This window comes from Acinetobacter sp. 1124_18A, from assembly GCF_052824995.1.
The window spans coordinates 286586-344256 of record NZ_VTDF01000003.1 but is presented as its reverse complement, the minus strand read 5'-3'; the positions used below and the strand labels follow the sequence as shown (position 1 = coordinate 344256).

The window sequence follows — 57671 nt, the reverse complement described above, 5'->3', positions numbered from 1 at the left end:
TGGATCCCTGTTTGCAGGGCTTTAAGCGAAAGCAGGGCATCATGTTTCTGGTTAAATCTTAATGATTCGCTTGTCAGCGTTAAATCTAAAAAAGGCGACAATAAGATCAGGCCACTCGGCATGAGCTCAGGTTGTTCTTTTAAGCGTAAACAAAGTGCTAATGCTAAATTGGCTCCGCACGAATCACCCGATAAAATAATATCTTTTGGCTGAACACCTTGTACGACTAAAGATTGATAGATGTCATATAGAGCTTCGGTTGCCTCAGGGTAGGGATGCTCTGGTGCAAGCGGATAATCCACATGAATAACTTGCATTTGGGTGCGAGCGGCCAAATCTGTCATAAAAGCATGGTGTGTTTTGACACTGCCAAGAAAAAAAGCACCGCCGTGAATGTGAAAAATCAGTTGAGTAGCATGATCTTGCGGTTTGATTTCTTCACCTTTAATGCCTGCCAGCCGAATTGGGCGAACAGAGACATTTTTTTGTCGTGGAAAAGCACGACACATTTGGTCTAAAACAGGACGTAAGGCAGTAGGCGGTAAATTTAGCTGACTTGGCTTGCGAATTGTTGTTTTAAGAAAAGTTTCTGTAAAGTAATATTTCCAAACATTTGATATATTCATAGAGCATCCATTTTTATGCTAGTTTCTTGTTTTCTTGTAAATTTTATTTTGCAAGATTACAAGGTTACACGAAACAGTCACATTCAAAAATTGCAATATCTTTGCGACTTCTGAATACTAAAATCTTGAAAGACCCAAGGATATTACAAAAATGAAAAAGATTGCTTTAGCTTTAGGACTCATTGGTATGGCTGCATTTGCCAATGCGGCTGATACACTCAATGGAACGGTATGGAAAACAATTGATGATCAGACCAATAAGCCAAAAGCCGTAGTTAAATTTACGGAACAGAAGGATGGAACCTTAACTGCAACCATTCAAAACATTTTGACACCGGGCGAAGAAAACGCTTGTACAAAATGTGAAGGTCCGTACAAAAACAAACCACTTAAAGGTGTCACCATTGTACATAATTTAAAAAATGTAGGTGGCAACAGTTATGAAAACGGTACGATTTTAGATCCTAAATCTGGCAAAACTTACAAATTGAAAGGTGAGTTAACAGATGGTGGTAAGAAGCTTAAATTGCGTGGCTATATCGGTGTTTCTGCACTTGGTCGTAACCAAACATGGATTCGCGCTAACTAAAAGTTTTAATAAAAAAACGAGCCAAATGGCTCGTTTTTTTATGCTTGGATATTTTGATAGGTTGCTTCATCAAAACCGACGATAAAACCTTGAGAGGTTTGTAGAACTGGTCTTTTAATTAAACTTGGTTGAGCAATAAGTGCTTCAATAAGATTGTCTTCGCTACTTAACGCATGCATTTGTTCTTCTTCTGATAGCTTACGCCAAGTGGTTCCTTTTTTGTTTAGAACCGTGTCTTGCCCAATTTCTTTTAACCAGATTTTTAGGGTATCTACATCAATCCCTTGTTTTTTATAATCATGAAAATCATAGTTAAGCGCTTTGGCTTGCAAAGCATCAAATGCTTTTTTCATTGAGTTACAGTTTTTGATTCCATAAATTTTTAACATTTTATCGGACCATGTCAAAAAGAGAGAGCACACAGCCTAACCCAAAAAGCATTTGAGCACTACTTTATACAGATACTTTTAAAACAAATGAAAAATTATGATTAATCGAAAGAGAAATGTCATGTTATTGTCATAAGACAAAGCGATAATGAGCTTAATAAGAAGAAGTTAAAACTAAAAGAACTTAGCGCAAAAAATAAGAGACTGAAAAAGAGAAAACCCGCATTTAATCATCCTGATCATGCGGGTCTCATTTCAACGTCCAATGTCACATCCTTGCAAATAAACTTATCATAAGTTTATTTTATCTTCCTACGGCGTCCTATCCTTTTGCGTCATCCTGACTGCTTCCCTGTGCCGTGCAGCTATAATGCCGTTAAAGTTGTGTAAGAAAAATACTCAAAAACGACATATGCTGTAAGCGAAAACGACAATGCAAGTGAACAAGTGTTCACTTACTCTTGAATTTTATAGTCGATGATAACGGGTGCATGGTCGCTAAACCATTGATCTTTAAAGACCCAGGCATTGGTTGTACGTGCTTTCCAGTCTGGTGAGCAGGCTTGATAGTCAATACGCCATCCTACATTTTTTGCACGAGCTTGACCGCGATTTGACCACCATGAATAAAGTTCTGCTTCTGTGCGAACTACTCGGAATGTATCAACATAGCCAAGTTCATCGTAAATATGGTCAAGCCATGCACGTTCGTGTGGTAAACAGCCAGATGATTTTTGATTACCCGACCAGTTTTTAATATCAATGCGTTTATGAACAATGTTGTAGTCACCACAAATGATCACTGACTTATTTTCATCACGCCATTGCTTCAAGATTTTTGCGTATTCACCTAAAAATAAATCTTTACGTGCTTGCGCTTCTTCACCACTTGAGCCTGAAGGTAAGTATAATGACGCAATATGTACCGGATGTGACAAACCTAAATCGAATTCAGCAGAAATAAAGCGACCTTGACTGTCAGCCAACTCAAACCCTAAACCATCTTTAACAGAGACAAAGGGTAGGCGGCTATATATGGCAGTTCCTGCGTAACCTGCACGCTCTGCTGGAAATAGATGGGTATGCCATCCTTCGGGTCTAAATTTTTCAGTCCATTGTTCATGGGTAATGCGGCTTTCCTGCATGCATACGACATCGGCATCTGATTGTTCTAACCATTCAAGTAAGCCTTTCGTCACCGAAGAACGCAAGCCATTTACGTTAATGGAAACGACTCGAAGAATTTTTACATCACTTGGATACTGATCCTTTGGTATCATGCGAAAATTTAACCTCAATTGTGAATTTGGAGCACCTCATGACAACGCCTGTGTCATTTAACCCGCAAGCATTTATCGAACTCGCATTATCACGCGGTGTGCTTAAATTTGGTGAGTTTACTTTAAAATCTGGACGTGTGAGTCCTTATTTTTTTAATGCAGGCCTACTTAATGATGGTGAAGCTTTATCTCTTTTAGCACAAGGCTATGCCGATAAATTAACACAATGCCAAAATGTTGATGTTATTTTTGGACCAGCTTACAAAGGCATTCCGTTTGTAGCTGCGACTGCTGTTGCTTTGTCCCAAGTACATAACAAAAGTGTGCCATGGGGCTTTAATCGTAAAGAAGCAAAAGATCATGGTGAAGGTGGTGTTTTAGTTGGTGCTGCGGTTGAAGGTAAAAAAGTCTGGATTATTGATGACGTAATTACCGCAGGTACAGCCATTCGTGAAGTCGTAACAATTTTGAAAAATGCGGGCGCGACCATTGCAGGTGTATTAGTTGCACTAGATCGTCAAGAACGTGGTCAAGGTGAGCTTTCTGCAATTCAAGAAGTTCAAAAAGAATTAGAAATTCCTGTACACGCACTCATTACCATGAAAGATTTAATGGATTATTTAGATGCGAAAGGCGAAAAAGAAGCACTAGCAAATATGCAAGCTTATCGCGAGAAATATGGTATTTAAGAGTTAAGCATGAAAAAGGAAGCTGTGGCTTCCTTTTTTATTGAGTATATCTAATTGATTAAAAATAAATTTGGAATGGGAAAAACTATTGGAAAATCTGTTCCAGTACGCTGAACTCTGGAGTAGATTTTTCTAAAATATTGATACAAATAGGAATATTTTTAAGTATTTAGCATAAGCCGTATTATGTTAATTTTATGGAAACTGTAAAATGTTTACAAAATCAGTTGTTATTTAGACCTACTGGCTATTAGAGCTCTTCTATAGAGTAAACTCTTTGATAACTTACCCCTAAATAATCAAAATCATCTTCAATTAGTTCAATAAGTGTATCTAAAAAAATACAACTCATATCATAGTCTCTTCGCTCAAAATCATTGAAATGCGGTAATGGAGCGATCTCAAAAAACTCTCGTCTAGGATTGATTCTATGACTATCTAATCTTAGATGTGCAACTTGTTCAGCATGTCTCATATCATCTACTTTCCACAGATGATATAAGGTCATAGGCAGTGGGGTTGAGGTATTATATAACTGCTGCCTTCTACGAATAGGATCTTTAGATAAACCAACCTTTATCACATTGTTGTTAAGATGATCTCGTAAAATATATACATAACCTTCAGACATATATTTACTCTACTAAAATTAAAATAGAATTTTTTGCTTTATGATCTAACTAATTGTTGGAAGTAGTAAGATAGCTTAATATTCAAGCATTGAAAATATACTTATTTTTTTATAGTTTAGCTTATATTTTATAGAAAATTCATGTTTTAGGGATACATCTTTGGGCATTACAGTCGATCAGAACAAAGTCGTTAGGTTTGATCCAACAAGCGAACAGTTAGTGAGCACATCCATACATGCAAATCCAATATCTAATAGGATGAATGATCTATTAATCTATGGTGTATTTAAACGACTGTATAATCGAGATGGTGATCGACGAGATAGTGATGGAAACCCTTTAATCTATGCACTTAAAAATAAAAATGGATTTTCAATCACAATGAAAGAATGTGCTAGATTTAACCCAAATCTATCAAAAATTCTCGATAAAATTTTATTAAAAAAATCTTATGACATAGTAATTTCAATGCCTTCATCTCAACCAGTATCTGAAAGATTTGCTATAAAAATTAGTAGAAAGATAGGGGGGAATTGCCCAATACTTACGAATGTATTCACTAAAAAAACTATAGAAGAAGTTTATAATGATCTTCTTTCTCTTCAAGTTGTAGCTAAAGATAGAAAAGATCTAATTGCTCTTCGTCGCGTTATTGAAAGCAGAGTAATAAAAGAACCAAAAACCATATTTTCCATGAAAGAAATAGCAAAAAAAGACCGTAAATTTATTAAACCATTGAAATATAATCCAGATTATCTAGCCGAAATTCGTGAATTAAAAGGAAAGTCTATAGTTATTGTTGATGACCTACTTGCTAGTGGCTCAACTCTAATATCAGCTTATGAACTATTACTTGAACGAGAAGTCACTAATAAAATTGAGGCAATTTGCTTACTAGGGAAGAAATGAAAAATTTATTTTTCTTAACAAATCATATTTGCAAATTTTGTAATATCGTTTACTATTGAGAATATAAATAGACCGTTCATGTGCTCAACGGTCTTTAAAGATAGGGTGTATGCCCAGAGCCCGAGCAGCACCGTAGAACGAGGTCATACTGTAAGAGTAAATATCGTTCAACTAGGCATCGGCTAGTAAAAATTTAGTAAAAAAGGAGTCTTTATAGGCTCCTTTTTTACATTAGAGGATTTTCCAGAAAATAATTTTTTTAATTAAATAGCTTCAATCTATTCTATAAAAATATTGTGAGTGTAGATAGGCGTTCCGCATCATCAAAAGTTTGGAAGAATTTTTTGTTTTTTAGCCAAATTTATTGGCTAAAAGTGACAAAATTGCTTAAAAAGCAGCCGATTTGTATCTAAGTCGGCTTTTTACTGTTTATCAGGGTAGCGTAAAATTTTTAAGTTGTTGATTTTATTTAATTTTATAAATATGAGTTCGGATAACGCCCATTATGTTAAATAGAGCTTGTTTCTAATTTATAGTGCTGAAATAGCTATCAACTAAAAAGCCACTTATTAAGTGGCTTTTGTTGTTTGATTTTAATAGTAGATTATTATTCTTTAATAGCTTTCTTTGCATCTCGAATTTTTTGAATACGGGAGAATTTTGAATCTCTTTCATGTCTTGCAATATACCATTCTTCAAACAAGATTTCTAAAAGCTCTATTAGAATTTTTGCCTCATCTGGCTCTACATCAACAATCACATTAATATCTTGCTCCATATGAGCACCAATATTGCCGATTTCCCTAACAGCATTTAACGAGTTCCATACTTGCTCGCTTACCTTATCTTCTAAAGCATTTATTTCTTTATACAATGTCTTATCAGTTATCTTCCAATAATCTCTGATCATACCTTGTAAGCATCGTCTAGCTAAAGTTGCTGATGCTTTAGGACTTAAATCACTAATGGCACAAGCTTCGTTATAATCATTTAAAATAGGTTGTGGGATATAGTTTGGAAATGGTCTTGCATGACTATGAGGTAAAAGTTTCCATGTATGAATAGGAACATTACCACTAGATGAGTGATAGCCGTATCCAGGAGGATTAGTACTCTTATAAAGTAACGATCGTATTGTTATTTCTTCACATTCAGGATTAGGACAAACAATAACTAAAGATTCCAACCCTAGCTTGTTTTTAAATTTATTTGATAAATCAAATACATGAGTTTGACTATCATAATTGCTATCCCCTATAGTACATTTGTGATTGCAGTAAGGGCATGTCCATCCAAAGCTCATAAAGTACCTAATAAATATTTCTAATAACTTATTTAATTATAAACAAAATTAGTGACTTATAAATTAGTTTAATACTATAATAAATCCTGAGGCTCCTTAGTTTTTATTTGTGAATTACAAATTTCGTAACCACAAAAGGAGCTAACCATGAAAGTAAAAACAGTTAATGTTCGAGCTTATCGTAGATATCGTTTAGGACAGTGGGAGGATGTGTGTAAGCACAAACGATCACTACCTACACGTTAATCGAAAAGGAGCCTCACCTAATCATTTAATATTTAAAATAAATTATTTAAAAAATTTCATTTTTACTAGCTACCAATTTTATTGACACTTTATTTTTATTCTAAAATTAACATAATACGCCTTATGCGAATCACTTCTTACGCTCCAAGATTATTCCAACTTATCTTATTGTCCTTGGTTAGTCATCACCAAAGGCGAAAAAGAAGCCCTAGCAAATATGCAAGCTTATCGCGAGAAATACGGTATCTAAAAAGAAAAAGGCATACACCTAAAATAGGGGTATGCTTTTTTAATATTTAATTAAAACTGATAATTCAAACGTAATAACACATTACGTGGTGTGCCTGGCATGCTGTCTGAACGCCAGTACTCTTTATTGGTTAGATTATTCACCGCAAGTGTGACATTCCACGGATCTGCACTATAGCCAATCGCCGCATCGACACGGTTAAAGCCTTCCATTTTTACTTGATTATTAATATTTGGATAATACGAACCTACATAGGTTACACCCACCTCGGTATACCACTGCTCGGTTGGTAAATAACGAACAAATAAATTACCTGTGTTTTTAGATGTGTTGGCTAGATAGTTGCCTTCTTGTTCAGGTTTTTGTTTATCTTCTTTTACTTTCGCATCTGTGTAGCCATAACCACCACGAACAAAGACATTATCAAGTACGCGACCAATAAAACTAAATTCGAGACCACGAGATTGATGCTGACCAGCAGTTGCCCACACCTCTGGTTCACTGTCAGGATTCGGTTTATAGCGAATATTATTTTTACGAATATCAAAAACAGAGAATTGGGTATTTAAACGATTATTTAACCATTCGCTTTTTACACCCACTTCATATTGCTCGTTATATTGAGGCTCTTTGTCCATTTTTGTGACATCGGTGCCGCCGGCAACTTGGTTAACACCCATTTGCCCACCGAATGGCGCAAAGCTCTTAGAGTAAGACGTGTAAAAGCTATGTTCAGGAAGCGGTTGCCATACCAAACCAACATTTGGGCTAACAGTACTGTCTTTTACATTACGATGTGCATTAGTGAGTTTGTTAGTGGTTGAAAAGTCAAAGTAATCATAACGTAAGCCTAACATGAGTTTAAGTTGGTCGTTTAGACCAATTAAATCTTGAATGAATACACCATAAGTTGTGCCTTCATTGTAGTTATGCTGACTAATTAAGAGTGGGCCATTGCCACGACTTGATTCTCGTTCACCTGTGAATGGATTGACGTAACCATAAATGGCTGAACCATTTTGAGTCTTATTGGCTAGACGCGGTTCTCGTTGTTCATAGGTCCAGTCAGTACCTAACATGATTTGATGTTCAAGTTGGCCTGTTTTGAACTTGCCCTTAATATCAAATGTATTGGTGGTGGTCTTATTGCTAGTTTGCTGCCAGTAGTAAATTTGGTTGATGTAGCCTTTTTTGGTCGTACATGCTTCACCTTTCAAATTTTTTCCATCTAGCCCACAATAAGTTCCAAAATAAAAGTGGTCAAAGTTCTGTTCTGCTTGTCGGTAACTCGCTGCCCAGTGAAAGTTCCAATCAGGCACATATTGGTAATTTACGTCGGTGCGGACCACTTGCAAAATATCATCAACATAATCTCCGTCTTGGGCAAATCCTGTTTTGATCGAAGTTCCCGCAGGTAAGTTATCTTGAGTTGGCCCGCGATCAGGTACACGACCTAATTTGTCATACGTATATTGTGTGGTCCAAGTAAGCGTTCCATCATCATTTTTATACGTAAAACTTGGTGAAAACATCTCAATTTTATTTTCAATACCAGAGCGGAAGCTACCTGACTCGCCATATTCTCCCGTAAGGCGTACTGCTAAATTGTCATTAATGACTTGGTTGATGTCAGCAGTGGTTCCGTAGTTATCGTATGAGCCTGCATAAGCGCCAACTGAACTTTTAGAGTCGAAATTGGCGAATTTACTCACCATATTCACAACCCCACCACCAGCACTACGGCCATATAAAACAGAGGCGGGGCCTTTTAAAATTTCAATACGCTCAATATTGGCAGTACTACGGCGTACTTGCCCACTTTCACGTATACCATCACGGTAAATATCGCCTGTATCAGCACCAAAACCACGAATGGTAATGCCATCACCACGCATATCGTAATTGGTAGATACCCCAGGTGTGCCTTGCAGCATAACGCTTAAATCATTTGATCCATAAATTTTATATTTCTGAACATCAATGGTATCAACGGTTTGAGGGATATCTTTTTTATCTAAGCCATTACGTGTGACATTGGCTTTGTCATAGTCGATATAGCTTTTAATTGGGTCTAACTCACTCATAGCCTCAATTTTTATGGTGGGCATGGTCGCTGCAACTTTCGAGGATGAGTTACTAGAGTCTTCAGCGTATACACCTTGAATATTCAAGATCATTAAACTGAGTAAGCTGAGCGGGAACAAACGCTTAATTGGGGGAGATGATGTAGAAATTCTTAACATAAAATAAAATCAATTAACAAAAATAAAAGTATTAATGATAACTATAATCATTTCTTTGTTTAGAATAAAAGAACTATTGTCTTTAAAATTTATGAGATTGCTTTTTTAAGTCTTTATTTTGAAAGGGTGTAGCGATTGCTCAAGCTAACAAGGGGGAGTATTGGTTAGCTTGAGTTATTAATTTGGATTAAGAAGATGTTTTTAGAGATGAAAGGAAATGTTTGAGTTAAGCATTATTTTTGAGAACATCTAAAATATCCATTTCTGGATCATAATTCTCGTCAATCGTTTTACAAATTGCTTGTCCAACAATCACATGTGTGCCATTAAAGGTCATGCTGGGTGCCTCATATAATTCCCAGCCGTGATTCAGTGCTTTAGTTACTCGTGCACAAAAAGCAGAGTCATCAGGGCCAGTTAAATAGCGATAAAGTTTCATCTTTAGCCTTTAAAAATAATATTTTATGGTCATAGTTTAACTGAATTTACTTGAGTTCTAGTTAAAGGAATAACAGATAACGATTTACTGAAATTAAGAAAAACGAGTGAAAAATCTCAGCTATACTCATGCTAATTTAAATTTTATGAAGAGCTTGAGCATGCGTGTACTTGTCGTCATGGATCCGATTGAAACCGTAAATCTTAAAAAGGATTCAACCATGGCAATGTTGTGGGCGGCGAGCCGTCGTGGACATGAATTGGGTTATGCATTACAACAAGATTTATATATCGATCAAGGTAAGGCTTACGGTCTAATCTCGCCATTAAAAGTATTTGAAGATTACAATCATTATTACGAATTGGGCGAAAAGAAAAAAGAATCTATCGCGGCTTATGATGTGGTGTTGATGCGTAAAGATCCACCGTTTGATATGAACTTTGTCTATACAACTTACGTGCTTGAACAAGCTGAACGCGAAGGTTCATGGATTATCAATAAGCCTCAGTCATTGCGTGATTGCAATGAAAAGCTATTTGCAACGCAGTTCCCAGAGCTGCAAGTACCTACACTTGTAACATCGCAACAAAGTTTAATTCGTGAATTTCTTAAAGAACATGGCGATGTCATTGTGAAACCACTTGATGGTATGGGCGGTACGGGAATTTTCCGCTTATATCAAGATGGTGTAAACATTGGTTCAACGTTGGAAATGCTTACAGAGTTAGGTACTCGTCCAATTATGGCTCAACGTTATATTCCTGAAATTGTAGAAGGGGATAAGCGTATTTTGATGGTAAATGGCGAGCCTATTCCTTACTGTCTAGCTCGTATTCCACAAAATGGTGAAGTGCGCGGTAACTTAGCGGCAGGTGGCTTAGGTCAAGCGCGTCCGCTCACTGAAAACGATAAGCTGATCGCAGCTAAAATTGGTCCTTTCTTGCGCGAAAAAGGTTTGATTTTTGTTGGTTTAGATGTGATTGGCAATTATGTCACTGAAATTAATGTCACCAGCCCAACATGTATTCGTGAAATTGATGCTCAATTTGGTACATCAATTGCCGATGATCTATTTGATGTATTAGAAGCTGGTCGTACGGCTTAATTATTTATTTCAGGTGATTTTCAGCGGTATTTATAGGAAATCACCTGAAAATATATGAATTAATAAAATCACAATATGAAATACGCTAGTGCTTTGTAGGCATATTTTCAAAAAAGCACATCTTTCTGTTATAAACGAGTGAAATTAGCTTTTCGTTAATGAAGCTTTAGGATTAAAATAAACGGCTACAAAAATAGATGACAATTTCCATTGTTTTTTGAGTTGAAGAATTAGACCGTGACCGATTCACAGCAAAGCAAACCCAAACATGTCATGATGATGGCTGCCGGTACAGGCGGACATGTTTTTCCAGCCCTCGCCGTAGCCAAACAACTTCAACAACAAGGTTGTCAGGTTTCGTGGTTAGCCACGCCAACAGGTATGGAAAATCGTTTATTAAAAGATCAAAATATTCCAATTTATCAAATTGATATTCAAGGTGTTCGTGGGAACGGTGTGATCCGTAAACTTGCTGCGCCTTTTAAAATTTTAAAAGCGACTTTAAGCGCAATGCGCTATATGAAACAGCTTAAAGTTGATGCTGTTGCTGGATTTGGCGGTTATGTTGCGGGGCCTGGTGGTTTAGCAGCACGATTGTTAGGTATTCCAGTACTTATTCACGAGCAAAATGCGGTTGCTGGTTTTACCAATGCACAGCTAGCGCGTGTTGCTAAAGTCGTGTGTGAAGCATTTCCAAATACTTTTCCTGTTAGCGAAAAAGTTGTTACAACCGGAAATCCGGTACGTCGTGAAATCACCGATATTTTAAGCTCTAAGTGGCGTTACGATGCACGTGAGCAAGCGGGACAACCTTTAAATATTTTAATTGTTGGAGGTTCTTTAGGTGCAAAAGCGCTTAATGAACATTTACCGCCAGCGCTAAAAAAAATACAAGTTCCACTCAATATTTTTCATCAAAGTGGTCAACAACAAGTTGAAGCAACTCAAGCACTTTATGCAGATGTGCCAGCCAACTTAAAGGTGCAGGTTTTGCCGTTTATTGAAGATATGGCAAAGGCTTATAGTGAAGCTGATTTAATTATTTGCCGAGCTGGAGCATTAACGGTGACGGAAGTTGCAACAGCAGGTGTTGCAGCAGTTTTTGTACCACTTCCGATAGCAGTTGATGACCATCAAACTGCGAATGCCAAATTTCTGGCTGATATCGGCGCTGCAAAAATTTGCCAGCAATCGACTATGACACCAGATGTTTTAAATGAATTGTTCACTTCGCTGATGAACCGCCAATTACTTACAGAAATGGCAGTGAAAGCGCGTCAACATGCCCAACCAAATGCGACTCAGCATGTGGTTGATCTTATCCAAAAAATGTAATCGGATTTACTATGTCTCCATCAACAGCTGCGAACCAAGCAAAAAAACTGATTAAAGTGCCTGAAATGCGCCGTATCAAACACATTCATTTTGTGGGGATCGGTGGTGCTGGGATGTGTGGCATTGCAGAGGTATTGGGTAACCAAGGTTATAAAATTTCTGGTTCAGACATTAAAGCATCTAAAACTACAGAACAATTAGAGCAAAATGGCATCAAGGTTTATATCGGCCATCAAGCGGAAAATATTAAAAATGCCAATGTGCTTGTAGTTTCTACAGCGATTGATCCAGAAAATCCGGAAATTAAAGCAGCGATTGAACAACGTACTCCAATCGTACGCCGCGCAGAGATGCTAGGTGAGCTTATGCGTTACCGTCATGGTATTGCTGTAGCTGGTACACATGGTAAAACTACAACGACTAGTCTTTTAACCACCATGTTGGCTGAAGAAAACCTTGATCCAACTTATGTTATTGGCGGTTTACTTAACAGTACAGGTGTAAATGCTGCACTGGGTGAAAGTCGTTTTATCGTGGCTGAAGCTGATGAGTCAGATGCGTCTTTCCTTTATTTGCAACCAATGGCGGCCATTGTAACGAACATTGATGCTGACCATATGGATACCTATGAAGGTAGCTTTGATAAATTAAAAGATACGTTCGTACAATTCCTTCATAACTTACCATTTTATGGTTTGGCTGTAGTTTGTGGTGATGACGCCAACATTCGTGAAATTATGCCACGTGTAGGCCGCCCAGTTATTACTTATGGTTTTAATGAAGATAACGACATTCGCGCAATTGATGTTGAACAAGATGGTATGCGTTCACACTTCACGGTGTTACGTAAAGGTCGTGAGCCGCTACGTTTAACCATCAACCAACCGGGTATGCATAACATCTTAAATGCTCTAGCTGCTATTGGTGTTGCGACTGACGAAGGTGTTTCTGATGATGCAATTAGTCGCGCTTTAGCAGGCTTTAGTGGTGTTGGTCGTCGCTTCCAAGTACAAGGTGAATTCGAACTTGCCGATGGTAACGTTAAGCTAGTTGATGACTATGGGCACCATCCGAAAGAAGTAGAAGCGACTATTAAAGCCGCTCGTCAGAGCCATCCGGATCGTCGTTTGGTGATGTTATTCCAGCCACACCGTTACTCTCGTACCCGCGATTGTTTTGATGACTTTATTGAAGTGCTTTCTCAAGTCGATCAATTATTATTACTGGAAGTTTATCCTGCCGGTGAGAAGCCTATTGTAGGTGCAGACAGCCGTACTTTGGCGCGTAGTATTCGTTTACGTGGACAGGTGGAGCCGATTTTGGTCGATCCGGTTGAAGGTAATTTGCAAAACATCATGCAAAATGTGTTACAACCAAATGACTTGTTATTAACGCAGGGTGCGGGTAACGTTGGAGCAATTTCAGTAGAACTTGCACAACACCATTTGTATGTGAAATAAACAAAAATATTGAATTATCGGGTTAAGGATTTAAACGTGTCAAATGCTACAAAATTCGGCAAAGTTGCCGTGCTATTTGGTGGGAAATCGGCTGAGCGTGCTGTGTCTTTAGATAGTGGTCAGGCAGTTCTGGATGCTTTATTGCGTTCAGGTGTTCAGGCTGAAGCATTTGATCCGCAAAACCGCAGTGTGACTGAACTTGTAAATTATGATCGTGCATTTATTGTATTGCATGGTCGTGGCGGTGAAGATGGCCAGATTCAAGGTGCACTTGAATGGTTAAATCTGCCTTATACGGGAACAGGTGTACAAGGTTCTGCGATTGGCATGGATAAAGTCAAAACCAAGCAAATCTGGCAAGGTAGCGATTTACCTACAGCGCCATATCGTATTATTACTAAAGAGACAGATTTAGATGCGGTTATTGCTGAGCTAGGCTTGCCTGTCATTATCAAACCTGTACATGAAGGCTCAAGCGTGGGCATGAGTAAGGTTGAGAAAGCAGAAGACTTTGCTGCTGCAATTGAAAAAGCGACTCAGCACGATGCTGTTGTGATGGCAGAAAAATGGATCACAGGTCGTGAATTCACAATCTCGTTCTTAAATGGACAGCCTTTGCCGGTTATTCGTTTACAACCACCAGCAGACGTTGCTTTTTATGACTATGAAGCAAAATATGAACGTAATGATGTTGAGTACGGTATTCCTTGTGGTCTAAGTGAGACAGAAGAGAAGAACCTGCAAGCATTGTGCTTACGTGCTTTTCAAGCAGTTGGTGCAGAAGGTTGGGGCCGTATTGATGCGATGCAGGATGAGCAGGGTAATTTCTGGCTTTTAGAAGTAAACACTGTGCCAGGTATGACCAGCCATTCTTTAGTTCCAAAAGCTGCTCAAGCTGTTGGATATGGTTTTGATGAATTGTGTGTTGCCATTCTTGAGCAAACATTGGAAGGTACGGCTTAAATATGGCACAACTTCCGGCTTCCATGCGCCGTAAACGTGCGGCCATCACCTCTATTCATGATAAACCGCCTACACGCAAGCAGAAGCTTGCGAATGCTGGTGGATGGGTGCTGTTGGTTATTGCTTTTGTAGTGCTGGCAGTCGGAATTTATGGGCTATATAAAGTTATTACAGATGCAAAAGTTGCAAAGCTAGAGGTTGTAGGGTCGACGTCTTCAGTTGAAACACAACAAGTGATGCAGCATGTTGCTCCAATTATAAAAGCGAATTATTTCACATCTGATTTAGAACAGATTCGTGATAAAACATTAGAAATTTCGTGGGTAGACCGAGTTGTTGTATCTCGTGCCTGGCCCAATGGTATTCGTGTTCGTGTCATGCCTCGCCATGCCATCGCCCGTTGGGGAACAGGTCGCTTGTTAAGCGATGGAGGCGATGTATTCAGTGAGGCAGAGCCGACAATTCATTCTGAGCTTCCGTTACTACATGGTCCGGTAAGCCAGTCGAAAATGATGATGCGACGCTATAATGAAATCAATCAATTATTCCACCCCGCCAATTTGCGCCTAAAAGAGTTATATCTGACGGAGCGAATGACTTGGTTTATGCAGTTTGACACAGGTTTACGAATTATCGTTGACCAAGATCAAACAATGAATAAGTTGCAACGTTTAAGTCATCTGGCACAATCTGACTTAAAACCGGTGTGGTCGAAAATCTCAGCCATTGATTTGCGATATCGTAATGGATTATCTATTCAATGGAAGAACGCAACACCACCTAAAATTGTGAATGGTCAGTTTGTTGTAACGATTGATGACACAAGCATTGCAGGTGGAACAAAAGCAAAGCCATAATACGTGGCTTTAAAATAGGCAATTTGCCTGGTATTAAACAACAAAGAAATGGTATGAGTGATGAATGAAGCTGTTCCCTCAGTTGTTGCGATTGACATTGGGACGCATAAAGTTTCAGTTTTGATTGGAAAAATTCATGCGCCGGATAACATTCAAGTTATCGGTATGGCAACTGCTCGCAATCGAGGCATGAATAAAGGAAAAATCGTAAGCCTAGATAAAGTCATCGCTGCGATTAAAAATGCTGTTGCTGAAGCGGAAAATATGGCCGAATGTCGCATTCATAGCGCATGGGTATCGATTCCGAGTACCGAGTTGCAAAGTTTTTATGCCTCTGGCCGCACACCAGTTGCTAATCCAGCACATGTTATTACAACAAATGAAGTCGTGCGCGCGTTAGAATTGGCAAAAGCAAGTCATGTGACTTCTGATTACTATTTAGCAAGTGCAGTGCCGTTAGGCTTTGAATTGGGTGATTCTGCTGAATGGGTGCAGAATCCAATTAACATGACTGCCCATAGTATGACAGGACATTATCAGTTAATGATGATGCCGATTGCGACTATGCAAAACCTTGATCGCGCTATGAAAGGTGCAAATATCGGGGTTGAAAAAATGGTGGTATCTTGCCTGGCAACCGCTGAGGCAAGCTTGCTTAAAGATGAAAAAGAATATGGTGTTTGTCTGGTCGATATTGGCGCAGGCATTACCAATCTTGCGGTTTATCTAGATGGACGTTTGGCTCTGGCACGTACATTACAACGCGGTGGTGAGCACGTTACGCGTGATATTGCTGCTGTATTGCAAACTACGACAGAAGAAGCTGAGCGTATTAAAATTCTATATGGTTGTGTCGATTTAAGTGCTGTTAAGCCAGATCACATGATTCAGGTAGAAGGAATTGATGGCCCTCAAACTATTAGTCGAATTGAGTTGTCAGAAATTATTATTGCTCGCTATGAAGAGATCTTTAGCCAGATTCGCGATGAACTCGAACATAGCGGTGCAATTCATGGTTTATACCATGGTGTAGTGTTGACGGGGGATGCTTGTCAAATTGAAGGTATGGTGAGTTTGGCTCGCCGTATGTTGGGGGTATCCGCACATTTGGGTAATCCGCCGTTACAGGTTTATGCTGATGATCAACATCAGGCAGCATTACGTCGTTCGATGTATGCAACAGCAGCTGGTTTGCTCATGTTTAGCCAAAGTGAGTTGCAAGAAGCTGTTGAAGAGCCTGAAGAGGCAAATGACCGTTCGGTATGGGAGCGAATGGTAAATGGCTGGAATGCATTTAATAGCAAGCTAAAAGCCATTTTTTAGGATGTATGGATTTATTGGTAGAATTGTTAGGAAGTTGTAAGAGAAAACCACTGTACTTGACAAGGTTTGTATTGCACAGCATTCTTAAAATTAGTTATTTTTGAAAATCAAGGCAGTATACGGGCTGAAGTGACTGCCATAATGTATTAGGAACCCTAAAGGTCATGGCCTCATTTGAATTTATAGAAGATGAACTAAACGATGGCAACGGTCAAGCCCGTTTCACTGTATTTGGTGTAGGTGGTGGTGGCGGTAATGCCGTTCAACATATGGTGCAGTCTGATATTCAAGGTGTTAAATTCGTTTGTGCCAATACAGACAAACAAGCACTAGACTGTATGAATGCACCTTTCAAAATTCAGTTAGGCGAGCAAAGTACACGTGGTTTAGGTGCTGGTGCTAACCCTGAAGTAGGGCAAGTTGCAGCAGAAGAAAGCCGTGAAATTATTCGTCACCACCTTGAAGGTACGGATATGGTATTCGTTACCGCTGGTATGGGTGGTGGTACGGGTACAGGCGCGGCACCGGTTGTGGCTGAAGTTGCCAAAGAAATGGGTATTTTGACCGTTGGTGTTGTAACAACCCCATTTAACTTTGAAGGCCGTCGCCGTTTAAAATCTGCTGAACGCGGTATTGAAGCGCTTGAAGCACATGTTGATTCATTGATTATTATCCCTAACCAACGCTTACTCAGCGTATATGGTGATATTTCAATGAAAGATGCTTATAAAAAAGCTGATGATGTATTGTTAAACGCTGTACGTAGTATCTTTGACCTTGTTGTAAACCGTGGTCACATTAACCTTGACTTCGCCGATTTGAAAACTGCAATGAGTACACGTGGTTACGCAATGATGGGTGCTGGTTTAGGTCGTGGTGAAGATCGTGCACGTCAAGCAGCTGAACAGGCTATTCGTAGTCCATTGCTTGATAACGTGAATATTATTAATGCTAAAGGTGTGTTGATTAACATTACTGGTGGTGATGATATTACTTTACGCGAAACTGAAATCATTACTGATGTCGTGAACCAGATTGTTGACCTTGATGAAGGTGAAATTTTCTACGGTACAGTATTTGATCCAGATGCGCGTGATGAATTACGTGTAACAGTGATTGCAACTGGTTTAACTCGTAATGCTGCAGACGCAGAACCGAGAAAACGTAATACAGTAAGTCATGCATCGACTCAATCAGCTCAATCTGTTGATGAAGATGACGTTCCTGCTATTAATAAGCGTCAAAATGCAGACAATGAAGTGAGTAGTAACGCAAGTTCTTCTCCACGTTCTTCTCCGATGAGCATTCAAGATTACTTGAAAAATCAGCAACGTAAGTAAAAAATTATTAAATTTAAAAAAAGGCAGTGTTTAAACACTGCCTTTTTTTGTTTTTGATCAATGACTAAATATGCTAACGTATAGCGGTTTTAAAAAAGAAGTTACAAAGCATGGTGAAACAACGTACTCTCAATCGTGTGGTAAAAGCGAGTGGAATAGGTCTTCATAGCGGTCAAAAAGTGATGATCAATTTCATTCCACATACCGTGGATGGAGGTATTGTATTTCGTCGTATCGATTTAGATCCACCTGTGGAAATCCATGCGAATGCTTTACTGATTCAAGAAGCTTTCATGTGCTCCAATTTAGTAATTGGAGATATAAAAGTTGGAACGATTGAGCATGTGATGAGCGCAATTGCAGGTTTGGGAATTGATAACCTTATTGTTGAGGTATCTGCGTCCGAAGTTCCGATTATGGATGGAAGTGCCGGCCCATTTATTTACCTGTTAATGCAAGGTGGATTGCGTGAGCTGGACGCACCGAAAAAATTTATAAGAATATTAAAACCAGTTGAAGCATTAATCGATGATAAAAAAGCAATTTTTAGCCCGCATAATGGTTTTCAGTTAAATTTTACGATTGATTTTGACCATCCAGCATTTGCTAAAGAATATCAATCTGCGACTATCGACTTTTCTACTGAAACTTTTGTATATGAAGTTAGTGAAGCTCGTACTTTTGGTTTTATGAAAGATCTGGATTATCTCAAAGCAAATAACTTAGCTTTAGGTGCAAGTTTAGATAATGCGATTGGTGTAGATGACACGGGCGTTGTTAACGAAGAAGGCTTACGTTTCGCCGATGAATTTGTGAGACATAAGATTTTAGATGCAGTAGGTGATTTGTATTTGCTTGGTCATCAAATTATTGCCAAGTTTGATGGCTATAAATCGGGACATGCTTTAAATAATCAGTTGTTACGCAATGTTCAAAGTGATCCGAGTAATTATGAAATTGTAACATTTGATGACGAGAATGAATGTCCAATTCCATATGTGAGTGTGACATAAGTCATTGTCTTTATTTGGTCATGTTATAATGTAACATTTTAAAGTGTGAATTTTGTCACACAAATATGGCTGAACTTTTCTTTAAATATATAGCTCGTCATTTTTTATTGCTTGCCAAACGTAGTAAAGCTTGGCTAAGCTTAGGGTCGCTCACAAAGTCGGCTGCACTACGTAACATTTCTTGTGTTTCCGGGGGAATGGGTTTAGATGGCTCAGATGAGGGTGGATTGGGAATGTTTTTATTTCTCAAGCGAACCTGAATTCTTTGTAGGTCTTTTAACCCTTCAAGTTGAGATAATTTAGATACATATTGGTTCTGTAAATAACTGAGTTGACTAATCATCGCCTGATTTTCACCAGTAATGATCAAAGAACCATTTTGATAACACACGACCTGCCATTGTTCCGGTTGGGGCAATAAGGGTTGGATAATTTTCGTAAGTCTTTGCCATTGCGCGACTTGCGTTGTTAGAAACGTAAGGTTTCCTGTTTTTATGTGTTTTCCGGATTGTTGAAAAACGTTATCGGGTTTAGACATGGGTCATTCTCGGATAGATTCTTGTCTTCATCTTAAGCGTTCATTTCAATCGATATCAAGGAAGAGATCATAAGGAACTTAAGTAAGAACAGTTTCAAGAGGTTTTTATGCACACGCGTCGTATTTTATTAGCGTTTTCACTTGCCGCTTCGGCAGCATCAGTTGCTTTTGCAGATTATCAAACAATTAACCAATCTACTGATTCAGATCGATTGGAACAACTATCAAAAACATTATCTCAAGGTTCATATACTCATCCTGATGATTTAGATCTTCCAGCGAGTGCGAAAGTTTCAGTGACCTTACGCCAAAAAACGGTTGAGCTCAACAATGAGTCACTCGCTAAAAAATATGGCAATACGACAGCTAAGAACTCTTTCAATACCTCTTCTTCAAATGCTTATTCGTGGTTAGTTTCTCATCCTCTTCCTGATACAGTACGTGTTTCTTCCAACTTTGGTGGTCGTACGATGAGCGGTCGCGCCGAACATCATGGTGGATTGGATATGGCTGCTCCAAGTGGTACACCAATTTATGCTACAGGCCCAGGTATTGTAACCAAATCTGGTTGGGGCACTGGCTATGGTCAATATGTTGAAATTAACCATGGTAATGGCTATTTAACACGCTATGCGCATGCTTCGCGTTTAATGGTACGTGTAGGTGAACAAGTTTCGGCAGGTGAACATATTGCCAATGTAGGTTGTACTGGTCGCTGTACTGGTCCACATTTGCACTATGAAGTAGTAAAAGATGGTCAACGTAAGAACCCAACAACTTACTTAGCGATGCTTCCTTAAAAGCTAAGTTAAAAAAGTTAAGGTTATTAAATTTATGAATCTGAAATTAGCCTAAACCTTTTTTAACGTAAAGATTGTATAAAAAAACGCCATTATTGGCGTTTTTTTGTTATTTTGTTTAATGCTCGGTCAATGACTATTCATTCAGAAAATAATAGGCCCCCCTCACATTCACCCGTGGCAATAACTAGAGAGGGGTAAAACGTGGTAAAAATACAAAGTAGATTAAAGGACAAGGAACAGGTGAATTATGGCGTTTTACGGTGACTCCGATGCACAAGAAACCCAAGAGTGGCAAGATGCATTCGATTCAGTTTTACAACATATGGGAACTGAGCGCGCGGCATTCTTATTGGAAAAACTTTACCAACAAGCAATTGCCAAGCATGTTCCCATTCAACGTCTCAATACACCTTACTTAAATACAATTTCTGTTGAAGAACAACCTGCAATGCCAGGCGACCAAGATATGGAACGCCGTATTCGTGCATTGATTCGTTGGAATGCCTTAGCAATGGTACTTCGTGCGAATAAAACAGGTGATGATTTAGGTGGCCACTTGGCGAGCTTCGCATCAAGTGCAACATTATATGACGTAGGTTTTAACCATTTCTTCCGCGCAAACAGCGATAACTTTGGCGGAGATATGATTTATTACCAAGGACATTGTGCTCCTGGTATTTATGCTCGTTCATTCCTTGAAGGGCGTTTGACTGAAGAACAGTTAAGTAATTTCCGCCGTGAAGTTGGCGGTAACGGTTTACCAAGCTATCCACATCCATATTTAATGCCGGACTATTGGCAATTCCCAACTGTATCAATGGGTCTTGGTCCAATCATGTCGATTTATCAAGCGCACATTCAAAAATATTTGATGAATCGTGGCTTGATCAAAGAAGAAAATCGTAAAGTCTGGGCATATCTTGGCGATGGTGAAATGGATGAGCCAGAAAGTACTGGTGCAATTTCACTTGCTGGTCGTGAAAAACTTGATAACCTAATTTGGGTGGTTAACTGTAACTTACAGCGTCTAGATGGCCCTGTACGTGGTAACGGTAAAATCATTCAAGAATTAGAATCTTTATTCCGTGGTGCGGGCTGGCGTGTCATTAAAGTAGTATGGGGTCGTCATTGGGATCCGCTACTTGCAAAAGATAGCACAGGCGCTTTAAAAGCGGTAATGGGAGAAACAGTTGATGGTGAATACCAGCGCTATCAAGTGAAAGGTGGTGCATATACACGTGAGAAATTCTTTGGCAAGTACCCAGAAGCTGCGGAACTTGTAAAAGATTTAAGCGATGAAGACATCGATAATCTCAACCGTGGTGGTCATGACCCGTACAAAGTTTTTGCTGCCTATGCAGAAGCAATGACAGCCAAAGGTCAACCAACAGTTATTCTTGCGAAAACTGTAAAAGGTTACGGTTTGTCTGAAGAAATTGAAGCGGTGAATAAGACTCACCAAATCAAAAAAATGCAGATCGATTCTTTAAAATATGTACGTGACCGTTTCAACCTGCCATTTACAGATGATAAATTAGAAGAGCTTCCATTCTATCGCCCAAGTGAAAACTCTCCTGAAATGAAATATATGAAGGCACGTCGTGAAGCTTTAGGTGGCTATTTACCTGCACGTCGTAAAGAGAGTGAAATTTTAGCGATTCCTGAATTATCTGTATTTGATGCAGTATTAAAAGGTTCTGCAGGCAAAGAACAATCAACTACCATGGTGATGGTGCGTTTAATTGCAGCTTTACTTAAAGAAAAAGCAATTAAAGACCGCGTAGTGCCAATCGTTCCAGATGAAGCGCGTACTTTTGGTCTAGAAGGTATGTTCCGTCAGCTTGGTATTTATGCCGCTCACGGTCAAAAATATACCCCAGAAGACCAAGAGCAGTTAATGCATTACCGCGAAGCAAGTGACGGTCACATGCTTCAAGAAGGGATTAACGAAGCTGGTGCGATGAGCGCATGGGCTGCGTTGGCAACAAGTTATTCAACTAATAACTTGCCAATGATTCCGATGTACATGTACTACTCAATGTTTGGTTTCCAGCGTATTGGTGACATTGCGTGGGCTGCGGGTGATGCACAAGCTCAAGGTTTCTTGTTAGGTGCAACTGCTGGTCGTACCACATTGAACGGTGAAGGTTTACAGCACCAAGATGGTCATTCACATATCTTGGCGAACACGATTCCAAACTGTGTATCTTACGATCCATGTTTTGGTTATGAGTTGGCTGTAATCGTACATGATGGTTTACAACGTATGTATGTGAACCAAGAGCGTGTGTTCTATTACTTAACGGTAATGAATGAAAACTACGAGCATCCTGCAATGCCTGAAGGCGCTGAGGAAGGCATTAAACGTGGTATGTACTTGTTCGAAAAAGATGAAAAAGCAACTGTCCAATTGATGGGTTCAGGTGTAATTCTTCGTGAAGTGATCAAAGCTGCGAAAATCTTACGTGATGAATACCAAATCCATTCAAACGTTTGGAGTGTAACAAGCTTCAATGAGTTGTCTCGTGATGGTATGGCGTGTGAAGAATACAACCGTTTACACCCACTTACTGAAGAAGTGAAAGAGTCTTGGGTGTCTAAACAATTACGCGGTACAGAAGGTATCGTTGTTTCAGCAACAGATCATATGCGTGCGTATAGCGAACAAATCCGTGCCTATCTTCCAGATGGTCGCCCATTTGTTGCGTTGGGTACAGATGGTTATGGTCGCTCAGATACACGTGCTAACTTGCGTAGTTTCTTTGGTGTTGATGCTGCACATATCGTTGTTGCTACTTTGAAAAAATTAGCTGACGAAGGTGAAGTAGATGCACGTTTAGTTAAAGATGCAATTTCTAACTTTGAGTTAGATACTGATCGTCCAGTGGCATGGGCTCCACAAGCACATCCAGAAGTTCAAGCAGTTGCTGAATACCATGAAGCGCAAACAGGTGAGGGGAACTAAGCATGCAAATTAAGACCCCTGATATTGGCGTAGATAAAGCAGTTGTTGCTGAAATTTTGGTAAAAGTTGGCGATAGCATTGCTGAAAATGACAGCCTTGTTTTGCTTGAGTCAGATAAAGCCTCTGTTGAAGTGCCTAGCACTTCAGCAGGTGTAGTGAAAAGCATCTTGATCAAAGAAGGCGATAGCGTAACTGAAGGTACGGTATTGTTTGAACTTGAAGCTGAGGGTGCTGCACCTGTAGCTCAAGCAGAAGAAGTTGCAAAACCTGCACCAGCAGCTGAAAAAGAAGCACCTGCTACAGCTCCACAAGTTGCTGCACAACCAGCAGCTGCAACCACTAGCCAAGTGGTTGAAGTTCAAGTTCCAGATATTGGTGTTGAAAAAGCACTAGTTGGTGAAATTTTAGTAAAAGTTGGCGAGCAAATCGATGTTGAGCAAAGCATCGTTGTTGTTGAATCTGACAAAGCAACTGTAGAAGTGCCAAGCAGTGTTGCTGGTACTGTAGAAAGCATTCAAGTTAAAGAAGGCGATACAGTTAAAGAAGGTGTTGTGCTCATTAAAGTGAAAACAACATCTGCATCAAGTGCGCCAGTTGAAGCTCCTGCTTCTACAGCAGCCCCAGCGGCAGCGCCTGCACCAGTTCAACAAGAAACTGTAGCTGCGGCTGCTACTCAATCTGGTCCAGTTGATATTAACGTTCCTGATCTGGGTGTAGATAAAGCAGTTGTTGCTGAAATTTTGGTACAAGTTGGCGATAAAGTTGATGTAGACCAAAGCCTTGTTGTGGTTGAGTCAGATAAAGCGACTGTTGAAGTTCCAAGTACTGTTGCTGGCGTTGTGAAAGCGATTCACTTGCAAGCAGGCCAACAGGTTTCACAAGGTATATTACTTGCAACAATTGAAGCTGAAGGCCAAGCACCTGCTGCGGCACCAGCGGCAAAAGCAGAAGTAGCTCCAGCTCCGGCAGCAGCACCTAAAGCAGCAGCTCCTGCTCCGACTCAGGCTGTATCTGCTCCAGCGTCTGGTAGTGACAAGTTAACCAAAGAGCAAGAAGCCGAAAACGCTAAAGTATATGCAGGTCCTGCTGTACGTAAGCTTGCTCGTGAACTTGGTGTGGTTTTATCACAAGTTAAAACTTCTGGTGAACATGGTCGTGTAATTAAAGAAGATATCTTTGCTTATGTGAAGACTCGTTTAACTGCACCACAAGCGGCTCCAGTAGCTGCGGCTGCACCAGCAGTTTCAGGTTTGCCAAAGCTTCCTGACTTCACTGCGTTTGGTGGCGTGGAAGAAAAAGTACTGACGCGTTTGCAGCAAGTATCAATTCCGCAATTGTCATTGAACAACTTTATTCCGCAAGTCACCCAGTTTGATTTGGCTGACATTACTGAGTTAGAAGATTGGCGTAATGAACTGAAAGGCAACTTCAAAAAAGAAGGTATCAGCCTGACGATTATGGCATTCATTATCAAAGCGGTTGCGTATTTGTTGAAAGAAGAGCGTGAGTTCGCAGGTCATCTATCTGATGATGGTAAATCAGTGCTCTTGCGCAATGAAATCCATATGGGAATTGCGGTAGCAACACCTGATGGTTTAACTGTGCCAGTACTTCGTAACCCAGACCAAAAATCAATTAAGCAAATTGCAGTTGAATTGGGTGTGTTAGGTCAAAAAGCACGTGATAAGAAATTAACACCGAAAGACTTGCAAGGTGCGAATTTCACCATTTCAAGTTTAGGCGCAATTGGTGGTACAGCATTTACACCACTTGTAAACTGGCCGCAAGTTGCGATTTTGGGTATTTCACCTGCAACGATGCAACCGGTTTGGAATGGTAAAGACTTTGACCCACGCTTAATGTTGCCGTTGTCATTATCTTATGATCACCGTGTAATTAATGGTGCAGACGCTGCTCGCTTTACCAATAAACTTACGAAACTTCTTAAAGATATTCGTACTTTATTAATCTAATATTTTGAAATGAATCATTAAAACCTCGCTTCGGCGGGGTTTTTATTTTGATATTTAATTTAATTGGTTTTAGGTTAATCTAAAGACGAAGAAGGAAGTGTCGAAAGAGAGGAGAAATTTCTCATTATTAGGTAAAGGAGAAATAATAAATGGCGGGTTTTTTAAAAATCATGGTACCAATCCTATTGATTGTATTTTTATTAATGGGGGTATGGGTCAGTGTTTTACACTTTCCTTGGGAATGGATGACCTATGTTGCAATGGGGTTGGAAGTATTTGTAGCAATGCTTATTTTGCCGTTTGAATTTCAGTCACAGCACATAGCAGGCATTAACAATTTGGGCTTTATTAACTTAAGTATTTGTTTAGCCTTACTATTGGGCTTAGGTCGGCTGTTGGTGTGGGCGTGGATAAAATTTTTTGTTTGAAAAATAGAACTGCTCGAATATAATAAGCACATACTTCATTGGGGAGTAGCCGCTATTCATTTCTAAATGAATAGGTGATGATCAACATAATTGTTCAACAGAACATGGTCATCATAGCTTAAACGTCTCATCGTTTCCGAGTTGGCAAGACCTTTGATTTACCACTCTGCAGATATTTGGCTAGCAGGAGGGGTAGGTCATGGGCATTTATGCTAGCCAGAGAAACGACATGCAAGAATTTCTGATTTCTACCTCAATTGTTGCCCTAGCTGAAATGGGCGATAAAACTCAATTACTCGCCCTTTTACTGTCTGCACGTTTCCGTAAGCCAATCCCTATTCTCATTGCGATTCTGTTAGCAACTTTAATTAACCATGGTATCTCTGCTGTGCTTGGACAGTGGATTACAACCGTCTTGAGTCCCGAAATCTTAGTTTGGGTACTGGCCGGTGGTTTTATTGGTATGGCGTTCTGGATGCTTATTCCAGATAAGTTGGATGATGAAACAGATAGCATTAATAGATGGCAAAAATTTGGTGTTTTTGGTGCAACCTTTATCCTGTTTTTCTTAGCAGAAATTGGTGACAAAACTCAGATTGCGACAGTTGCTTTAGCTGCACGTTACGATAGTATTTTCTGGGTAATGTTAGGTACAACCTTAGGGATGATGATTGCCAATGCACCAGCTGTATTTATTGGTAATAAATTAGCTGAACGTTTATCTATCTCTCTCATTCATAAAATTGGTGCTGCGATTTTCTTAATTGTAGGTGTCTCGACTTTAGTACAGCATTACTTCTTCTAACGCATTTAAAGCCGCCATAAAAAACGCACTCGAATTGAGTGCGTTTTTTTATAGGTCATTATTTAGTAGTTAAATTTCACTGTGAAGTTAATTTGGCGTGGGTTACCGAGCGTCACCAAATTCTCATTCAGTGCGCCTGCATAGTAATCTTTATCAAATAAATTACGGATCGCAAGTTGAGCACCCCAATGTCCTGCATCGTAGCCAGCTTCAGTGTCAAAGACTGTATAGCCTGGAATGTGAACATCTAAGCCATCGACAGTTTTATATGTTTCACCACGGAATCCACCACCAACATACCAACCAAGTTTTGAAGCTGGGTCAAATTTATAGCGCGCTGATAAGCTATAAGCATGCTCAGGAATATTATCGAGTGCTTTTCCTACATTGCTTGAGTTTGCATCTTTACTAATTTCAGCATCAATGGTGTAAGTATATGCGGCTGTTAGTTTTAAGCCTTCTAAAATTTCTGCGCTGAGCTCAGTTTCAATACCACGTGTTAACTGTTCGCCACGCTGAGCTTTATAGCCACTATTCGCAGTATCAGTGACTAAAACATTTTGACGTTTTAAATCATACCAAGCGATAGCACCTTGAACTCGTTGATCAGGGCTTTGTAATTTCATTCCTACTTCAACCTGTTTTCCTTCTTCAGGTTTGAACGGATTGTTATTTACATCAGTACCACTGTTAGGAGTAAATGAAGTGGCATAGCTGACATAAGGGGCAACAATGTCATTAAGGGTATACATGATAGAAGCGCTACCCGTAAAAGCACTGTCTGATTGTTTACTTGCACTACTTGTAACTAAGCTTGTGCTTTGGGTTTGTGCCCAGTCTTGACGTCCAGACAAGCTTAAAAGCCATTGGTCATTGAGTTGAATGCGGTCACGTAAATAGAGGCCCAAATATTTGAGACGATTAATATCCCGAACATTTTGTTTCAATGTCACGTTTTGACCATAAACGGGGTCATAGATATTTAAATTGCCAATATCGTATTTATCATTGGTGTAGTCACTTTTTTCCTGAAAAGCATCTACGCCAATATTAATGTCGTGCTGCATGCCATATAAATCAAACTGTTTGTTTAAACGGTTATCGATGGCGAAACTTAAGTTATCAATCACTTGATGCCGACTATTATTAGCTCGGTTAATGGTTGTGTAAGATGAGTCTGCCCAAAACTTTTTAGTTTGAGCAAAAACCGCAGTACCATCCATTTCGGTTTTTTGGACGGCAAAATTCTGGTTAAAGTTCCAGCCATTATCAAAAACATGTTTAAACGTATAACCCGTACGATAAACATCTGCCTCATATTTACCAAAATTAGGATCGCCAATATACAAGCTTCGGTCTATAGCGCCGTTAGGATTGTCTTTTAATGTGCCAATTACAGGCAAGCCTTGCTGACGAATATATTCGCGGTGCTGATAGCTTGCGATTACAGAGAGGTCAGTGTTATCACCTAAGTCAAAATTGTAAGAGGGGGAGATATAGTAATTTTTAAAATACACATAATCTGTCGGATCATCTTGGTCAGAGATGCGGCCATTTAAACGAAAAGCACCTTTCTCACTATTATTAGGGCTATAGTTTAAATCGAATGTACCTTCTTTTAAGTTATAGCTGCCATAAGTCATGCTAGCACGCGCAAAGTTTTCTGCTTCAGGTCGTTTAGTGACTAAATTCACCATGCCGCCTGGTGCAACCAAACCGAAATTAATAGAGGCCGGACCTTTTAAAACTTGTACCTGATCCATGCCCGATAGTTCAGTGGCAACGTAAGTATTTTGTCCAACTCTTAAACCATCTACATAAACGGAATCGGAAGAGGTCTGCCCTCGAATAACAAAATCATCCCAACCACGACGACCAAGTTTTCCAGCTTCAACACCTGCAACGCCTTCAAGTGCATCTGCTAGAGTTCTAGCTTGTTTCTGGTCGAGCTGTTCACGAGTCACCACAGAAACCGATTGAGCCGTCTTAAATAAGGGTGCATCCGATTTTAAGGCTGAGGTTGCTTTTGTTGCGACATAGGGAGAGCTGGGTTCTTTTTGCGCCTGAATAGAAATGGTGGGTAGCACACTGGTCGAATTCTGTTGTTCTGCTGTTTCATCAGCATGACTTGCTGTCATTAAGCTAAAAATAGCAACTGCTAACAATGTTTTGGAGCTTGAAAAATAAGGTGCTTGGTTCATGGAGGTCTAGACAGCGCAAAAGACAAAATGATAATGAGAATTATTTTAATTTATTGGGTGTAAATTTTAAATAACATTATGATTCATTTATAAAATAAGAAAAGCAAAAGCTATTTTAAAATATTATGAGAAAAATAAAGCAATTCATTGCAAGAGTTATCGAATCCCTTTATTTTAGTATGGATATAAAAATATCTAATATTTAAAGCTTTTTTGGGGAATTTTATGGGGTTTGAAAAAACAACATCGCAGATATTATTTGATAATGGCGTACATAAATGTATTAGTTTTACCAGTTTGGTCAAAGGGGAAGGTATCCAAGCCAATCAATTTTTAATTATTGATCATGAGCGCGCTGCTGTAATCGATCCGGGTGGCGATTTGACCTATGTTCCATTAACGATGGAATTAAATAAATATACACGCTTGAAAAATCTCGACTATGTGTTGGCTTCTCATCAGGACCCAGACATTATTACCTCCATGCCACGCTGGTTGGTTTATACCGATGCTAAAGTCGTGGCGTCAAAATTATGGGCACGTTTTCTACCGCACTTAAACTCGTCTTTTATGAGTGAGCGTATGAAAGGGAATTGGGAAGATCGCTTAATTGAGTTACCTGATCAGGGTCAGGTGATTCAATTGGGAGAATCAAAGCTTGTGGTGGTACCTGCCCATTTTCTACATTCGGTGGGTAATTTTCAGTTTTATGATCCAGTCGCCAAAATTTTATTTTCTGGTGATATGGGCGCTTCGATTGTTGAGGATGCTAATCAACCTTTAACAGATTTTGATACCCACGTTTTAAAAATGAAAGCTTTTCACCAACGCTATATGTGTTCCAATAAGGTTATCCGTTTATGGGTAAACATGGTCCGCCAGATGGATATTGAAATGATTGTTCCACAGCACGGCAGCCCATTTATGGGTAAAGAAATGATTAATCGGTTTTTGGACTGGATTGAGGTTTTACCTTGTGGTGTCGACTTAATGACAGAACAAGTTTTTAGTTGTCCTGCCTAAATATAATGTCAAATGAGCAACCCAGATAAAATTCTGGGTTGCAAAAACATAGATTAAAAAATAACGTTAAAACTATAATAAGTGGGAATTATTTAGAGCAGCTCTACATCTATTGCTGAAAAAGGCAAAGATAATATGAAAATTGCATTGAAATTTGTTTATAATAGCTCACGGAATTTACCAGTGAGATTGTTATGCTGACCATCGTTCAAGAAGCGCTAACCTTCGATGATGTCTTATTACTTCCTGCCTACTCTACTGTTCTCCCAAAAGATGTCTCTCTAAAGACACGTTTAACTCGCGGCATTCATTTAAATATCCCATTAGTTTCAGCTGCAATGGATACAGTGACTGAGTCACGTATGGCGATTGCTATGTCACAAAATGGTGGTATCGGGATTTTGCACAAAAACATGGATATTGCTGCTCAAGCTGCAGAAGTACGCCGTGTAAAGAAATTCGAAGCGGGTATGGTGAAAGACCCTATCACTGTAACGCCTGAAACTACAGTACGTGAACTGATTGCAATTACCACTGCTAATAACATTAGCGGTGTACCTGTTGTTAAAGACGGCAAGGTTGTTGGTATTGTGACAGGCCGTGATACGCGTTTTGAAACCAATTTAGAACAACCTGTTAGCAACATCATGACAGGTCAAGATCGTTTAGTAACTGTACGTGAAGGCGAGTCTAAAGAAAATATTCAAGCATTATTGCAAAAACACCGTATTGAAAAAGTCTTGGTCGTTGGCGAGAGCAACGAACTTAAAGGCTTAATTACAGTGACTGACTTCCGCAAAGCTGAAAGCTATCCAAACAGTTGTAAAGATGATCTTGGTCGTTTACGTGTTGGTGCTGCGGTAGGTACAGGTGCTGATACACCAAGTCGTGTGGAAGCATTGGTTGAAGCTGGTGTTGACGTAATCGTTGTTGATACAGCACACGGTCACTCAGCTGGTGTAATTGAACGTGTACGTTGGGTGAAACAAAACTTCCCTCAAGTACAAGTGATTGGCGGAAATATCGCAACTGGTGATGCTGCATTAGCATTATTAGATGCAGGTGCAGATGCTGTAAAAGTGGGTATTGGTCCTGGTTCTATCTGTACAACTCGTATTGTGGCAGGTATTGGTATGCCACAAATTTCTGCGATTGACAGCGTTGCTAATGCATTGAAAGATCAAATTCCTTTAATCGCAGATGGTGGTATCCGCTTCTCTGGCGATATGGCAAAAGCGATCGGTGCGGGTGCAAGCACAATCATGGTTGGTTCACTTCTAGCTGGTACTGAAGAAGCACCTGGCGAAGTTGAGTTTTTCCAAGGTCGTTACTACAAAGCATATCGTGGTATGGGTTCATTAGGTGCAATGGCGGGAGCAACTGGTTCTGCTGACCGTTATTTCCAAGATTCAAAAGCGGGTGCTGAGAAATTAGTACCAGAAGGAATCGAAGGACGTGTTCCATATAAAGGCCCAATGGGTAACATCGTTCATCAAATGATGGGTGGTTTACGTTCATCGATGGGCTATACCGGTTCAGCTGTGATTGAAGATCTTCGCCAAAACGCGAAATTTGTGAAAATCACTTCAGCTGGTATGTCTGAGTCACATGTTCACGATGTAACGATTACTAAAGAAGCTCCAAACTATCGTGTTGGTTAGAATTTGGTAACCAAAACAATGAAGAAAGCCGTCATTACACTGACGGCTTTTTGTTTTTGGTGTAAAGTAAAACTGAAGAAAAGAAATATGGCGGAATTGCCATATATGAAGTGAGCCACCGCTGAAGTGGCGTAAGAATGAGATAAGCTATGAGTTATTTTGGAACGGATGGTATTCGTGGAAAATTTGGGCAAATGCCTATTACTCCAGAGTTTGCTTTAAAACTCGGTTTTGCTGCAGGGAAGGTATTAAAACGAACGAGTCCAAAAAATAAACCGCTCGTTGTATTAGGAAAAGACACACGTTTATCTGGTTATATTTTAGAATCTGCTTTGCAGGCAGGCTTAAACGCTGCTGGCGTATATGTTCATTTACTTGGTCCATTACCAACCCCAGCAATTGCACACCTGACTCGTGCTTTGCATGCACATGCAGGTATTGTTATTTCTGCATCGCATAATCCATATTATGATAATGGGATTAAATTCTTTTCAAGTGAAGGCAAAAAATTACCGGATTCATTACAAGAAGAAATTAACCGCGAATTAGAAAAAGATTTATTTATTGAGGACACTGCAAACTTAGGTAAAAGTGTTCGTGTAAATGATGCAAATGGTCGCTATATCGAATTCTGTAAATCTACATTCCCTTACCACTTTGATTTAAATAATTTAAAGATTGTGTTGGACTGTGCTCATGGCGCGGCATATAGCGTTGGACCTTCAGTTTTCCGTGAGCTAGGGGCAAAAGTTGTTGCTTTATATAATGAACCAGATGGCTTAAATATTAATGAAGGCTGTGGTTCAACACATCCTGAACACTTACAAAAAGCAGTGGTTGAGCACGAAGCAGATTTAGGTATTGCCTTTGATGGCGATGCTGACCGTGTGGTAATGGTTGATAAGTTTGGTAACTTAATTGATGGCGACCATATCTTATATATTTTGGCGACTCAGGCGCAAAATAAGCCAGCGGGTATTGTTGGTACTGTCATGAGTAATATGGCACTTGAAGTTGCATTTGAAAAAGCAAATGTTAATTTTGTTCGTGCAAAAGTCGGTGACCGCTATGTATTACAGGCTTTAGAAGAAAATGGTTGGGTGATAGGTGGTGAGCCTTCTGGTCATATTTTAACTTTAGATAAGAGTACGACTGGTGATGCCATTATCGCCGCACTTCAAGTTTTAACTGTGATGGTCGAGCAAAACAAGGCTCTTCATGAATTGGTTCAAGACTTTAAATTATTCCCACAAGTTCTTTTGAATGTACGTTTAGAACAAATGCTTGATCCATATTCTATTCCAGCATTGGTAACTGAATTTGATAAGGCAGAAGCACAGCTCAAAGGCCGTGGACGTATCTTGATTCGTAAGTCAGGAACAGAGCCTGTAATTCGTGTCATGGTTGAAGGTGACAATGAGCAAGAAGTGAATGCTTTAGCTCAGCATTTAGCAGATTCAGTTCGTTCACAAGCACAAGTCGCATAAGGTGCATGACATGAGTGATGTCATCAAAGATCTAAGTGAATTACGCTTGAGCTATGAGCAAGGCGAGTTGTATGAGGGGCAGGTTGACTCTAACCCTCATCAGCAGTTTCTTGGTTGGTTTAACCATGCTCTAGCAGCCAACTTGCATGAACCCTATGCAATGTCATTAGCAACAGCAAGTGCAAATGGCAGACCCCATGTTCGAACAGTATTGTTACGTGGGGCTACAGAAGCTGGCTATGATTTTTATACTAACTATGACAGTCAGAAAGGTATTGATTTGGCAGAAAACCCATATGCCGAATTATTATTTTACTGGCCAAGTCTAGAGCGTCAGGTGCGAGTTGGTGGTCGTGTAGTTAAAATTGCTGAGCAAGAATCTACAGATTACTACCTTAAGCGACCACGTGATAGCCAGATTGCAGCGCATATCAGTACTCCACAAAGCGGTAAAATTGAAAGCCGAGAGCTGTTACAGCAACGTTTTCAAGACTTACAGCAGCAAGTCGAAAGTCGTGAAGTGCTTGATAAGCCTGAGTTCTGGGGAGGCTATCGTCTGCAACCAGATTATTATGAATTCTGGCAAGGGCGACCAAATCGTTTACATGACCGCTTGAGTTATGAAAAAATCGACGGTCAATGGACGCTGCACCGACTGATGCCTTAAATGACAAAAATACAAATCAAACAAAGACCTTTATTGACACGCCCTGAACAGTTTCAGGGCGTGCCTCCGTTTATTGCCGAGATTTTGGCAAGGCGTGGAGTACAATCTGAGCAGGAATTAGAATTAAAGCTTAAGAATTTACTTGCTCCTCAGCTCAAGGGATTAGAAACCGCTGTAGCTTTAATAGATCAAGCCATTGATGAGCATGAAAAAATTGTTATTGTTGGGGACTATGATGCAGACGGCGCAACCAGCACAGCGTTAATGGTATTGGCGCTTCGTGATATGGGAGCACAAGTCGACTATTTAGTTCCAGACCGATTTAAATACGGTTATGGGCTTACGCCTGCAATTGCAGAGCTTGCACATCAAACTTATCAACCTGATTTATTAATTACAGTCGATAATGGAATTTCCAGCCATGCTGGGGTTGATACAGCCCATGCATTGGGCATGCAAGTTATTATTACAGATCATCATTTAACAACTAAAGAAACACCTCCGGCAGAAGCGGTGGTTAACCCAAATCAGTTAGGTTGTGATTTTCCAAGTAAAGCACTTGCAGGGGTGGGGGTTGCTTTTTATGTGCTGGCCAATTTGGCAAGTTTGCGTAACAAGCAAGGTAAAAGTACGAGTAAAGTCACTCAATATCTAGATTTAGTCGCTTTGGGAACTTATGCGGATGTTGCTGTATTAGATTATAACAACCGCATTTTAGTGGATGCAGGCGTGAAGCGCATTCAGCAACATCAATGTCGTGTTGGAATATTGGCGTTGTTAGATATTGCGGGCCGAGAGGCTTCGTCTTTGCGTGCACAAGACCTAGGTTTTGTTTTAGGTCCGCGTATTAATGCTGCTGGGCGTATGGAGAGCATGCGTATAGGCATTGAATGTTTATTAGCAGACTCTATGGAAAAAGCTTATCCGATTGCTCAACAATTAAATCAGTTAAATATAGAGCGGCGACAAATCGAAGGGGAGATGAAGCAGCAAGCTTTATCTGCTTTAGATAGTTTGCAGCTCTCAAAAGAGGATATTCCACAAGCTCTTGTACTCTTTGAAGAGAGTTGGCATCAAGGCGTGATTGGGATTGTGGCAGGGCGTTTAAAAGAACAGTTTCATCGCCCAGCTATTGTCTTTGCACCAGATGAAGATGGTATCCATATTAAAGGATCTGCACGTTCAATTGATGGTGTGCACATTCGAGATATGATTGAACAAGTTGCTGAACAACATCCGGAATTGGTGAGCCATTTTGGCGGACATGCGGCAGCGGCAGGTTTAACGATACGTAAAGAAAATTTTGATGCTTTTAAAACAGTGTTTACTGCCTGTGTTGCAGCTATGGAAGAATCTTTGTTCCAAGCTACTCTATGGACAGATGGGGAATTACCAGCTTCGGCTTTGCAACTAGACACATTGGATTGGATCGAGCAGCTTGGGCCATGGGGGCAAAAATTCCCTTTTCCTCAGTTTGAAGGACATTTTAAAGTTGTCGATTATCGCTGGCTTAAAGAAACACATCTAAAACTTAGATTAGCCCTTGAACAATATACTTTTGATGCGATTGCTTTTAATGCCGCGGGAAGATTTGAATTTAATCCTATGCGAGATGAAGTTCATTTAGTCTATGAGATTGATCGTAATGTATTTAAGGGCAATGTAAATTTACAATTGCGCATTGTGCATTTAAACCAATAAAAAAATCCGCTCAAATGAGCGGATTTTTTTTAGAAACTTTTAGACTAGATTAGAAACGGTAGCCTGCACGAACACCATAAGTGTTGTCGTTGTCACCGAAACCAATACGACCTTCAAGACTTACTTGTTGATTTAAGAATTTTTTAGCATTAATACCAAATTCATCTTTATCAGTTAAGTCGTTATTGTAGTAATCCACACCAAGACTTAAAGTTTTATCGATGTAGTAGTCACCACGAACTTTATATTCGTCTAGGTCACCAAACGCACCGAACGCTTCAAGGTTTACGTCATGTTGACCTACTTGAGTTACGTATTTAGCACGAACTGTTGGATCAGCGCCGTCTTTACCGTCTTTTTCGTCGTAACCTTTAACACCTAGCGCAAGTAATAAACCTGGAGCTGGTAAATAACCTACTTCAGCTGCATAAGTTGTTACTTTACTATCAATATTGGTGTTATCAATTTCACGCTCAGTACGGCCTACATCACCGCTAAGGTAGAAATCTGAGTTAGGAACATAGTATTCAACACCTACGCCATACTGAGTGTCTTTTGTACCGCTGTTATCACCATAGTTGATAAGTGCGTTAACATTACTTGCACGGCTTAAGAAAGCTGCTTCAGCAAGTGGAGCGTTACGAGTTTGAACAGGATTAAAGTAATAAGTCCCGTCAACACCGAATTTACTTACGCTGCTACCGTTGTCTGGATCAAGATAATTGTAAGAACCACCAACTTCAGCTTGGTAAGCGTTTGCTGCGCCACTTACTGCGAGTGCAGATAAAAGAGCTGATGCAATTGCTAGTTTTTTCATGGAATCTCTCCCCTCTAAAAAGCGATTTATAAATGTTTTGTTACAAGTTTCAGTCTAGAGGAAAATGAGTTAGCGTCAATCTTGTGCAAGTAACCATACTGTAACTATGTGCTTTTTTTGTAAATATGTTTAACTTAAATATTTGATTTTAAAATTTAAAATTAGAATGTTTTATTTTATTAAAATTGAGGAGATTTTGTGTAGATCATAAAAAATGCTGTAAAAATACCCAATTTTGTATGAGGATGTTACTGGTTAAACTTAAAATGAACTGAAGAACGCTCAGATAAATCTATCCAAGCGTTTATATCTTTAATTAATAAATTCTTATGAATTAGAAACGGAATGTTCCATTAATACCAAAAGAATCAGCATCCTCAACAGTCGTATAAGTTAAGCCTACTGCTACTTGTGGTGTAAAGAATTTTTGTGCGCGAAGACTAAAAATTGTATCTGAATCTTCTGCTGTTGAATCTGCAAAAGATGCTCCAATACTTAAAGTTGGATCAAGATAAAGATCTGCACCTAAACGATAAGTAGTTTCATCTCCAATATAAGTTTGGCCTTCAAAATTAGTATAAAAACCAGAAATTTGAGTTACATACTTCGCACGTAGAGTTACGGCTGTATCATCATCTTCACCAGTTACAGCTGTAGCATTTGTGACTGAAGTAATAAAGCCATATTTAGCTGCTTGTATTGGATCAAAGCTTTCAGATAAATCTGTTACACCAGCGGCCAACAATAAGCCATCTGTTGGTAGGAAACCGACCTCTACAGCATAACCATTACCGCTATCATCAACCGAACCAAAATCATTTGCAGTGACTTCGGTTTTTGTACGGTTAAATGCTCCTGATAAATAGAGTGAGGTATTTGGAATAAAGTATTCACCTGTAATACCTACAGAACTAAATTCGAGTTTCCCAGAATCTTCATCATCTTCTAGTTTGCTATATGCATATCCTAGTCCAATATTTGAAGATTTATTTAAAAAAGCAGCTTCAGCTAAAGGGAAAGTTTTTGCTTCTACTGGATTAAAATAATATTTGCCGTTAATACCGAAGCTATTATTTTCTCCCTCATCCATATCTGTAAATTCGTACATTGTACCAACTTCAGTTTGATAGGCATTTGCATTGAAAGCACATGTAGCAGTAAGGATTGCGAATAAAATATTTGATTTTTTCATGAGAAAAACTCTAGTAATGAATGTTATAAAGTTATTAAGATTTTAAGTTACTAATTTTAATATGTTTTTATAATATTAATCAATATTATTATATTTGTTTATCACGATTAAAATAATAAAAAACAATAAGTTTTAGTCCTTTTGTTTGAAAATGGGAAGCTATGCTAAAATAATCGACTGTTTATCTGCTTTTATGGGAACACTCGCGTGGAAATTAATCCTTATCTAAACCAATTGAAAGACTTAACTGATCGTAGCCAAACACTACGGGGGTATCTTTGACTACGATCTGAAAAAAGAACGTTTAGAAGAAGTTTTACGTGAGTTAGAAGACCCTGCGATTTGGAATGACCAAAGCCGTGCTCAGGCAATGGCGAAAGAAAAGGGCGAACTAGAAAACGTTATTAATGTGTTGGATGGCTTGTCAACACAACTTGAAGATGCAAAAGCAATGCTAGATTTGGCCGTAGAAGCCGACGATGAAAGCCTACTGGAAGATGTTCAGTCTGAGCTTGGCGCTGCCGAAGATGAACTGGCTAAACTTGAATTCCGTCGTATGTTTAGCAACCCGATGGACCCGAATCCTTGCTATGTCGAGATTCAATCAGGTTCGGGCGGTACTGAAGCACAAGACTGGGCATCTATGCTATTACGTATGTATATGCGCTGGATTGAACGTCATGGTTTCAAAGCTGAACTCATGGAAGTATCTGATGGTGACGTAGCTGGTATTAAGTCTGCAACGATTCGTGTTGAAGGTGAATATGCCTATGGTTGGTTACGCACAGAGTCAGGTGTACACCGTTTAGTTCGTAAATCACCATTTGACAGTGGTAACCGCCGTCACACCTCATTCTCTGCTGTGTTCATTTCACCAGAAGTTGATGACAATATTGAAATTGATATTAATCCTTCTGATGTTCGTACAGATACTTACCGTGCATCTGGTGCAGGTGGTCAGCACATTAACAAAACCGATTCGGCAGTTCGTTTGACACATACTCCAACAGGTATTGTGGTGGCGTGTCAGAACCAGCGTTCGCAGCATGCTAACCGTGACCATGCATGGAAACAGTTACGTGCGAAACTGTATGAGTTGGAAATGCAAAAACGTAATGAAGCGGCTCAAGCCTTAGAAGACTCGAAGTCTGATATTGGTTGGGGAAGCCAGATTCGTTCATATGTATTAGATGATTCGCGTATTAAAGACTTACGTACGGGCGTTGAAAACTCTAATACGGGTGCTGTTCTTGATGGTGACCTTGATCGCTTTATTGAGGCGAGCTTAAAACAAGGTTTATAAGAGTCTGCTGAACTTTTAGTTTAAATACAGTTCATCTATGAATATGTAGAACTCTTGGATTTTTAGCGATTAAAACGGCAAAGCAGTTCAGCCTTTAAATGTTAATCGAAAAAATGCGATATGAATATCGGAAAAAACAGATATGAATATCGCAAAAATGCGATATGATGTTTTCGAAATGCTGAATAAAGCTTTGTTCGTTTAAAAGACGTGTTGAGCCTATGGATATTGATGCAATTAGCAAAGCCCTTTCCAATCCGCTACGTCGGCAAATTTTACAATGGTTGAAAGAACCTGCGCATTATTTACCAGTGGAAGAGTGTGGTGGTAGTTTTGAGAAGGGTGTTTGTGCAGGTCATATTGAACGATTGGGTAAAGTAGCACAGTCTACAATGTCTAATCATTTGTCTGTTTTACAGCAGGCGGGGCTAATTCAGGTCCAAAAATATGGTCAATGGTCTTATTTTTCACGTAACGAAGCTTTGATTCAGCAATATATCGAACATTTAAAACAAACACTTTAATTACTATTTAAAGTGTAAGTCGAGGCGACTATGGCTGAACTCAATACTCCTTTAACGGTTGGTGATTTTGAAATTAAAAATCGATTGGTAATGGCTCCATTAACGCGTGCGCGTAGTGGTGAAAGCCGAGTACCGAATGATTTAATGGTTGAATATTATCAACAGCGTGCAAATGCCGGTCTTATTTTGACTGAAGCAACAGTGATTGGTTCAAAAACTGTGGGTTATGCAGAAACTCCAGGATTATGGTCAGAAGAACAGGCACAGGCTTGGAATAAAATTATTGAGGCAGTTCATGCTCAAGGTTCAAAAATTGTAGCTCAACTTTGGCATGTTGGCCGTATTTCACATCCTGAACTTTTAGATGGTGATATTCCTGTTGCACCGAGTGCGATTCAACCTGCGGGTGAAGTGAGTTTATTACGTCCTAAGCGTCCATATGTAACGCCACGCGCACTTTCAATTGAAGAAATTAAAGAGGTTGTAGCTCAATATAAACATTCAGCAGAATTGGCTAAAGCAGCTGGTTTTGATGGTGTTGAGTTACATGCGGCAAATGGTTATTTAGTTGACCAATTCCTTCAAAGTAACACTAACCAACGTAATGATGAGTATGGTGGTCCAGTTGAAAACCGCGCACGTTTATTATTAGAAGTGATTGATGCGTTTATTGAAGTGTGGGGCGCTGGCCGAGTTGGTGTTCATATTGCACCGCGTGGTGATTCGCACGATATGGGTGATGAAAATCCGTTAGCGACATTTGGTTATGTCGTTGAGCAGTTGAACCAACGTAATGTTGCTTTCATTTTCTCTCGTGAATATGAAGCTGCCGACAGCATTAGTTCAAAACTTCGTGAAAAATTTAATGGTGTATGGATTGCGAATGAGAACCTAACACCAGAGTCGGCAAAACGTATTTTGCGTGATGGTGAAGCTGACGCAGTATCTTTTGGTAAAGCATATATTGCCAACCCAGATCTTTTACAGCGTTTAGAGCAAGACTTGCCTTTAAATGAACTTCAACCAACGACTTTATATGCTAAAGGCGCTGAAGGTTATACAGACTATCCAACGCTAGAAGCTTCGTAAATTTTTTGAAATGATTGTTTACTGACCTAGTTTATTTATGAACTCAGTAAATCGCTTTTCTTGTAATGGTAGAGTTTAGGTATCGAAACTCTGCCATTTTTTCTATCTATGTTATATTTTCCCCAGTTTTTAAATTTTGACTATTTGAGGCAAACCGCTTGGCGACCCCTTTTTGGTACAACACCGCACTTCATTTATTAAAACCCTTTTACCGCTGGCGGATAAAAAAACGTGCAGAAAGCCAGGAATTATATAATCAGGAATGTCTTGAAAGATTTGGGCCGTTTGAATCTCCGAAGAATGTGAGAGCAATCTGGTTCCATGCTGTCTCGGTTGGAGAAACTAACGCTGCTCAGCCTTTAATCGAGCATTATCTTAAACTTGGACAACCTGTTTTAGTAACCAATACGACTAAAACGGGGCAGGCACGTGCCAAATCGTTATTTTTAAAAGCCCCTTATTTAGACTTGTTTCAAGCAGTTTATTTGCCTGTTGATCAGAAGCATCTTTTAAAACAATTTTTTGAGTTGTATCAGCCAAAAATTTTAGCATTGGTTGAAACTGAGCTTTGGCCAAATTTAATCGATCAAGCCAAACAGCAGCATGTTCCATGTTTATTATTAAATGCGCGGTTATCAGAAAAATCAGCTAAAGGTTATGGGCGAGTTACAGGTCTAACAGCAGGAATGCTGAAAAAAATTGACTGGGTGTTGGCCCAAGATAATGCGACTCGACAACGTTATGTAGAACTTGGCTTAGATCAACAAAAAAGTCAGGTGGTTGGAAATATTAAATTTGATATTCACGCCCCTGAAGCATTTTTAAATCAGGCTGCAAAGCTACACCAGCTATGGTATTTGGGGCAACGGAAAGTCCTGACAATTGCCAGTACACATGCACCAGAAGAACAACAAATTTTGCAGGCACTTCAGCCTTATTTAAAGTCAGATCCAGATTTAGTTTGTATTGTTGTACCTCGACATCCTGAACGTTTCGATGAAGTATTTGAAATTTGCCAAAACTTAGATTTAATTACTCATCGTAGAAGTTTGAACCAAAGTATTCATACCAGTACACAGGTTTATCTAGCCGATAGTATGGGGGAGCTTTGGTTATGGTACGCCTTAAGTCAGGTGTGTTTTGTGGGTGGTTCTTTAAATGAGCCGGGTGGTGGACATAATATTTTAGAGCCTATGGTTTTGAATGTACCGACCGTAATTGGACCTCGTTACTTTAATTTCCAAACCATTGTCGATGAATTCATTGACGAAAATGGTGTGCTCATTGCCCAAGACGCTGAGCAAGTTGTGGCAATCTGGATGGCATGTTTAGCTGAACCTGATCAGGCCCAACAAGTGGTAGAACAAGCACATAAAGTCTTACAACGTAACCAAGGTTCATTGCAAAAACATATTGGAGTAATTAACCGGTATTTGGCCGATAAACCATGAATATCGTTTTACTAGAGTCTGAAGATATTCAGTCAGACACATGGTCAATTCACTCAAAGCGCCAATTACAGCATTTACGTGAACATCTTGATATTTCAGTCGGCCAAAATCTGAAAGTTGGTATCCGTAACGGCGCACGTTATATCACGGAAATTGTTTCGATTAACGAGCAAGAAGTCTGTCTTCGGTCTATCAGTGAAGAAGCTGTACCTGCAAAAATTCCGGTTCATTTAATTGTGGCATTACCCAGACCTAAAGTTTTACGCCGTTTAATTATGGACAGTGTGACTTTAGGTGTTGAAAAAATTAGTCTGATTCATAGTTATCGGGTCGATAAAAGTTACTGGCAGACTCCCTTTTTACAGCAAATCGATAACTACGTTACTTTGGGACTTGAGCAAGCAGGGGACACGATTGTTCCTGAAATTCAAATGTACAAACGCTTTAAACCTTTTGTTGAAGATGTTTTGCCAAGCTTAATTTCGAAAGAAACACCTGCTTATGTGGCTCATCCTTATGCCGAGCAGAGCATGCCAGTCAATATTCCGCATGCTTGTAGTGTAGTCGTTGGGCCTGAAGGTGGCTTTATTCCCTATGAAGTTGATTTGCTCACAAAAAACGGCTGCCAAGCTGTGAGCTTAGGCAACCGTATTTTAAGAACTGAAACATCAGTTTCTTATATTTTAGGTCGTTTATTTAGTTGATGCTTCAGGGTTTAAAAGTGGCTGATTTGCGGCCATTTTTAATTCCTGAATTGGGTAAGGAATATTAATTCCGTTCGCATTAAAAGCTTGTTTGACCTGAGCTTGAATGGTGCTCGTAGATGACGAAATATCAGTTTCAGTGGTATCAACCCACCAGCGTACAGTCAGGTTAACCGAGAAATCTGCTAACGCTGTAACGTTAACCGAGAAGGCTGGTTGGCTAAGTACATTTCGGTCATTGTTAAGAATATCTAAAATAATCTGCTTGGCTTTTTGTTCGTCATCTTCGTATCCAATTCCGACTACAAACTCACAACGTCGTTGTTGATAAGCAGTATTTACAGTTAAAGCACTCGTATAAACAGTCGCGTTTGGGATAACAATACGGCGTCCATCTGGTGAGCGTAAGAATGTTGCACGAATTTGAATATCTTCAACAGTTCCTTCAAGCGAATTGACAACAATGGAATCGCCAATGCGGAATGGTTCGCTTAATAAGATTAAGATGCCTGACAGTAAATTTTGAAAGATATCTTTAAATGCAAAACCAATAGCGACAGAACCAATTCCAAGAGCACTCATAAGTTGCCCTGGTGTAAACCCTGGAATCGAGATCACTAAAGCAATTAAGAAACCAAAGAATAAAATCGCTGTACTGCCTACGCGGTTTAAGACCAACACTAGGTTTTGGCGCGTGTAAGAACGGTTTTCTAAGGTTTTACGAACAAAGAACTTAAATAATTTGGTGAGTAGCCAAAAAATAATAAAAACGATAATCGCAATACATATATAAGGCACACGTTCCCAGAAGTTATCCACGATTTTATCAATTGTGGTATAGGCATCATGATACTTTTCAGTATGGGCTAAAACCGTTTGAGTGGTTTTAGTACCCGCTTCTTGCAAAAGTTCGCCTGTATTTTTTGCGACATCCGTTAAGGATTTTTGTTCATCAGCCACGGCAAGTCTCAATTAAAAAAAATTATGAAAGCGATTTTCGGCTTTCATCATAGTAGGAGATAAAATGTGCGCCTACTATAATGAGTTCATCTAAATAATAAAGTGTTTTTTAATTAAAAGTATTCCGTTCCTTTTTGTAAGATTTGTGTCGGTGTCTCTAGGGTATCGGTTCCTGAGAAATAATAAAAAATTCCTGCTGTTGAAATGAGGCTAATTAAAATTGCCGCTAAAATAAGCCAAGCCATCAGTTTTTCTATAAACGTTGAAGGCCGAACAGGACCATATTCATTTGGACCTGCTGTACCTGAGGCAAGCAGTAAATAAATCATAAAAAAGAACTGAACAACTGGAATGAATAACAGTAATCCCATCCAGCCACTCTTATTTAGATCGTGCAGACGTCGAACAACGAGAACAATATTTAAATAAATTAAAAACAGTGAAAAAGCCCAGACCATTAAAGCACTGGCTCCAGAAAGAGAGCTATAAAATTCAAAATTAAATAAATTGCTTGAAAGCTGAAAACTTCCAAGAAATGAGGCCAAAATGAAATAGCCCAAGAGGGTGACTAAATAAATCAGTCCATAACCACCTAAATAGCTCATACGATTAAAACGCCCATGAATCGAAAAAGGACTATCTTTAAAAGGGAGCTGAGGTGGGCGTGAAGAGCTTGTTTGGGCAAACATATTATTTTATTCCTGTGTTGCGTATGAGAGACAAAATAATCTTTGTTGATGATCAAAACCATCAAATCTTGAAAAAATTATAAAAGGAAAAGCTATAGACAAATGTTTTAAATCAACTTAATTTTATAAAAATGTTCACAATTTCGTATGCTTGAGTAAGTGGTTAATATATGACCAAAGTCGCATTGTTTGGACTTTGAAAGAGTCATCATACTGCAAAGGCATGCAAATAAGATCCAGTAAAATAATAGCCACAGTCTCGAGATGGGATGCACAAGATCAAGGAAGTTGCGTATGAATGAGATCTATCCAGTACCAGAGGAATTTAAAAAAACAGCTCGTACTGTTGAAGCAGACTACTTTAAACGTTATCAACACTCTATCGAGAACCCAGATGAATTCTGGGCAGAGCAAGCTAAAATTGTCGATTGGATAAAACCATTTACCCAAGTTAAAAATACGAGTTTTGACAAAGACAATTTCAAAATTGAATGGTTTGCTGATGGTGAGTTGAATGTGTCAGCAAACTGCCTAGACAGGCATCTTAAAGAACATCCTCATAAACCTGCAATTATTTGGGAAGGTGATCATCCTTCTCGCCATAAAATCGTTTCTTATAAAGAATTACATGACGAAGTCTGCCGTTTTGCCAACGTTTTAAAGAAATATGGCATTGGTAAAGGTGACCGTGTTGTGCTGTATATGCCAATGGTGACTGAGGCTGCAATTGCCATGTTGGCCTGTACTCGTATTGGTGCGGTTCACTGTGTAGTTTTTGGTGGTTTCTCGCCAGACTCTTTAGCAAGCCGTATTGAAGATAGCCAAGCGAAACTGGTAATTACCGCAGACTCAAGTCTACGTGCTGGAAAACTATTACCACTCAAAGAAAATGTCGATTTGGCTCTAGAATTGCCGGGTACAGAGTGTGTTGAAAATGTAGTGGTGGTTTACCGTAATGCGAACCCGATTGAAATGAAACTGAGCCGTGATTTGTGGTATCACCTCATTATTATGGAAGTGGATGCCAACTGTCCTCCAGAGCCTATGAAGGCAGAAGATCCTTTATTTATTCTCTATACTTCTGGTTCAACAGGTAAACCAAAAGGAGTCTTGCATACCACTGGTGGTTATCTGGTTTATGTGACAAGTACCTTTAAAGAGGTATTTGATTTAAAACAAGATGATGTGTACTGGTGTACGGCTGATGTAGGCTGGATTACAGGACATAGTTATCTCCTCTATGGACCGCTGGCAAATGGCACCACGACTTTAATGTTTGAGGGGGTGCCTCAATATCCAACATGGGCACGTCTTGGTCATGTGGTCGACAAGCACAAAGTCTCTATTTTATATACGGCTCCAACCGCGATTCGCGCCATGATGCGAGAAGGTGATTCGTTTGTGCGTGAAAGTAACCGTAGCAGCTTGCGTTTACTCGGTTCGGTCGGTGAGCCTATTAACCCTGAAGCTTGGAACTGGTACTACAACGTGGTCGGTGAAGGCCGCTGTCCAATTGTTGATACATGGTGGCAAACCGAGACAGGTGGTATTTTAATTGCACCGTTACCAGGCGCAACCGCGCTAAAACCTGGTTCGGCAACACGTCCGTTATTTGGTATTCAGCCAGCAATTGTAGATGGTGAAGGTAATGAGCTAGAAGGTGCAGTAGAAGGTAACCTTGTGATTAAAGATTCATGGCCCGGCCAGATGCGTACCATTTGGGGTGACCCAGATCGCTTTATTGAAGCTTACTTCTCGACCTTTAAAAATACTTATTTTACAGGTGATGGCGCCCGCCGTGATGAAGATGGCTATTACTGGATTACGGGCCGCGTAGATGATGTTTTAAACGTTTCAGGCCACCGTCTGGGTACGGCTGAAATTGAAAGTGCTTTGGTATCGCATGAATCGGTGGCAGAGGCTGCTGTTGTGGGTATGCCGCATGATATTAAAGGACAGGGTATTTGTACTTTCGTAACTTTACAAGCGGGTGTTCCAGAGTCGGAAGAGCTGCGTAAAGAATTGATTAACTGGGTACGTAAAGTGCTTGGACCAGTGGCTTCACCAGATGCACTACACTGGGCACCAGCATTACCTAAAACACGTTCTGGAAAAATCATGCGCCGTATTTTAAGAAAAATCGCGGCAAATGAGTTAGATAGTTTAGGAGATACTTCAACCTTGGCTGAGCCAGCTGTGGTAGATCAATTAATTGCAACGGTCTATCCAGATAAGCAAAACTAAAATTTTAAAAAAGCCCCGTTTGGGGCTTTTTATTTTTTAATGTTTTTCTAAAAACGCTGCTGTGCTTTGTACATCAGCAAACATGCTTAATGCAGCTAAAAAGGCATTTTGTACGTCTTCAGCTTTCACGATTTTACCGTTGAAGGTTAAATCGCGGGTAGCTGTTGCATCGCCAATTAATATAGGTTCATAGCCAAGTTCTTTGGCTGCACGTGTACCTGAATCAATACAAATATGTGTCATCATGCCTGTAATTACGAGTTGCTCAATTTGATGTGCTTTTAAAACTTCATCTAAATTGGTTTCTAAAAAACTGTTTGGATAGTGTTTTGTTACGATCAATGAATCACTGCCAGCATTGAGTTGAGAGTGAAGCAAAACACCGTCGGTATTTTCTTGAAAGAAGCTGGCCTGTGGTGGGCTAATATGTTGCACATAAATGATTGGGAGATTTTTCTCGCTAAAATATTGTTCGAGCTGCTTTATTTTTTCTAAGGCTTGATCGGGCTGTACCAATTCCATTTTGCCATTTTTAAAATAATCATTTTGTACGTCGATAATTATCAATGCTTGTTTCATGAGATCACTCTTGTTGATATGAGATAAAACAAGATTATTCTCTGCTCGCAAAATCGGCTATAGTCAGATGAAAGCATTAACGCCAGTTTTCTTTCGCCATGAAAAATGAATATTGAATTAGACCCGATTGATCTAAAAATTATTGCATTACTGAAGCAAGATTCCCGTTTAACAAATAAAGAGATTGGGCAGCGTGTTCACCGGACAGGGCAGGCTGTAGGCGCGCGCATAGCCCAGTTGATGGATGCAGGGGTTATCAAAAATTACACCATTGCTGTTCAATACAGCCATAAACAATTTATTCATTTACATTTAAATGAACAACGCGCATTTGAAGAAATTGAAAATTTGGTCAAGCAATATGAACAAATCGATGAATGCTTTAAAGTCATGGGCAATGCTTGCTATATGATCGTAAGCCATTTTGAACCCGCAGCATTAAATGAATTTATCGAGAAACTTTCAAAATGGTGTCGTTATTCGGTTGAAACAGTGATTCGAGAAGTTGAGAAATCTTAAAAAAATAAAGGCTCCAAGCCGAGTCTTGGAGCCAATAAATCTTTATTTTTAATTTATTGTTTTTATTGTCTTGCGCTGCTTTAAATGAAGTTTTTTAGGCTGATTTCGCTTGAATTTCTATCTCCTTTTCTTGTTGAAGTTCTAATTGGCGAACGAGTGGTAGAACTTTTTCCCCAAAATATTCTACTTCTTCAATGAAATGTAAGAATCCAGAAAGAATCAAATCAACACCGACATCTTTAAGCGCCACAATACGCTCTGCAATTTGCTGAGGTGTACCAATTAAATTGGTTTTAAAGCCATCGTTATATTGCACTAAATCTTCAAAACTTGATTTTGCCCAGTTACCTTGTTGCTCTGGAGAAGCTGCACCGGCTTCACGTGTTGCATCGCCAAACGCATTTACCGCTTCAGTGTTGGCTTTATCAATAATTTCTTGAAGTACCGCTTTTGCTTCTTCTTCGGTATCTCTAGCAATAATGAAAGCGTTCACCCCAATTTTAACCTGATGGTCATTGGCTTTAGCTTTAGTGCGAATGTCTTCGACTTGTTTTTGAATTTCTTCTACGGTATTACCGTTGGTGAAATACCAGTCAGAAACACGAGAAGCCATGTCACGTGCAGCACGTGAGCTGCCGCCTTGAAACACTTCAATATGAGGCTTTTGCAGAGGTTTCGGTTTAAGTGTGTAGTTTTGGAATTGGTAGTATTTACCATCGAAACTATAGTTATCGGTGGTCCAGATTCCTTTTAACGTGCGAATAAATTCTTCAGAGCGGACGTAGCGCTGGTCATGTTCTGGCCATTCTTCACCAATCGCATCAAACTCTCCTCTAAACCAGCCACTCACCACATTAATGGCAATACGGCCTTCAGTTAGATAATCAATTGTTGCAAGTTGCTTAGCAGCGAGTACCGGTTTCCATGGGCCGGGCAGAATAGCCGCAATCACCTTAAGTTTTTCAGTTTTTGCCAGTAATGCATGACTGAAACTTACAGACTCATGCTGATTTTCTGCCCCATAGCCCGCCGTAAAACGAATTTGGGTGAGTGCATATTCAAAACCATTTTTTTCGGCAGCTTGAGCAAGTCGAACATTGTAGTCGTAACTCCAGTCTGTACGCTGTTCAATGTTACTCACAACAAGGCCACCGCTTACATTTGGTACCCAATAAGCAAATTTAATCGGTTGTTGTAATTGCGTCATGGTGTGCTCTCCCAATTCGTTATTTTTATTTAGGCAACATGCGTTAATGATTTGCCAGACTTGTGATGCAAGCGAGACTCTGCCGCATCAAGATCAGGTACAGCTGCTGAAGGTAATACTTCTTCTTGCTCAATTTGCTTGTTAATACCAAGCTCTTGATTCGCTTGCTGAGTCTTAGATTTGATCACTTCTGCACGTTTACCTTTCGCTGGCGCCCATTCTAAAATTGGTAATGCACGTGCCACTGCTAACGTAATACGATCTGATAATTGCTCGCTTTTCACCGTGTATTCAGGGGTAAAGTCACGATCAGTTGCATATACGCCAATTGGTAAAGTTTGTGCTTGGAAGAAACTGAACAATGGACGAAGTTGATGTTCAAGTACGAGTGCATGACGATCGCTACCGCCTGATGCTGCTAAAAGTACAGGAACATCGACCAATGCAGTTTGTTCAACAAAATCGAAGAAATGTTTGAAAAGACCCGTAAAAGAAGCGCGGTAAACAGGTGTGCCTACAATTAAAGCATCTGCTGCTTCAACTGCTGCAAGATCATCTTGTACACGCTGTGGAAGTTGGTTGCGATAAAATGCACCGCCTAGTAATGGCCCAATTTCGCTTAATTTAATAAAATGAACTTTAATATCGGTTGCTTCGGATAACTCATCAAGAATGGCTTGAACCAAACTTTCCGTTTTAGATGGGGTATTTAAGCCACCAGAAACAGCAACAATATTCAAAGGTTTTGGTGATGTGATACCAGTCATAATTTGGTTCCTAAGCCTAAAACAAGAGATTGGACTTATTAATCAACAACGACGGCAAACTGTAAAATAACGAAATTGGTCAACCTTATCAGTTTTAAATATAAAAGATAAATAGTGGATTTTTATACTTTGTTTCTATATTAAGTTACTGTTTTTATTTTATATAATTATTGTTGATATATTTTTTATAATAAAAAGTAAGCTTATATAAAAAACAGATTAATTTTGATTAAATGTTAAAAAACATCTGAATATTTTAGCTAAGTTCTGCATTTATCAACATTTTGCATAAAAATGGATAAGATGAACGTATCTTTCAACTAAATAGTAGGGTTACAATAGGCCATACTTATGCTCAAGATTACTTTAATCGCTTATGAATATTTTAATCGTTGATGATCATCCTTTGTTTCGTCATGCTTTAATTCAAGCAGTACGTTATAGCCTGCCACAGGCACAAATTCATGAAACAGCTTCGGTTGATGAGTTTTATGAGCGTTTGGAAAATGGGGCAGAACCTGATCTAGTATTACTCGATTTAAATTTGCCGGGTGCTTCAGGCTTTTCTGCTCTAGTCTATGTACGAGCACAGTATCCAGCTATTCCAATTATTGTGGTTTCTGCGCATGAAGAAACTTCAATTATTCAGCGTGCGATTGCACATGGCGCGATGGGTTATATTCCTAAATCTGCTCATCCAAGTCATATTGGTGAAGCGATTCGCCACGTTTTAGAAGGTGAAATCTGGTTACCACCTAACCTGCCATCTAACCTTAATCTTGATCCGAGAGCGGCAGATGAAACTGCTTTAGCTGAACGTATTCAATCTTTAACACCACAACAATTCCGTGTTTTGATGATGGTTGCAGAAGGCTTGTTAAATAAACAGATTGCCTACGAACTCGATGTTTCAGAAGCAACGATTAAAGCGCATGTGACAGCCATCTTTAGAAAGTTAGGTGTACAAAACCGAACACAGGCTGTACTGGCAATTAGTGCATTAAATATTGAAGATAGAAAAATCTAAAAATTAAAAAAAAGACCTTAATTGAGGTCTTTTTTATATGTGGCACTTAAGCAAGGCAATCTTGCTTTGGTGTTAGGCTGTCGCAGTACAAAGGATTGAGTGCACATTGCAAATCATCAATTTGATCTTGAGTCACATAACCTTTCATTTTTAAATATTCAGCTACGCGGTCATCACGCAGGCTTAAAAAAGCCGCATCATAAACGCCTAAATCTACAAAAAGTGCAGCTGTTTCTAGACTATTAAAGCGATCAAGGAAAATATCATTGCCATACATCAAGAAGATATGCTCGAGTTTTGCTTTTTCATCAACATGTAGTCGTTCAGCAAGTTGATCTGGATGAGTTTTAATAAAGAGTAAGTCAGAGAGTTCATCAAACTGAGTCATATCTAACTGATTTTCTCCGTGTTTGACGTGACCAAGCCAAGCTTTGAAAACAAGTACAGCACCACCGCGAAGTAACATGCTCCAGATTTGATGACGCGTATCGTGATCAAGATTTTCACTTTCAGCTGTAAGGACTTGTAAGAACTTTTCTTCTTGTTGACCTAATTTATCAAATAGCCCTAAACCTTGTGGATGGTAAGCCGCAGGTGCAAATACATCAAAATTCAAATCATGAAAAATATTAAGTGCGAGTGGGACTGCACATTGATAAATCGTATTTAATGCCTTGATATGGGCTTCATTCAGTTTGCTATTGGGAAAAATACTTTGCCAATCTAGTTCAGGAAGTAAAGCATTGGCACTGTATTGACGATAAAACTGTTGAGATGAGAGTTGGCCTTGTGGGCTGTTATCAGAAATATTCATGGCAATTGTCCTTTGCATTAATTCGTGAGCAGGGGTGCTTAATATAAAAATCGGTTAAAAAATGGTTATACATTTATCAAATGCGTTTGGAATAGTTATGTGTCATCAAGAATGCAAGTAGAATACGACTAAAGTCGTATATAGTGGTTTTTAATGGATAATAATTATAAAAAACAGATATTTATTAAATTGTAACTAAGTATACAAGTGTTCACTTACAAAAAAGATGGGCTTTGCCATAGAAAAAGGGCTGTTGGAAAGTTTGGCCAATTATTTAATGAACAAAAGTAGACTTTTTGAGCAGTTCTGCCTATTGGCTTAAATTAAACCTATAACTTTTGCCAAAAATCTCTCCCAAACCTATAAAAAGGCTGGGAGATAAAATGTTTAATCTGCCGCGCTGGCAATTTTAAGTCCCGATAACCAAGCTCTTAATGAGGCTGGTTTAAGCGGTTTTTTGAGTAAAACAATGTTCAGTTCTTTCAATTGCTGAGGTAACTCTGGATGAGAGTCCGCTGTAATTAAAGCAACCGGAACATCATGCTGACGATTTTGCAAAATAAAATCGACGCCGAGTTGGTTGTTATTTAAATGCTGATCGATAAGCCAGACCTGAATATTCTCTTTTTGAATAATTTCAAGCGCTTGTTCTGGTTCAGTGGCTTTAAACACTTGATAGCCCCATCGACCTAGTAAACTACTCATTCCCTCTAAAATAGTTTCATCATTGTCTAAACACAAAATTCGATAGGCCTTAGTTTTTAACGGTACAGCTTGTACAGTTGGGGTAATCAATTTTGGCGCTTCTACGACTGGAACTTCAATCATAAAGCAAGAGCCTTTATCGAGCTGCGAATAGACATGAACAGGGTAATTCAACAAGCTTGTCATACGCTGCACAATAGCAAGTCCTAAGCCTAGACCTTGTTCACCCCAAGGCGATAAATGTCCACAACGTTCAAACTCTTGAAACAGTTTAATGCGTTGTTCTTCGGCAATTCCGGGGCCTGTATCCCACACGCCAATACGAATATGACCCGACTTTTGTGCCGAGCGTAGAACGCCGACAATCACTCGCCCTTTGGCTGTATAGCGCAAAGCATTACTCACAAAGTTTTGAATAATACGTCGAATCCACTGTGGATCTGTGTCAATCCAGAACGATACATCGTGAACTTTGAGTGAAATATTTCGCTGAGCAGCAATCGATTTAAACTGTAGTTCAAGATCACTGAGCAAATCATGCAAAGGATAAGGCTGTCTTTTTGGCTGAATGCTACCGCCTTCTAAACGGGCAATATCGAGTAGGGCAGAGAGCATACTTTCTGCACCATACAGCGCACGGTCAAGTTGTTGCAAAGTTTGACGGTCTTCTTCAGTCGCAATGCTTTGTTCAAGAACCGTACTAAAGAGACGAGCAGCATGCATAGGCTGTAATAAGTCATGACTTGCCGCAGCAATAAATCGGCTTTTAGACATATTGGCCATATCAGCTTGTTCACGTGCCAGCTGTTGTTCGGTTAAAGCACCAGCAAGTTGTTGAGTTCGGTCTTTTACGCGGGCTTCGAGTATTGCCTCATTTGTACGGAAAGGAGTAATGTCGGCAAATGTTGTCACAAAGCCTCCACCTGAAATAGGGTTACCACGCATTTGAATAACGCGTCCGTCTTTACGGATTCGTTCAAATTCATGTGCGCTTCCGACTTTCATCCAGTGCAAGCGTTTACGAACATGTTCTTCGACTGAACCGGGGCCGCATTCGCCGCGTTCAGCGTTATAACGAATCAGGTCGGCAATTGGACAACCCACATAGACTAAATCTTTTGGATAACCAAACAGTTTTAAATATTGATTATTCCAAGCCACTAAACACATATTTTTATCAACCACACTCACCCCTTGGGTCATGTGGTCAATCATGGTCATGAGTAGGTTTTGGTTGAAACGTTGCCATTGTGAGGCTTGGTCTAAAATATTCGCGACTTGTCCTAATGCAAGACCATTATTAATCATGGCTGTCGTGAGCAAAGTACGTGCAGAAGCAGCTCCGATAATGCCCGCGAGATATTGCTCCGTGAACCGCCACCACATGCCGTTGGCGATGCTATTTGGGTTAAGTGTGAGATGATTTTGCTCACAAAAGTTTTCAAATGCCTGTGTTGTGGGTTGCTCACCCGTAATTCTTTTAGCAAGGGCGAATAGGTCGCCTACTTTTAAACGTGCGGCATCGTGCGGTAAATAGGTTAAATCGGTAGATGTATGCGGCGATGGCAAGGGTTTAGTTTCATAATAGAAGAAGCTTTCTGCTTGAATTTGCTCAGCCACGCTTGGTCGATAAATTTTTGAAATCCAGATATATAAAAGAATATTTAAACCAAGTGACCAAATAACGCCGTGGGTTAAAGGTGCAAATGATTCAAAACCAAAAAGCGACTCTGGGCGTAATGCATTAATTCCTAAAGGTCCAAAAAGCAAAATACTTTGGGCAGTTTCCTGATAGCTTTCGGGTAAGCTACGCAAAATCGTTGGACACAGTAAAGTATAACTCCACATTAAAAATCCAATGATGAGGCCAGCATATACACCTTGACGACTTCCACCACGCCAGTACAAACCACCAATAAGCGCAGGGGCAAATTGAGCAACAGCACTAAAAGCCAAGAGGCCGAATACTGAAAGCTGATTAATATCATTAAAGAAATGGAAGAATAAAAAGCCAAGTAGCATCACTGCAACAATACTAATGCGGCGGCTAAATTTAAGAACTTTAGGTAAATGTTTATCGTGACGCGAGAGCACTTTAAAACGCCAAAGCGCAGGCATAATTAAGTCGTTACTAAGCATAATAGATAGGGCAACTGACGAAACCAGTAACATGCCTGTTGATGCAGAGAATCCACCTAAAAAAGCCAGTAAAGCCAACCCTTCTTGGTTATAACTCAGGGGCAATGAGAGTACGGCAACATCGGGTACAGTTAAGAACTTCGGTGCTGCATGCAACGCCCAGCTTGCGATCGGAATAATGGCTAAAATCGTTAAAATGAGATAAACCGCAAACCATTTACGCGCACCACGAATATGCTTTTCATCACGTAGCTCGACCACTGCTACATGAAACTGGCGAGGTAAACAGATAATTGCTAAACCTGCCAATAAGGTTTGAATCCAGAATGTTTCAGGCACCCCAAATAGTTGAACTTCCTGAAAGGTTTGGTTCACATCTGATGTGACTTGTGCAAGGTTCGCAGGCGTTTCAAAAATAAAAAATAAAGCAACGCAAATGAGGGCGAATAATTTTACAAAAGATTCAAATGCGACAGCCAACATGAGGCCGCCATGTTGCTCGGTATTGGCAATTTGTCTTGTACCAAAAATCATGGCCAAAATAGCCAGTACACTAGTTAAAAGCAAAACACTATTGGTGGTTGTATGGATATGAGCATTCTGTTCCATAATGACAGAAGTACTTAATGCAATCGCACGTAACTGTAAGGCCAGATAGGGAATAATCGCGATTACAGCCAAAATGGTGACCAGTGATGCCAATACCCCACTTTTCCCATAACGTGCCGCAACAAAGTCGGCAATTGATGAAATGGCATGGTGCTGACGTACCCGACCTAAACGTCGCCAAATGTCATAGCCAAACCAGACAAATAAAAGAGGGCCTAAATAAATAGGCAAGAAAATGACGCCTTCCCGAACAGCTGCTCCAGTTGCGCCATAAAATGTCCATGATGAACAGTAAACGCCGAGCGTTAAGCTGAACAAGAACATGCGGCCACGTGTACTCAGACGGCTGGCATGCTTTTCACCAAAAAAAGCACAAACAAATAAGAGTGCTATATAAAGGGTGAGTACCCCAATAATCAGCCAGCTGTTCATATGACTCACATGATTAAAACCTTGTGCCTATCATACCCCAAGCAGAAACAAAGCTATAAATTGATTAAATTTTAACGACCAAAGTCTAAGTTACGAATTACACGTAATTTTGCTAACTTTAATCCTGAGAAACTACTATTAAAAAGTGGCCAAGGCTGGGCACAGGGCAAGGAGTTTGGTTATGGATCAGAACCAAGTAGAACAGATTCTACGCAATCCAAAGTTTCAAAAGATGGTCAAGAAAAAAAGTACATTAAGTTGGACGCTCACAATCATCATGTTAGTTCTTTATGTGGGTTTTATGCTGCTTGTAGGCTACAACAAAGAATTTTTAATGAGTTCGTTTAGTGGTGGTGTAACGACATGGGGAATCCCGCTAGGTTTAGGAATTATCGTTTTATCTTTCCTACTATGTGGCGTGTATTCTTTTATCGCAAATAGGACCCTTGACCAGTTGAGTGAAGAAGCGTTGAAGGAAGTTGAAGCCATCACGCATGAGAAAGGACTACACTAATATGAAATGGAATTCATTAAAGGCGAAAGCTTTATTAGCAGCAGCATCGCTATATTCAACAGTGGCTATGGCGAGTCCAGATCTGGGTGAAGCTGAACAACAAGCAACCAACTGGCATGCCATTATTATGTTTGTTATTTTTGTTGGTTTCACTTTATTCATTACGAAGTGGGCTGCGAAGCAAACTCAATCAACACAAGATTTCTATACAGCAGGTGGCGGCATCAGCGGTTTCCAGAATGGTCTGGCAATTGCGGGTGACTATATGTCTGCTGCATCTTTCCTTGGTATTTCTGCACTTGTGTTTAGTTCGGGCTTTGATGGTTTACTTTACTCGCTTGGGTTCATGGTAGGTTGGCCAATCGTTTTATTCTTGGTTGCAGAACGTTTACGTAACCTTGGTAAATATAACCTTTCAGATGTGGTCTCATTCCGTCTTGAAGAAAAACCGGTACGTACTTTAGCTGCAATCAGTTCACTTGTTGTTGTGGCATTCTATTTGATTGCTCAAATGGTAGGTGCGGGTCAGCTCATCAAATTACTGTTTGGTTTGAACTACAACATTGCGGTCGTCATCGTTGGTCTATTGATGATGGCATACGTAATCTTTGGTGGCATGTTGGCAACGACATGGGTACAAATTATCAAAGCGGTCATGTTACTCAGTGGCGCAACCTTCATGGCATTCATGGTGATGAAAGCAGTCGGTTTCAGCTTCAGCAATATGTTTACCCAATCAATTGAAGTTTTCAGTAAAGTACACGATATCAGCTTGACCGATGCTGCAAAAATCATGGGGCCAGGTAAACTTGCCGCAAATCCGATTGATGCCTTGTCTCTTGGTTTGGCATTAATGTTTGGTACAGCAGGTCTTCCACACATCCTTATGCGTTTCTTCACTGTAAAAGATGCAAAAGAAGCGCGTAAATCGGTTGTGGTTGCAACAGGTTTCATTGGTTACTTCTACCTTTTAACTTTCATTATTGGTTTCGGTGCGATCCTTTTCGTATCAAATAATCCGCAATTCCTTGATGTTGCAAAAATGGCAATGACAGGCAAACTTGAGCTTGTTGGTGGTAACAATATGGCAGCCGTGCATTTAAGTGACGCTTTAGGCGGTGACTTATTCATGGGCTTCATTTCAGCAGTAGCGTTCGCAACTATTCTTGCTGTTGTTGCTGGTTTAACACTTTCAGGTGCATCTGCAATCTCTCATGACTTATACGCTAACGTATTCAAAAAAGGTCAAACTACCCCAGCTTCAGAGCTTCGCATGTCAAAAATTGCGACACTTGGTTTAGCTATTTTTGCCATGATTTTGGGTATTTTATTTGAAAAGCAAAACGTGGCATTCATGGTAGGCTTGGCATTCTCTGTAGCTTGCTGTGCAAACTTCCCAGTTCTTGTTCTTTCAATGTTCTGGAAAGGTTTAACGACTCGTGGCGCAGTTATTGGTGGTGTGGTTGGTCTTGTAACAGCAGTAGTACTCATTATTCTGTCTAAAGCAGTTTGGGTAGATACTTTAAAAATCTCTGATACACCAATCAATCCATTCAATGGCCCTGCATTATTCGCTATGCCGTTGTCATTCCTTTGCTGTTGGTTGTTCTCGGTTACCGATAACTCTGCACGTGCTAAAAAAGAGCGTGCTGCTTTCGATGCTCAATATGTTCGTTCAATGACAGGTATTGGGGCATCTGGTGCATCAGACCACTAAGATCAAATTGTTAGTTAATCCTTAAAAAAAGCCCTACGGGGCTTTTTTTATACTTATTTAATTTTCAATTTAGGGCTTAGATATTAATAAAGAACAACTTGTTTGCCTTGTTTTGTGTACAGTATGATTTGCTAGACCTCAAAAAGCATAATGAAACAAGGAAAATAATAATGCGATCTATCATCGAGTTCTGGGCGAGCTTTCGATTGCTACCTTCCGCATGGTTGCTGCTTGTGCAATTTATCTTACTCATTTTGGCTATGCTGACTTTTCATGATGTATTTTACCGCACCCTAACATGGGCTTTAGGAGTGCTGGCCTTACTCATTATTGCCAAGGTTATTCGTCAAACTCCAATGTTTACTTTTCTTGGGTTAACATTTGTGAGTGGGGCGATTATATCCTCGGTATTTATTTTATTGGGTT

At 39.7% G+C, this 57671-nt stretch carries 50 protein-coding genes and 1 riboswitch (2 of these 51 running past the window's edge); of the genes, 32 read left to right on the top strand and 18 right to left on the bottom strand.

Going from position 1 to position 57671, the window contains the following annotated elements:
• On the bottom strand, nucleotides 1-626 hold the 5' portion of the coding sequence (locus FY048_RS09305) for an alpha/beta hydrolase (RefSeq protein WP_446090932.1). Its footprint begins 286 nt before the window's first position; the window shows 626 of its 912 coding nt (coding positions 1-626); its start codon is at nucleotides 624-626; its stop codon lies off the left edge, out of view.
• 151 nt (nucleotides 627-777) lie between these two features.
• Here FY048_RS09305 and FY048_RS09300 point away from each other — a divergent pair, with 151 nt between their 5' ends.
• Entirely contained in the window at nucleotides 778-1215 is a 438-nt protein-coding gene (locus tag FY048_RS09300; RefSeq protein ID WP_003654111.1) for a DUF2147 domain-containing protein, read from the top strand.
• 38 nt (nucleotides 1216-1253) lie between these two features.
• Here the strand turns inward: FY048_RS09300 and FY048_RS09295 are convergent, their stop codons facing one another.
• Together FY048_RS09295 and FY048_RS09290 are read right to left on the bottom strand one after the other, a co-directional pair.
• A complete protein-coding gene (locus FY048_RS09295) occupies nucleotides 1254-1604 on the bottom strand; it encodes a Spx/MgsR family RNA polymerase-binding regulatory protein (protein WP_446090931.1) in 351 nt (116 codons plus the stop codon).
• 455 nt (nucleotides 1605-2059) lie between these two features.
• Complete coding sequence (locus tag FY048_RS09290; RefSeq protein WP_446090930.1) at nucleotides 2060-2884, bottom strand: exodeoxyribonuclease III; 825 nt, start codon at nucleotides 2882-2884, stop codon at nucleotides 2060-2062.
• 38 nt (nucleotides 2885-2922) lie between these two features.
• Here FY048_RS09290 and pyrE point away from each other — a divergent pair, with 38 nt between their 5' ends.
• Nucleotides 2923-3573, top strand: a complete 651-nt coding sequence (gene pyrE / locus FY048_RS09285; protein WP_004639998.1) for an orotate phosphoribosyltransferase — start codon at nucleotides 2923-2925, stop codon at nucleotides 3571-3573.
• A gap of 250 nt (nucleotides 3574-3823) precedes the next feature.
• Here the strand turns inward: pyrE and FY048_RS09280 are convergent, their stop codons facing one another.
• Nucleotides 3824-4204, bottom strand: coding sequence for a GIY-YIG nuclease family protein (locus FY048_RS09280; protein ID WP_446090929.1), 381 nt, complete (start codon nucleotides 4202-4204; stop codon nucleotides 3824-3826).
• Nucleotides 4205-4364: 160 nt separating this feature from the next.
• Here FY048_RS09280 and FY048_RS09275 point away from each other — a divergent pair, with 160 nt between their 5' ends.
• Nucleotides 4365-5114, top strand: a complete 750-nt coding sequence (locus FY048_RS09275; RefSeq protein WP_410242740.1) for a phosphoribosyltransferase — start codon at nucleotides 4365-4367, stop codon at nucleotides 5112-5114.
• A 607-nt stretch (nucleotides 5115-5721) separates the two neighbouring features.
• Here FY048_RS09275 and FY048_RS09270 read toward each other — a convergent pair.
• The 3 genes from FY048_RS09270 to FY048_RS09260 form a co-directional block, all read right to left on the bottom strand.
• A complete protein-coding gene (locus tag FY048_RS09270; protein WP_446090928.1) occupies nucleotides 5722-6417 on the bottom strand; it encodes a DUF4145 domain-containing protein in 696 nt (231 codons plus the stop codon).
• A gap of 546 nt (nucleotides 6418-6963) precedes the next feature.
• Nucleotides 6964-9156: a TonB-dependent receptor gene (locus FY048_RS09265; protein ID WP_446090927.1), complete on the bottom strand. Its 2193-nt coding sequence runs from the start codon at nucleotides 9154-9156 to the stop codon at nucleotides 6964-6966.
• A 226-nt stretch (nucleotides 9157-9382) separates the two neighbouring features.
• On the bottom strand, nucleotides 9383-9595 hold the full coding sequence (locus FY048_RS09260) for a DUF1737 domain-containing protein (RefSeq protein WP_004639994.1): 213 nt from the start codon (nucleotides 9593-9595) through the stop codon (nucleotides 9383-9385).
• Nucleotides 9596-9755: 160 nt separating this feature from the next.
• On the opposite strand from FY048_RS09260, the gene gshB reads away from it, so the two are divergent.
• The 8 genes from gshB (at nucleotide 9756) to lpxC (ending at nucleotide 18991) form a co-directional block, all read left to right on the top strand.
• Nucleotides 9756-10700: a glutathione synthase gene (gene gshB / locus FY048_RS09255; protein WP_003654100.1), complete on the top strand. Its 945-nt coding sequence runs from the start codon at nucleotides 9756-9758 to the stop codon at nucleotides 10698-10700.
• A 237-nt stretch (nucleotides 10701-10937) separates the two neighbouring features.
• Complete coding sequence (gene murG / locus FY048_RS09250) at nucleotides 10938-12035, top strand: undecaprenyldiphospho-muramoylpentapeptide beta-N-acetylglucosaminyltransferase (protein WP_446090926.1); 1098 nt, start codon at nucleotides 10938-10940, stop codon at nucleotides 12033-12035.
• 11 nt (nucleotides 12036-12046) lie between these two features.
• Complete coding sequence (gene murC, locus FY048_RS09245; protein WP_003654096.1) at nucleotides 12047-13495, top strand: UDP-N-acetylmuramate--L-alanine ligase; 1449 nt, start codon at nucleotides 12047-12049, stop codon at nucleotides 13493-13495.
• Between the two features lie 36 nt (nucleotides 13496-13531).
• Nucleotides 13532-14458: a D-alanine--D-alanine ligase gene (locus FY048_RS09240; protein ID WP_446090925.1), complete on the top strand. Its 927-nt coding sequence runs from the start codon at nucleotides 13532-13534 to the stop codon at nucleotides 14456-14458.
• A 2-nt stretch (nucleotides 14459-14460) separates the two neighbouring features.
• On the top strand, nucleotides 14461-15315 hold the full coding sequence (locus FY048_RS09235; RefSeq protein ID WP_348948510.1) for a cell division protein FtsQ/DivIB: 855 nt from the start codon (nucleotides 14461-14463) through the stop codon (nucleotides 15313-15315).
• Nucleotides 15316-15375: 60 nt separating this feature from the next.
• Nucleotides 15376-16638, top strand: a complete 1263-nt coding sequence (gene ftsA, locus FY048_RS09230) for a cell division protein FtsA (protein WP_016139860.1) — start codon at nucleotides 15376-15378, stop codon at nucleotides 16636-16638.
• A gap of 164 nt (nucleotides 16639-16802) precedes the next feature.
• Nucleotides 16803-17978 (top strand): cell division protein FtsZ, encoded by a 1176-nt coding sequence (gene ftsZ, locus FY048_RS09225; RefSeq protein ID WP_005300624.1) that lies wholly within the window; start codon nucleotides 16803-16805, stop codon nucleotides 17976-17978.
• A gap of 110 nt (nucleotides 17979-18088) precedes the next feature.
• Nucleotides 18089-18991 (top strand): UDP-3-O-acyl-N-acetylglucosamine deacetylase, encoded by a 903-nt coding sequence (lpxC, locus tag FY048_RS09220; protein ID WP_005038014.1) that lies wholly within the window; start codon nucleotides 18089-18091, stop codon nucleotides 18989-18991.
• A 97-nt stretch (nucleotides 18992-19088) separates the two neighbouring features.
• Here lpxC and FY048_RS09215 read toward each other — a convergent pair whose 3' ends face one another.
• Nucleotides 19089-19529: a DciA family protein gene (locus FY048_RS09215; protein WP_003654086.1), complete on the bottom strand. Its 441-nt coding sequence runs from the start codon at nucleotides 19527-19529 to the stop codon at nucleotides 19089-19091.
• A 107-nt stretch (nucleotides 19530-19636) separates the two neighbouring features.
• Here FY048_RS09215 and FY048_RS09210 point away from each other — a divergent pair, with 107 nt between their 5' ends.
• The 5 genes from FY048_RS09210 to FY048_RS09190 all read left to right on the top strand — a co-directional run bounded on the left by FY048_RS09210 (nucleotide 19637) and on the right by FY048_RS09190 (nucleotide 26503).
• Nucleotides 19637-20329 carry a M23 family metallopeptidase gene (locus FY048_RS09210; RefSeq protein ID WP_045433755.1) on the top strand — a complete coding sequence of 231 codons (693 nt, stop codon included), beginning with the start codon at nucleotides 19637-19639 and terminating at the stop codon, nucleotides 20327-20329.
• A gap of 250 nt (nucleotides 20330-20579) precedes the next feature.
• Nucleotides 20580-23297 carry a pyruvate dehydrogenase (acetyl-transferring), homodimeric type gene (gene aceE, locus FY048_RS09205; protein WP_446090924.1) on the top strand — a complete coding sequence of 906 codons (2718 nt, stop codon included), beginning with the start codon at nucleotides 20580-20582 and terminating at the stop codon, nucleotides 23295-23297.
• Nucleotides 23298-23299: 2 nt separating this feature from the next.
• A complete protein-coding gene (locus FY048_RS09200; protein ID WP_446090923.1) occupies nucleotides 23300-25270 on the top strand; it encodes a 2-oxo acid dehydrogenase subunit E2 in 1971 nt (656 codons plus the stop codon).
• Between the two features lie 149 nt (nucleotides 25271-25419).
• Nucleotides 25420-25698: a hypothetical protein gene (locus FY048_RS09195; RefSeq protein WP_003654079.1), complete on the top strand. Its 279-nt coding sequence runs from the start codon at nucleotides 25420-25422 to the stop codon at nucleotides 25696-25698.
• Nucleotides 25699-25726: 28 nt separating this feature from the next.
• Nucleotides 25727-25912: riboswitch (yybP-ykoY riboswitch) on the top strand.
• A gap of 15 nt (nucleotides 25913-25927) precedes the next feature.
• The gene (locus FY048_RS09190; protein ID WP_003654075.1) at nucleotides 25928-26503 is read left to right on the top strand and encodes a TMEM165/GDT1 family protein; all 576 of its coding nucleotides are present in this window, start codon (nucleotides 25928-25930) and stop codon (nucleotides 26501-26503) included.
• A 62-nt stretch (nucleotides 26504-26565) separates the two neighbouring features.
• On the opposite strand, the gene FY048_RS09185 is transcribed toward FY048_RS09190, so the two are convergent.
• Nucleotides 26566-28704, bottom strand: a complete 2139-nt coding sequence (locus tag FY048_RS09185; protein ID WP_446090922.1) for a TonB-dependent siderophore receptor — start codon at nucleotides 28702-28704, stop codon at nucleotides 26566-26568.
• Nucleotides 28705-28929: 225 nt separating this feature from the next.
• Between FY048_RS09185 and FY048_RS09180 the strand changes: the two genes are divergently transcribed.
• The 5 genes from FY048_RS09180 (at nucleotide 28930) to recJ (ending at nucleotide 35243) form a co-directional block, all read left to right on the top strand.
• The gene (locus tag FY048_RS09180; RefSeq protein WP_446090921.1) at nucleotides 28930-29727 is read left to right on the top strand and encodes an MBL fold metallo-hydrolase; all 798 of its coding nucleotides are present in this window, start codon (nucleotides 28930-28932) and stop codon (nucleotides 29725-29727) included.
• A 194-nt stretch (nucleotides 29728-29921) separates the two neighbouring features.
• Nucleotides 29922-31388, top strand: a complete 1467-nt coding sequence (guaB, locus tag FY048_RS09175; RefSeq protein WP_016139870.1) for an IMP dehydrogenase — start codon at nucleotides 29922-29924, stop codon at nucleotides 31386-31388.
• 149 nt (nucleotides 31389-31537) lie between these two features.
• Nucleotides 31538-32875, top strand: coding sequence for a phosphoglucosamine mutase (glmM, locus tag FY048_RS09170; protein ID WP_446090920.1), 1338 nt, complete (start codon nucleotides 31538-31540; stop codon nucleotides 32873-32875).
• 10 nt (nucleotides 32876-32885) lie between these two features.
• Nucleotides 32886-33542, top strand: coding sequence for a pyridoxamine 5'-phosphate oxidase (pdxH, locus tag FY048_RS09165; protein WP_446090919.1), 657 nt, complete (start codon nucleotides 32886-32888; stop codon nucleotides 33540-33542).
• Nucleotides 33543-35243, top strand: coding sequence for a single-stranded-DNA-specific exonuclease RecJ (gene recJ, locus FY048_RS09160; protein WP_446090918.1), 1701 nt, complete (start codon nucleotides 33543-33545; stop codon nucleotides 35241-35243). It abuts the gene before it with no gap.
• A gap of 49 nt (nucleotides 35244-35292) precedes the next feature.
• On the opposite strand, the gene FY048_RS09155 is transcribed toward recJ, so the two are convergent.
• The gene (locus tag FY048_RS09155; protein ID WP_016139874.1) at nucleotides 35293-36060 is read right to left on the bottom strand and encodes a putative porin; all 768 of its coding nucleotides are present in this window, start codon (nucleotides 36058-36060) and stop codon (nucleotides 35293-35295) included.
• A gap of 334 nt (nucleotides 36061-36394) precedes the next feature.
• Nucleotides 36395-37252 carry a putative porin gene (locus FY048_RS09150; RefSeq protein ID WP_446090917.1) on the bottom strand — a complete coding sequence of 286 codons (858 nt, stop codon included), beginning with the start codon at nucleotides 37250-37252 and terminating at the stop codon, nucleotides 36395-36397.
• Between the two features lie 207 nt (nucleotides 37253-37459).
• Here FY048_RS09150 and prfB point away from each other — a divergent pair.
• From prfB to FY048_RS09125, 5 genes are all read left to right on the top strand, one after another.
• A protein-coding gene (prfB, locus tag FY048_RS09145; protein ID WP_100222431.1) for a peptide chain release factor 2 occupies nucleotides 37460-38555 on the top strand; the annotation gives its coding sequence in 2 pieces (ribosomal slippage) (nucleotides 37460-37531 and nucleotides 37533-38555; 1095 coding nt in all).
• A gap of 221 nt (nucleotides 38556-38776) precedes the next feature.
• Nucleotides 38777-39079, top strand: a complete 303-nt coding sequence (locus FY048_RS09140) for an ArsR/SmtB family transcription factor (protein WP_002121891.1) — start codon at nucleotides 38777-38779, stop codon at nucleotides 39077-39079.
• Between the two features lie 30 nt (nucleotides 39080-39109).
• Nucleotides 39110-40168, top strand: coding sequence for an alkene reductase (locus FY048_RS09135; RefSeq protein WP_446090916.1), 1059 nt, complete (start codon nucleotides 39110-39112; stop codon nucleotides 40166-40168).
• A gap of 158 nt (nucleotides 40169-40326) precedes the next feature.
• Complete coding sequence (locus tag FY048_RS09130; protein WP_446090915.1) at nucleotides 40327-41619, top strand: 3-deoxy-D-manno-octulosonic acid transferase; 1293 nt, start codon at nucleotides 40327-40329, stop codon at nucleotides 41617-41619.
• Nucleotides 41616-42323 carry a 16S rRNA (uracil(1498)-N(3))-methyltransferase gene (locus FY048_RS09125; protein WP_446090914.1) on the top strand — a complete coding sequence of 236 codons (708 nt, stop codon included), beginning with the start codon at nucleotides 41616-41618 and terminating at the stop codon, nucleotides 42321-42323. The genes FY048_RS09130 and FY048_RS09125 overlap by 4 nt, the downstream gene beginning before the upstream one ends.
• On the opposite strand, the gene FY048_RS09120 is transcribed toward FY048_RS09125, so the two are convergent.
• Nucleotides 42312-43283, bottom strand: coding sequence for a mechanosensitive ion channel family protein (locus FY048_RS09120; RefSeq protein ID WP_446090913.1), 972 nt, complete (start codon nucleotides 43281-43283; stop codon nucleotides 42312-42314). The two genes, FY048_RS09125 and FY048_RS09120, sit on opposite strands and share 12 nt — an antisense overlap.
• A gap of 113 nt (nucleotides 43284-43396) precedes the next feature.
• Nucleotides 43397-43972 (bottom strand): DUF805 domain-containing protein, encoded by a 576-nt coding sequence (locus FY048_RS09115; protein ID WP_446090912.1) that lies wholly within the window; start codon nucleotides 43970-43972, stop codon nucleotides 43397-43399.
• 294 nt (nucleotides 43973-44266) lie between these two features.
• On the opposite strand from FY048_RS09115, the gene acs reads away from it, so the two are divergent.
• The gene (acs, locus tag FY048_RS09110) at nucleotides 44267-46216 is read left to right on the top strand and encodes an acetate--CoA ligase (RefSeq protein WP_446090911.1); all 1950 of its coding nucleotides are present in this window, start codon (nucleotides 44267-44269) and stop codon (nucleotides 46214-46216) included.
• A gap of 36 nt (nucleotides 46217-46252) precedes the next feature.
• Here the strand turns inward: acs and FY048_RS09105 are convergent, their stop codons facing one another.
• Nucleotides 46253-46795 carry a cysteine hydrolase family protein gene (locus FY048_RS09105; RefSeq protein ID WP_446090910.1) on the bottom strand — a complete coding sequence of 181 codons (543 nt, stop codon included), beginning with the start codon at nucleotides 46793-46795 and terminating at the stop codon, nucleotides 46253-46255.
• 105 nt (nucleotides 46796-46900) lie between these two features.
• On the opposite strand from FY048_RS09105, the gene FY048_RS09100 reads away from it, so the two are divergent.
• On the top strand, nucleotides 46901-47314 hold the full coding sequence (locus FY048_RS09100) for an Lrp/AsnC family transcriptional regulator (protein WP_005066843.1): 414 nt from the start codon (nucleotides 46901-46903) through the stop codon (nucleotides 47312-47314).
• A gap of 94 nt (nucleotides 47315-47408) precedes the next feature.
• Here FY048_RS09100 and sfnG read toward each other — a convergent pair whose 3' ends face one another.
• The gene (gene sfnG / locus FY048_RS09095) at nucleotides 47409-48521 is read right to left on the bottom strand and encodes a dimethylsulfone monooxygenase SfnG (protein ID WP_446090909.1); all 1113 of its coding nucleotides are present in this window, start codon (nucleotides 48519-48521) and stop codon (nucleotides 47409-47411) included.
• 29 nt (nucleotides 48522-48550) lie between these two features.
• Nucleotides 48551-49288: an FMN reductase gene (gene msuE, locus FY048_RS09090; protein WP_016139885.1), complete on the bottom strand. Its 738-nt coding sequence runs from the start codon at nucleotides 49286-49288 to the stop codon at nucleotides 48551-48553.
• Between the two features lie 376 nt (nucleotides 49289-49664).
• Between msuE and FY048_RS09085 the strand changes: the two genes are divergently transcribed.
• On the top strand, nucleotides 49665-50315 hold the full coding sequence (locus FY048_RS09085) for a response regulator (protein ID WP_016139886.1): 651 nt from the start codon (nucleotides 49665-49667) through the stop codon (nucleotides 50313-50315).
• A 46-nt stretch (nucleotides 50316-50361) separates the two neighbouring features.
• On the opposite strand, the gene FY048_RS09080 is transcribed toward FY048_RS09085, so the two are convergent.
• Complete coding sequence (locus FY048_RS09080; protein WP_446090908.1) at nucleotides 50362-51129, bottom strand: hypothetical protein; 768 nt, start codon at nucleotides 51127-51129, stop codon at nucleotides 50362-50364.
• Nucleotides 51130-51516: 387 nt separating this feature from the next.
• A complete protein-coding gene (locus tag FY048_RS09075; RefSeq protein ID WP_446090907.1) occupies nucleotides 51517-55014 on the bottom strand; it encodes a hybrid sensor histidine kinase/response regulator in 3498 nt (1165 codons plus the stop codon).
• Between the two features lie 181 nt (nucleotides 55015-55195).
• On the opposite strand from FY048_RS09075, the gene FY048_RS09070 reads away from it, so the two are divergent.
• From FY048_RS09070 to FY048_RS09060, 3 genes are all read left to right on the top strand, one after another.
• A complete protein-coding gene (locus tag FY048_RS09070; RefSeq protein WP_446090906.1) occupies nucleotides 55196-55528 on the top strand; it encodes a DUF485 domain-containing protein in 333 nt (110 codons plus the stop codon).
• Between the two features lies 1 nt (nucleotide 55529).
• Nucleotides 55530-57245: a cation acetate symporter gene (locus FY048_RS09065; RefSeq protein ID WP_446090905.1), complete on the top strand. Its 1716-nt coding sequence runs from the start codon at nucleotides 55530-55532 to the stop codon at nucleotides 57243-57245.
• Between the two features lie 170 nt (nucleotides 57246-57415).
• Nucleotides 57416-57671, top strand: the 5' end (the start) of a protein-coding gene (locus FY048_RS09060; RefSeq protein WP_003654029.1) for an ion channel. It continues 437 nt past the right edge of the window; 256 of the gene's 693 nt are visible here — the first part of the coding sequence; the start codon lies at nucleotides 57416-57418; its stop codon lies off the right edge, out of view.

What these genes read in the sequence shown, in the direction of transcription:
- FY048_RS09135 (WP_446090916.1), top strand. Translation starts at nt 39,110, where the DNA reads ATGGCTGAACTCAATACTCCTTTAACGGTTGGTGATTTTGAAATTAAA.
- murC (WP_003654096.1), top strand. Translation starts at nt 12,047, where the DNA reads ATGTCTCCATCAACAGCTGCGAACCAAGCAAAAAAACTGATTAAAGTG.
- FY048_RS09065 (WP_446090905.1), top strand. Translation starts at nt 55,530, where the DNA reads ATGAAATGGAATTCATTAAAGGCGAAAGCTTTATTAGCAGCAGCATCG.
- FY048_RS09200 (WP_446090923.1), top strand. Translation starts at nt 23,300, where the DNA reads ATGCAAATTAAGACCCCTGATATTGGCGTAGATAAAGCAGTTGTTGCT.
- lpxC (WP_005038014.1), top strand. Translation starts at nt 18,089, where the DNA reads ATGGTGAAACAACGTACTCTCAATCGTGTGGTAAAAGCGAGTGGAATA.
- msuE (WP_016139885.1), bottom strand. Translation starts at nt 49,288, where the DNA reads ATGACTGGTATCACATCACCAAAACCTTTGAATATTGTTGCTGTTTCT.
- guaB (WP_016139870.1), top strand. Translation starts at nt 29,922, where the DNA reads ATGCTGACCATCGTTCAAGAAGCGCTAACCTTCGATGATGTCTTATTA.
- gshB (WP_003654100.1), top strand. Translation starts at nt 9,756, where the DNA reads ATGCGTGTACTTGTCGTCATGGATCCGATTGAAACCGTAAATCTTAAA.
- FY048_RS09265 (WP_446090927.1), bottom strand. Translation starts at nt 9,156, where the DNA reads ATGTTAAGAATTTCTACATCATCTCCCCCAATTAAGCGTTTGTTCCCG.
- FY048_RS09085 (WP_016139886.1), top strand. Translation starts at nt 49,665, where the DNA reads ATGAATATTTTAATCGTTGATGATCATCCTTTGTTTCGTCATGCTTTA.
- FY048_RS09185 (WP_446090922.1), bottom strand. Translation starts at nt 28,704, where the DNA reads ATGAACCAAGCACCTTATTTTTCAAGCTCCAAAACATTGTTAGCAGTT.
- pdxH (WP_446090919.1), top strand. Translation starts at nt 32,886, where the DNA reads ATGAGTGATGTCATCAAAGATCTAAGTGAATTACGCTTGAGCTATGAG.
- FY048_RS09300 (WP_003654111.1), top strand. Translation starts at nt 778, where the DNA reads ATGAAAAAGATTGCTTTAGCTTTAGGACTCATTGGTATGGCTGCATTT.
- FY048_RS09280 (WP_446090929.1), bottom strand. Translation starts at nt 4,204, where the DNA reads ATGTCTGAAGGTTATGTATATATTTTACGAGATCATCTTAACAACAAT.
- FY048_RS09140 (WP_002121891.1), top strand. Translation starts at nt 38,777, where the DNA reads ATGGATATTGATGCAATTAGCAAAGCCCTTTCCAATCCGCTACGTCGG.
- FY048_RS09270 (WP_446090928.1), bottom strand. Translation starts at nt 6,417, where the DNA reads ATGAGCTTTGGATGGACATGCCCTTACTGCAATCACAAATGTACTATA.
- FY048_RS09190 (WP_003654075.1), top strand. Translation starts at nt 25,928, where the DNA reads ATGCAAGAATTTCTGATTTCTACCTCAATTGTTGCCCTAGCTGAAATG.
- FY048_RS09105 (WP_446090910.1), bottom strand. Translation starts at nt 46,795, where the DNA reads ATGAAACAAGCATTGATAATTATCGACGTACAAAATGATTATTTTAAA.
- FY048_RS09070 (WP_446090906.1), top strand. Translation starts at nt 55,196, where the DNA reads ATGGATCAGAACCAAGTAGAACAGATTCTACGCAATCCAAAGTTTCAA.
- FY048_RS09150 (WP_446090917.1), bottom strand. Translation starts at nt 37,252, where the DNA reads ATGAAAAAATCAAATATTTTATTCGCAATCCTTACTGCTACATGTGCT.
- FY048_RS09260 (WP_004639994.1), bottom strand. Translation starts at nt 9,595, where the DNA reads ATGAAACTTTATCGCTATTTAACTGGCCCTGATGACTCTGCTTTTTGT.
- recJ (WP_446090918.1), top strand. Translation starts at nt 33,543, where the DNA reads ATGACAAAAATACAAATCAAACAAAGACCTTTATTGACACGCCCTGAA.
- FY048_RS09075 (WP_446090907.1), bottom strand. Translation starts at nt 55,014, where the DNA reads ATGAACAGCTGGCTGATTATTGGGGTACTCACCCTTTATATAGCACTC.
- sfnG (WP_446090909.1), bottom strand. Translation starts at nt 48,521, where the DNA reads ATGACGCAATTACAACAACCGATTAAATTTGCTTATTGGGTACCAAAT.
- FY048_RS09100 (WP_005066843.1), top strand. Translation starts at nt 46,901, where the DNA reads ATGAATATTGAATTAGACCCGATTGATCTAAAAATTATTGCATTACTG.
- FY048_RS09115 (WP_446090912.1), bottom strand. Translation starts at nt 43,972, where the DNA reads ATGTTTGCCCAAACAAGCTCTTCACGCCCACCTCAGCTCCCTTTTAAA.
- FY048_RS09215 (WP_003654086.1), bottom strand. Translation starts at nt 19,529, where the DNA reads ATGTCTAAACCCGATAACGTTTTTCAACAATCCGGAAAACACATAAAA.
- FY048_RS09080 (WP_446090908.1), bottom strand. Translation starts at nt 51,129, where the DNA reads ATGAATATTTCTGATAACAGCCCACAAGGCCAACTCTCATCTCAACAG.
- ftsA (WP_016139860.1), top strand. Translation starts at nt 15,376, where the DNA reads ATGAATGAAGCTGTTCCCTCAGTTGTTGCGATTGACATTGGGACGCAT.
- FY048_RS09155 (WP_016139874.1), bottom strand. Translation starts at nt 36,060, where the DNA reads ATGAAAAAACTAGCAATTGCATCAGCTCTTTTATCTGCACTCGCAGTA.
- glmM (WP_446090920.1), top strand. Translation starts at nt 31,538, where the DNA reads ATGAGTTATTTTGGAACGGATGGTATTCGTGGAAAATTTGGGCAAATG.
- FY048_RS09290 (WP_446090930.1), bottom strand. Translation starts at nt 2,884, where the DNA reads ATGATACCAAAGGATCAGTATCCAAGTGATGTAAAAATTCTTCGAGTC.
- pyrE (WP_004639998.1), top strand. Translation starts at nt 2,923, where the DNA reads ATGACAACGCCTGTGTCATTTAACCCGCAAGCATTTATCGAACTCGCA.
- FY048_RS09125 (WP_446090914.1), top strand. Translation starts at nt 41,616, where the DNA reads ATGAATATCGTTTTACTAGAGTCTGAAGATATTCAGTCAGACACATGG.
- FY048_RS09295 (WP_446090931.1), bottom strand. Translation starts at nt 1,604, where the DNA reads ATGTTAAAAATTTATGGAATCAAAAACTGTAACTCAATGAAAAAAGCA.
- acs (WP_446090911.1), top strand. Translation starts at nt 44,267, where the DNA reads ATGAATGAGATCTATCCAGTACCAGAGGAATTTAAAAAAACAGCTCGT.
- aceE (WP_446090924.1), top strand. Translation starts at nt 20,580, where the DNA reads ATGGCGTTTTACGGTGACTCCGATGCACAAGAAACCCAAGAGTGGCAA.
- FY048_RS09210 (WP_045433755.1), top strand. Translation starts at nt 19,637, where the DNA reads ATGCACACGCGTCGTATTTTATTAGCGTTTTCACTTGCCGCTTCGGCA.
- FY048_RS09235 (WP_348948510.1), top strand. Translation starts at nt 14,461, where the DNA reads ATGGCACAACTTCCGGCTTCCATGCGCCGTAAACGTGCGGCCATCACC.
- FY048_RS09180 (WP_446090921.1), top strand. Translation starts at nt 28,930, where the DNA reads ATGGGGTTTGAAAAAACAACATCGCAGATATTATTTGATAATGGCGTA.
- ftsZ (WP_005300624.1), top strand. Translation starts at nt 16,803, where the DNA reads ATGGCCTCATTTGAATTTATAGAAGATGAACTAAACGATGGCAACGGT.
- FY048_RS09195 (WP_003654079.1), top strand. Translation starts at nt 25,420, where the DNA reads ATGGCGGGTTTTTTAAAAATCATGGTACCAATCCTATTGATTGTATTT.